The following is a 56053-nucleotide window of genomic DNA, read 5'->3' as shown; positions in this document are numbered from 1 at the left end:
TGAGGCCACGATGTCGGCGCAGGATGGCAGTTCTGTGACCGGTGGCGGTGCCGAACCCGGCGAGGCCTCTGGTGCCATGGCCCCCGGTGCCATGGGCAAGGGAGAGGCGCTGGAGCAGTTCTGCACGGATCTGACCGAACAGGCGCGCAATGGGGAAATTGACCCCATTGTGGGGCGCGACGAAGAGATCCGCCAGATTGTTGATATCCTGATGCGGCGACGCCAGAACAACCCGATCCTCACAGGTGAGGCAGGCGTTGGGAAAACGGCTGTTGTTGAAGGCTTTGCCCTGCGGATTGCCCGTGGAGATGTGCCGCCAGCGTTGCAAAATGTGCGGCTCTTGGCCTTGGATATTGGCCTATTGCAGGCTGGCGCCTCGATGAAGGGGGAGTTTGAAACCGCCATGGTATCTGGTGGCAGCCGACCCATGGTCGGCTGCGGTGGCGCCTGTGGCAGGCCTAGCTTGCAGCCGAGAAACCGGCGTCCAGGGCAGAGAGGATGCCCTGGACGTCCTGCGAGCTGAGAACCAGCGGCGGCGACAGAATAATATTGGGGCCGGAGACGCGCACCATGGCGCCGTTTTGATAGGTGACCTCTTGCAGGACAGCCGTGGTCTTTTTGTCTGCGGCTGCCTTGCTGTCGCGATCTGCAACCAGCTCCATCGCGCACATCAACCCATGGCCACCGCGCACATCGCCAATCAACGTGTGTTTTTCCTGTAGCGCCAGCAGCCCCTGATGTAGCTCTTTTCCCCTGGCCGCCGCGTTTGTCGGCACATCCAGGCGCAGGGTTTCTTCCAAACAGGCCAGAGCGGCCGCGGCGCCAACCGGATGGCCGGAATAGGTATAGCCGTGACCAATGGCAGCCCGCCCGGTTTCATCCTGCTCGAACACTTCGGCGACGGCATCCGCAATCATCACTGCGCCAAAGGGGAAATAGCCATTGGTGATTGCCTTGGCGGTGCACATGAAATCAGGCTGAACCCCCCAGTGCCGTGATCCGGACCAAGAGCCGGTGCGGCCAAAGGCTGTGATCACCTCATCCGCGATCAACAGGATGCCGTACTTGGTGCAGATATCGCGCACACCCGGCATGAAGCTTTCATGCGGCGGGATCACTCCGCCAGCGCCAAGGATCGGCTCCATGATAAAGGCCGCAATGGTGCCCGCCCCCTGAAAGGCGATCTCATCTTCCAGGGCCTGCAGGCAAAGCTGCGCCAGCCGTTCGGGGTCGCTTTCATTAAAAGGATTGCGATAGGTGTAGGGGGCCGGAATATGGTGGCAGCCAGGCAACAGCGGTTCATACTGGGTGCGGAAATTGGCATTGCCATTGACCGAAGCCCCGCCCATATGGGTGCCGTGATAGCCCTTTTTCAGGCTGAGGAACTTGGTGCGACCCGCTTCGCCGCGCACCTTGTGGTATTGCCGGGCCAGGCGCAGGGCGGTTTCCACCGAGTCCGAACCGCCAGAGGTGAAAAAGGCCCGGGTTAGCCCGTCGGGGGCAAAGAAATCGCGCAGCATCTCGGCCAGCTGGATCACCTGATCATTACTGGTGCCGCGAAAAGTGGAGTAATAGGGCAGCACGTCCAGTTGAGCGGCAATGGCGTCTTTGACGGGCTGGCAGGAGAACCCGAGATTGACGTTCCAGAGACCGCCAACCGCATCAATCACCTCATGCCCATCCAGATCCGTGATCCGCACGCCTGAGGCTGCGGTGATAATGGCAGGCGGATTGGCCTGGCTGTCGGCAGGATGTGCCATAGGGTGCCAAAGCGATTTGGCGTTATGTTCCTTTAGGAAATTGGAATCTTTCATTGAGGAAACTCCTGATCAGGCCTACGGGGGCCGGGGTATCTTGAAGAGAGGGGCGCTGGATCACGCGGGGACATCCTGCGGGTAATCGGCGGGCGGGCTGCCCCCGATACGGTGGGTCAGCGCGGCTCCGGCGCGACGCAGGGCAGCGCGAATGGTTTCTTGTTGTTCCGGTGACATCCGCGAGGCCGGCGCCGCCACAGCCAGCGCCCCGATGGCCCTGCGATCTGCCCCAAAAATGGGCACTGCGTGGGAGTGCACCTCCAGTTCAAAGCTGCCCAGGGTATCCGACAATCCAGTCTCGCGGACCGCGGCCAGTTTGGTGCGAATGTCATTCGGGTCCACCAATGTCATGCTGGTATGGGCCTCAAGGGGCTGGGACAGAACCTGTTCAACAAATTCGGGATCAGCATAGGCCAGAATAGCAAGGCCGGAGCTTGTGGCGTGGTAGGTCACGGTTTGGGCGTCATCCATGGTGACTTTGGTGGCGTGACTGGGGGAATAGGCATGGCTGAGTGTCTGCACATGGGTCTCATGCCCCAGCGAGACATGGGTGGTTTCGCCGGTTTCATCGCTCAGCTCACGCAGAACCCGACGCGAGACTGAGAGGATCGGCGTAGAGGCTTCGCGCAGGGCGGCCAAATGCAAAACCTGCGGCCCAAGCCGGTAGGCCCGGTCACTCTCTCCCTGTTCGACAAAGCCTGATTCTTGCAACTCGCCCATGAGGCGATAGACCGTGGCCTTGTTCATGCCCGAAAGGCGAGTGAGGTCACTCAGCCCGACTTCGGTCCGATCAGGTGCGAAATAGCTTAACAATTTAAGGGCTTTACTGACGGTTCCCATCTGCCGCTTTGATCTCCGTTTGACCATTTGTTGGATGCGCGTTTGGAAAAACAAACGCCCGAGTTGATATTTTGTTGACAGATAAGCGGGTGGGCTGTCAATCTAAATTCAAACCAACGGTTCAAATAATGAACCATTTGCTGAAACCACAGCACCAACCGGGAGACTGAAATGAAACTGACCCATCTCGTGAAAGGCACCGCAGCGGCGGTGGCTCTTGGCCTTAGCGCCGTAGCCGCGCAGGCGGAATACCCAGAAAAGCCTGTGAGCTTTATCGTCCCCTGGCCTCCCGGTGATCTGGAGGATGTGCTGACGCGGATGATCGCCGATGACTTCCAGGCAGAATATGGCGTTGCGGCTGCTGTCGTGAATAAGCCCGGCGGCGGTGGCGGGCCCTTCCCTGGCGCCATTGAGGTGGCCAATGCGCCCGCCGATGGCTACACAGTGGGCTCCTTTGTGATCGGCGTGCCGGTCATGGGTCACCAAATCGACATCCCGCCGCTGACACCCGCGAAGTTTGACCCCCTGGGGATCTTCCTCACCTATCCGTTTGTGATCGCTACCTCGGGTGATGCGCCCTATTCCAGCATGGAAGAGCTGGCTGCCCATGCCCAAGAAAACGATGTGGCGCTGGGCCATTTTGGCGATGTGCTGACCCCAACCCAGGTGACAAAAGCATTTGCCAAAAACGCCGGTTTTGAATGGGGCTCGGATGCGGCTTTTGACGCCCTGGATTGCAACACATTGGCCTCGGGCGATGCGGATGTGATCAACACCACTCTGCAGCTCATCCTTCCTTGCCTGGATCAGGTCAAGGTTCTGGTCTCGATCACGGACGAGCGTATCCCGCTGGTGCCGGATGCACCTGCCATCGGTGAGCTGGACGCGAGCCTCAATATTGCGCTTTGGAATGGGTTGTTTGTAACCAAGGACACGCCACAGGATGTGCGCGAGAAAATCATCGCCGTGGCGCAGAAAACCATGATGAGCGAACGCGCTCAGGCCGTGGCCGCAGAAACCGGGGCGCTGGTCTACTGGCAGAGCGCAGATGACAGTGCTGCCCGTGTGGCAACTGACATTGCTACCATGGCAAAGATCGGCTCGATCCTCGAGTAAACCTCTCCTTGTCCCGCCGGGGCCAGAAATGGCCCCGGTTTCCGTTTTAGCGCGAAAAAGATCCCCCATATGACCACCGAACGAGAACGCCGCTTTGTTGGCCCCCGGCGCGGACAGCTGGTTTTTGCCCTTGTGTTTCTGACCCTGTCGGTGCTGCTTTTGGCGCTGATCGGCGAGCAGACCACCTGGGTTAAAAAGGCCAAGCTCTTTGCCCAGCCCCGGTTCTGGCCCGCCGTCAGCCTCGGCGGCATGGTGTTGCTTGGGGGCTTGCATTTCTACCAACTGCCCTGGCGGCGGGCCTCGCGCTATGATCTGTGGGAAGCCCGGCAATGGGGGCGCAGCGCTGAATATGCGATCTGGTTTATGGGCTATGTGGTATTGGTCCCGATCATTGGATACCTGCCGGTGACCCTGGTCTTTGTGCCGCTGTTGGCGCGACGTATGGGCTATCGCGGCAGGGTCATGATGGGCATCAGCCTCGGCTTTGCCTTGATGGTTGTGGTGCTGTTCAAAGGCATTCTAGCCGTCAAAATTCCTGGTGCGCTGCTCTATGAGTACCTGCCGGGCGCCTTGCGCAATTTCTTTATCCTGTATCTCTAGGCCTCGGGGTTTCTGATGGATCTCATCCTTTCTGCAATCGAAATTCTGATGCGCTGGGACGTGGCGCTGGCACTGCTTGCAGGCTCGGTCGGAGGTGTCTTGATCGGTGCGATCCCAGGTGTTGGCCCAGCGGTGGCGATTGCCATTCTGTTGCCCGCGACCTTTTCCATGGACCCTATTGTGGGCCTGACGGTACTGTTGGGGATCTATGGCTCCTCCATGTATGGCGGCGCCATTCCTGCTATCCTCATCAACACGCCAGGCACCGCCGTCAACGCGCTGACCACCTATGATGGCTATCCGATGACCGCACGCGGAGAACCGCGTCGCGCGCTTAGCCTCGCCTATTCCGCCAGTTTTTTTGGCGGGGTGTTTTCGGTCGTCTGTCTCATCCTCTTTGCGCCGGTTTTGGCCAAGGTGGCGCCGATGTTTGGCAGCCGTGAGATCTTCCTTGCTGCGTTGTTGGGACTGATCCTGGTTGTGGTCGCCCATCGGGGGCAGGCCTTGATTGCCGGCGCGCTGGCCTGTCTGGGGATTTTTCTCAACACCATCGGCATGGAGCCGGTGAAGTACACCCAGCGCTACACCTTTGATCAGGACTTTCTGGGCAGCGGCGTGAACCTCATCGTTGTGGTTCTGGGGCTATTTGCGCTCAGTCAGGCCTTTGTGCTGCTGATGGATGAGGATGAAAAGGTGCATGTGACCAAGCTGCGGGGCGGCATGTTTCAAGGCCTGCGTGAGCTGGCGCGCCATCCGCGCGTTGCTGGTGTTTCTGCCAGTTTTGGCGTGCTGATGGGGATGATCCCTGGCGTGGGAGAGTTCACCGCCCAGTTCATGTCCTATACCTATGCCCAGAAAAGCTCCAAGCGGCCGCAGGATTTTGGCAAGGGCTCCTCCGAGGGGCTGATCGCTGCCGAGACCGCCAACAACGCTGTGCCCGCCGCCGCTATGGTACCGCTTCTGGCGCTGGGCATCCCCGGCGAGGCGCTGACAGCCATGATGCTGAGCGTGTTTTACGTGCACAATGTGGTGCCGGGGCCAGGGCTGTTCCAGAACGATATGGATTTTGTTGTGGCGCTTTATCTGGCGCTGCTGATCCTCAATGTGCTGGTGCTGATCTTCCTGCTTTTTGCCACCCGCTCTTTGGTTCAGGTGGTCAAGATCCCCAACCGCTTTCTTGGGGTCTGCATCCTGACGCTCAGCTTTGTCGGGGTCTACTCCCTGCGCAACTCCGCCACCGATTGCTTGCTTGCCGCGGGCTTTGGCCTCTTTGGCTTTATCCTCAAACGGCTTTCCCTTCCGGCAGTCCCAATCATCCTAGGGATGGTCCTGGGCGGCATCATGGAGGTCAAGCTGCGCTCGGGCATGGCCCGAGTAAAGGAGCCGTTGGATTTCATCAACCGACCGATATCGTTCATTCTTTTCACTATCATCATCTTGGTTCTTGCGAGTCATATCCTGCGTGTCTGGCGCGATCGCAAAGAACTGAAGGAGGCCGAATGGCAGACCAAAACCGCATCGACCAGCTTCGGAAAGCTGATGTCGCGCCGCAAAAACTCTTTCTTGAAGGATCGTGGCAAGGAGGTTCGGGGACGCCACTCGAAGTTACTTCGCCGATTGAAGGGGCTGTTCTGACCTCAATTGAGGGCGCCTCTGCAACAGATGTTGAACGCGCTGTCGCATCGGCGCGGCGGGCTTTTGAGGATGGCCGCTGGGCGCGGCAGTCCCCCGCCGCACGTAAGCAGGTGCTGCACCGGATTGCCGATCGGATCGAGGCCGAGGCGGTGGAACTTGCGGTTCTGGGCGTGCGCGACAATGGCACCGAATTCAATATGGCCTTGAAAGCCGAGCCAGGATCGGCTGCCGGAACCTTCCGTTATTACGCCGAGGCGTTGGACAAGGTTGCCGGTGAGGTTGCGCCAACGGCACTGGATGTGCTGGGGCTGGTGCATCGCGCGCCTGTTGGGGTGGTTGGGGCCATTGTCCCCTGGAACTTTCCGCTGATGATCGGCGCCTGGAAATTGGCACCGGCCCTGGCCATGGGCAATTCCGTGGTGTTGAAACCGGCGGAGACGGCGTCCCTGACTCTGCTGCGTCTGGCGGAGATCTGCGTCGAATGCGGCTTGCCAGACGGGGTGTTCAATGTGGTGACCGGCTCTGGTGCAGAGACCGGCGCGGCCTTGGCGATGTCCATGGGGGTGGATGTTCTGACCTTTACCGGATCGGGTGGTACCGGGCGCAAATTGTTGGAGGCCTCAGCGCGCTCCAACCTTAAGCGTTGCTATCTGGAGCTGGGCGGAAAATCCCCCAATATTGTCTTTGCCGATGCGCCGGACCTGGCCAAGGCGGCAAAGGTTTCGGCCATGGGGATCTTTCGCAATTCCGGTCAGGTCTGTGTGGCAGGCTCGCGGCTGCTGGTTGAGGCTGCGGTACATGATGAATTTGTGGCCTTGTTGAAGGCTGAAGCCGAGGCGTTAATCGTGGGGGACCCCTTGGATCTGGGCAGCCAGATTGGCGCGGTGAACTCCGAGGATCAGCTGCGGCGCAACCTTTCCTTCATGGATATGGCCCGTGCAGAGGGCGGCCAGGTGGTGACTGGCGGGTCACGTATTTTGGAAGAGACCGGCGGCAGCTATATGGCGCCCACTATTGTCACCCATGTGGCGCGCGATCACGCATTGTTCCAGCGCGAGGTTTTTGGGCCGGTTTTATCCGTTACCAGATTTGAGAGTGAGGCCGAGGCTTTGACCCTGGCGAATGGCACTGATTTTGGTCTGGCCGCCGGGGTCTGGACTGCTGACCTTTCGCGGGCCCACCGGATGGTTGCGGGTATCCGCGCTGGGGTTGTGCATGTGAATACCTATGGGGGCGCTGACAATACGGTGCCTTTGGGCGGTGTTGGCCAGTCTGGCAATGGGCATGACAAATCCCTGCATGCCCTGGACAAATATGTGGACTTAAAAACCGCTTGGATCCAGTTGTGAAACAGGTTTTGCGGGGCAAAACCTGTGGCCTCCGGCGGGAATATTTTTGGAAAGATGATGGTGGGGGAGCAGCGGGCTGCCGCTGGGAGAGAGTTTTATGACTGAGGAAAAGGTAATTCTGGTCGCAGGCACCTACGATACCAAGGACGATGAGCTGCAGTATCTGGCGGAGATTATCCACGGTCAGGGTGGTCGGGTTATGTCGATGGATGTGAGTGTCCTTGGGGATCCAAGCCGCCCGACGGATGTGAGTAAACATCAGGTTGCCGAGGCCGGTGGATCCTCGATCGAGGCGGCGATTGCATCGGGCGATGAAAACACAGCGATGCAGATTATGGGTGCCGGGGCCGCAGCCAAAGCGCTGGAGCTGTATCGCGCGGGGCGTATTGGTGGGGTGATTGTGCTGGGCGGCACCATGGGGACCGATCTGGCGTTGGATCTGTGCGCAGCACTGCCGGTCGGAGTGCCAAAATATGTGGTCTCTACTGTCGCCTTTTCCCCGTTGATGCCGCCAGAGCGTATTCCGGCGGACGTGCAGATGATCCTTTGGGCCGGGGGGCTTTATGGATTGAATTCGATCTGTAAGGCCGCGTTGAGCCAGGCTGCAGGAGCGGTATTGGGTGCAGCGCGGGCTGTCGAAGCCCCCCGTCGGGAGCGGCCTTTGATCGGCATGACGTCTTTTGGCAAGACTGTGCTGCACTACATGGTGACGCTTAAGCCGGCACTGGAGGCGCGCGGCTTTGAGGTGGCAGTATTTCATGCCACCGGCATGGGGGGGCGGGCCTTTGAAAGCCTGGCAGGAGAGGGCGCCTTTGCTGCGGTGATGGATTTTGCGCCTCAGGAGGTGTCAAATCATCTGTTCGGTGGGCTGTCGGCAGGAGCGGATCGCCTGACAAATGCGGGGCGGGCTGCGACGCCACAATTGGTGGCGCCCGGCTGCTATGACCTGGTGGATTTTGTGGGTTGGCAAGGGGTGCCTGAACCGTTCGAGGGACGGCCGATTCATGCCCATAACCGGCTGCTGTCTTCGGCCGTGTTAGAATCGGACGAGCGCCGCACAGTGGCGCGGGAGATGTGCATGAAACTGGCGCAGGCACAGGCTCCGGTTGCGGTGGTTCTACCCACCCAGGGGTGCAACGAGTGGGATCGCCCTGGTGGTGATCTGCATGATGCCGAAGGACTGGCAGCCTTTTGTGGCGAGTTGCGCAGGGCCTGCCCTGACAATGTCGCGTTGCATGAGCTGGATTGCCACATCAATGATGCAGATTTTTGCGCGCGCGTGTTGGAGATTTTCGACAGTTGGACTGCCAAAGGTGTGGTCCGCGCCACAGTACAGACGAAATAGACGACAAACAGCAGGTCGCTCTGGCGCAGCTGATAGCCTGCCTGCCTCGCTTCTCGTCAGCTGTCCCACAGGGGCATGTGGCGGGGGCACAGAGTACCATCGTCTTGCAAAGGAGGGTATCTGCATGAGGCAGCTGCCCTCTTTTGCCATTGTCGTTTCACCAGGTCTCTCCGCAGTGCGGCATTCCCCAGCGTCGCGTAAGTTTATTGCTTGATCACTGGGTGGCTCTTGCCTAGTGTGCCTCCAATTCTGTGGAACTGAGTTCTGCATAATGGAATTTTTGACAAATGCCGCGCGGCTGAAAAACTGTACCTTCGGGACCAGGGGCTGTGACGCAGGGTTCTGGATTGCTGTATAGGACAGGGGCTTGGCGGGGCGACTTGGCTTGTGCTGAGATTGAGAAATATCGAGGGCCTGCCCTGGGGAATGCCCGGCGGCTCTACAGAGGGAGAGGAGATTCGAATGACAGATGCCATCGGATATGAGCGCATTGGTGATATCGCGGTTCTGAAAGCACAGAACCCCCCGGTAAATGCGCTGGGCTATGATATTCGCGAAGGCCTGCTGGCCGGGATCGAACGGGCCGAAAAAGACGGTGCCAAGGCAGTTTTGATCTATGGTGACGGTCGCACCTATTTTGCTGGGGCTGACATCACGGAGTTTGGCAAACCGCCACGGGGGATCTTTTTGCCAGATCTTTGCACGCGTATCGAATCTTCTCCTTTGCTGGTTGTCTCGGCCCTGCACGGCACGGCGCTCGGCGGCGGGTTGGAAGTGGCTCTGGGGTCGCATTACCGAATTGCGGTACCCTCTGCCCGTGTTGGGCTGCCTGAAGTCCTGATCGGTGTGATGCCTGGCGCCGGCGGGACGCAGCGCCTGCCACGCCTGATTGGTGTAGAGGCCTCTGTGGATGTCATCACTTCGGGCCGACAGGTTGGCGCCAAGGAAGCCCTGGAGCTGGGCATTCTGGACCGTATCGAAGAAGGAGAGCCGCGCGAGATTGGTTTGGCCTATACGCAGGAGCTGTTGGAGAGTGGCGCCACGCGTCGCCCTGTCAGTGAGATGCCCGCGCCAGAGGCGGTTGACTTTGACGCGCTCTATGAAAAAGTTCTGAAAAAGGGCCGGGGCCTACTGGCACCCGCCGTAGCGGTGCGCGGAATTCAGGCCTGCTGTGAGCTGCCCTTTGATGAGGGCATGAAGCGCGAACGCGAACTGTTCATGGAACTGATGAACACAGACCAGCGTCAGGGCATGATCCATGCCTTTTTCTCGGAGCGTGCGGTCAGCAAGCTGCCCGAGCTGAAGGGTGTTGCGCCGCGCGAACTGGGCTCAATTGGTGTCATCGGTGGCGGCACCATGGGGGCGGGCATTGCCACGGCGGCGCTGCTCTCTGGTCTGCCCGTTGTGATGTTGGAGATGACCGAGGCGGCTGCAGAGGCTGCCAAGGGGCGGATCACTGGCAACCTGCAAGGCGCTTTGAAGCGGGGCAAGATCTCTGAGGCGCAGTTCACCCAGCTCACCGAAGAAATCCTGACCCTGTCCACGGATTACGCGGCTCTCAGCGATGTGGATCTGGTGATTGAGGCTGTCTTTGAAGAGATGAGCGTCAAGAAAGTGGTCTTTGGAAAACTTGACGAGGTTTGCAAGAAAGGCGCGATCCTGGCTTCGAACACCTCCTACCTGGATGTGAATGAAATCGCCGCCTGTACTTCGCGCCCCGAAGATGTGATCGGGCTGCATTTCTTCTCGCCTGCTCATGTGATGAAGCTGTTGGAGATTGTCGTTGCCGACAAAACCGCGCTGGACGTGGTGGCCACTGGCTTTGCGCTGGGGCAGCGGCTGAAAAAGATCTCGGTGCGCGCCGGAGTTTGCGATGGCTTTATCGGCAACCGCATTCTGTCGACTTATCGCAAGGCTGCAGATCACATGATCCTGGATGGGGCCTCGCCCTATCAGATCGACAAGGCGCTGACGGATTTTGGTTTTGCCATGGGCCCCTTTGCGGTGGCCGATTTGGCCGGGCTCGACATCGGTTGGGCCATGCGCAAACGCAAGCGGGCCGAGGGCATGGACCCGCGCGAACGCGACAGCTCCTATGTCGACAAGATGTGTGAGGCCGGCAACTTTGGTCAGAAGACCGGCAAGGGCTATTATGTCTATGAGGCGGGCAAGCGTGGCGGGACGCCAAATCCGGAAGTGTCGGATCTGATCGCGGCCGAGCGTGCTGACAAAGGGATCACCCCGCGCAGCTTTACCGATGAGGAAATCGTCACCCGCTATATGGCCGCAATGGTCAATGAGGCTGCCAAAGTGGTGGGCGAGGGCATCGCCCGGCGTCCGCTCGATGTCGATATGACGCTGCTCTTTGGCTATGGCTTTCCACGCTATCGCGGTGGGCCGCTGAAATGGGCGGATATCGAAGGCCTGGACAAGGTGTTGGCGACAATCAAAGCAGGCGCCGAGGAAGACTCTTACTTCTGGGATCCCGCGCCGCTCTTGGAAAAACTGGTGGCCGAGGGCCGCACATTTGACGATCTCAACAAGGAAAACAGCTGATGAAACAAGTCGTTATTGTCTCCGCTGCCCGGACTGGTCTGGCCAAGTCCTTCCGTGGCTCTTTCAACATGACGCATGGGGCCACTATGGGCGGCACGGCTGTGGAAGCCGCTGTTGCCCGTGCTGGCATTGAGGCTGCTGAGATCGAAGACTGCATCTTTGGGTGCGGCACGCCCGAAGGCGAGACCGGCGCCAATATCGCGCGCCAGATTGCCCTGCGGGCAGGCATGCCAGTGACAACATCTGGCCTGACCGTGAACCGGTTCTGTTCGTCCGGTTTGCAGTCCATCGCCCTGGCTGCTCAGCAGATCATCTGCGAGGGTGCAGGGCCTATGGTCGCCGGTGGGGTTGAGAGCATCTCGATGGTGCAGCCCAAGGCGCGTTCAGTCAAAGAAGCTTGGTTGGCGGAACACAAGCCGGCAACCTACATGACGATGATCGAAACTGCGGACATTGTGGCACAGCGCTATGGTATCAACCGCGAAGATCAGGACGCCTATGGTCTGCGCAGCCAGCAGCGCATTGCCGCGGCGCAAGAGGCCGGACTGTTCGCAGATGAGATCGTACCTATGACCACCACAATGGCGGTCAAGGACAAGGAAACCGGTGAGATCTCAATGAAGGAGGCGCTGGTAGACCGGGATGAATGCAACCGTCCCACCACCACCTTGGATGGTCTGAGTGGCCTGGCCCCGGTTCGGGGCGAGGGTAATTTTGTTACTGCAGGCAATGCAAGCCAGCTGTCGGATGGCGCCGCTGCGGTGGTGCTGATGGATGCAAAAGAGGCTGAGCAACGCGGGATTGAGGCCATGGGTGCCTTCAAAGGTTTTGCTGTTGCTGGTTGTGAGCCGGATGAGATGGGTATTGGCCCAGTTTTTGCTGTGCCACGTCTGTTGGAGCGTCATGGTCTGACCGTGGATGACATCGATATCTGGGAACTGAACGAAGCTTTTGCGAGCCAAGCACTGTATAGCCGGGATCGCCTGGGAATCGACGACGAGAAATGCAACGTCAATGGCGGTTCTATCGCGATTGGACATCCCTTTGGGATGACCGGTGCCCGGATGGTTGGCCACATCCTGCGCGAAGGCAAGCGCCGTGGGGCCAAGCTGGGCGTTGTCACCATGTGCGTCGGAGGCGGCATGGGCGCTGCAGGCCTGTTCGAGATCTACTGATCAAAAGTGTTTAACCCAACAAAAACGAGCGCCCAAACGACCCATCGAGGGTCGCCTGGGCGCGCCCGGGCCTGTGGGCCGGGGGGCGGCTTTCAGGGAGGAAGCACCAAATGGATCTGAATTATTCAGTCGAAGAGCAGGCGTTTCGCGCCGAAGTGCAAGAGTTTCTGGCTCAGAAATTGCCAAAGGAAATGTCCGAGGCCATTCGCCTGGGGCGTGAACTTGGCAAAGAGGGGCACGAGAAATGGCATGCCATTTTGAATGAGCAGGGCTGGCTGGCTCCCAACTGGCCTCAGGAATTTGGCGGCTGTGAATGGAACGCGGTGCAGCGCCATATCTTTGAAGAAGAATGCTGTCGTGCCCATGCGCCGCGCATTGTGCCCTTTGGTCTGGCGATGCTGGCACCGGTGCTACAGAAGTTCGGCTCCAAGGCGCAGCAAGACCACTATCTGCCGCGTATCCTGTCTGGTGAAGACTGGTGGTGCCAGGGCTATTCCGAGCCTGGCGCCGGGTCGGATCTGGCCAGTTTGAAAACCCGCGCTGTGCGGGAGGGCGACCACTATGTGGTCAATGGGCAGAAAACCTGGACCACTCTGGGTCAGCACGCCAACTGGATTTTCTGCCTTGTGCGCACAGATCCGGATGCCAAGCAGCAGTCTGGTATTTCCTTCCTGCTGATCGACATGGACACGCCGGGTATCGAAGTGCGCCCCATCATCCTGTTGGACGGCACCCATGAGGTGAACGAGGTCTGGTTCACCGACGTCAAAGTGCCGGTCGAAAATCTGGTGGGTGAGGAAAACAAGGGCTGGACCTATGCCAAATACCTGCTGACTCATGAGCGGACTAATATCGCCGGTGTCGGGTTTAGTCGCGCCGGACTGGACGCGGTGAAACGTATGGCAAGCAGCCAGATGCACCGGGGCAAGCCTTTGAGCGAGAACGCGCATTTTGCCGCACGTGTGGCACGGGCTGAGATTGACTTGATGGCCATGTCCACCACAAATTTGCGGATTATCTCCCGCGCGGCTGCGGGTCAGGCGCCGGGGGTCGAAAGTTCGATGCTCAAGGTAAAGGGGACTGAAATCCGCCAAGAGATCAACGATCTGGCGCGTCGCGCCGCTGGTGCCTATGCCATGCCCTTTGTGTCAGAGGCCCTGGAAGGCGCCAATGAGCCTGATATGGGTCCTGAAGGCAGCGCAGCCGCCGCCCCGCAGTATTTCAACAATCGCAAACTTTCGATCTTTGGAGGCTCTAACGAGGTCCAGAAGAACATCATTGCCAAAGTCAAACTGGGAGGCGGGGCATGAACTTTGATCTGACAGAAGAACGTCAAATGCTGCAAGACAGCCTGCGTCGATTCCTGCGGGACAATCAGGAAGCGCTGCGCGCCAGCACCCGTTTGGGCAATGCGGAAAATTCCCTGGGCTTTGATGCCGGGATCTGGACCAAGCTGGCCGAGCTGGGTGTCATCGGTGCCCTGTTCAGCGAAGAAGAGGGCGGGTTTGCCGGCGCAGGCTTTGACCTCACCACCGTTTTCGAGGAGCTGGGGCGTGCAGGTGCGGTAGAGCCGCTGCTGGATACCGCAATTCTGGGCGGTGGTTTGATCGCCGCACTGGGCAACGACGCGCAAAAAGAGCTGGTCGAGCAAGTTATCGGTGGTGAAGTGCACCTGGCTCTGGCCCATGGTGAACCCAACAGCCGTTATGATCTGGCGCAGGTGGAGACTACGGCAAAGGCCGAGGGCGATGACATTATCCTTACTGGGCGTAAGGCTGTTGTGATCAATGCCGAAGCTGCGGACTATCTAATTGTTTCGGCGCGCGAATCCGGTGCGACGGGCGATGAAGAGGGTATTTCCTTGTTCCTGGTGCCGCGCGACAGCGCGGGGCTGACGCTGCGTGGCTATGCATTGCTGGCTGGCGGTCGGGCCGCTGAGGTCGACCTGGACGGGCTCCGTCTGTCCGCGAATGCACGCCTGGGGACGTCTGGTGCAGCCTATGCAGCGCTGAAACGGGCAAGCAATCGGGCTGAGGTGGCTCTGGCTGCCGAAACGCTCGGGGCCATGGAAGCTGCGACCGAGATGACGCGGGAATACCTGCTGACACGGCAACAGTTTGGGCGGCCAATTGGCAGCTTCCAGGCGCTGCAGCACCGCATGGCGACCCTGTTGATCGAGCTTGAGCAAGCGCGTTCTGCCGTGATCAATGCCGCAGGCCACCTGGAGACCTCCGCAGAGGAACAGGCCCTGCAGATTTCAGCTGCGCGTAACCTGGTTGGCCGGGCAGGACGTTTGGTCGCTGAGGAAAGCATTCAGCTTCATGGCGGTATTGCCATGACCGAAGAATATGAGCTGGCTCATATCGCGAAGCGGATCGTGATGGCGGACCACCGCTTTGGCGACACGGATACGCAGCTGGAGCGGTTCATTGACCAAAGCGCTGCCTGAGGCAGATCAACAGGCGACGGGCCAGGATGAGACTGGCCCGTCGCAGTCGGACCAGACCTTCCAGATCGAAGATCCGGGGGTGCAGCAACTGGTTGGTTACAAGACAACGATTGACCGGCAGGATGGGTCATGTGTGGTCATACTCGATCTGCAGCCGCCCCATTTGAACCGCCACGGTATACTGCATGGGGGAATCGTTGCGACGCTGCTGGATGTGGTCTGTGGCAATACGGCATCGCAGTTCTTTGATCGCGAAAACCATGCTGCCTTGGTCACGGTTTCTTTGACGCTGTCCTATGTGGCAGCGGTGCGCAAGGGTCGGATCACGGCCACAGCGCGGGTGACCGGGGGTGGTGCCTCTATCGCGCATCTCTTTGGAGAATTGCACGACGATGAGGGGCGGCTCTTGGCGACGGCCACAGGTGTTTTCAAAAGGATCAGAAAATGACGGTTTTGGCTCGACTGGAAGATCAAGGTGATCGTGCTGTTGTCGTAAACATGAATGCAGCACGGCGTGGTGCTCTTTCGCCGGATCTTTATCAGGCGATCAATGACGCTGTCGCCCTGGCACAGGAGCCACGCATTCGCGCCATTTTGCTCACATCTGAGGGCGGCTTTTTCTGCGCGGGCGGTGATCTGAATGTTCTGATCGAGCGACGCAACCTGACCGAAGCCCAGCGGCGCGACAAGGTGGATGAGCTGCATGGGATGATCCGGGGTCTGCGCGCAGCACCGGTGCCGGTGATTGCTGCGGTCGAAGGCGGGGCAGCTGGGGCAGGTTTGTCGCTTGCTCTGGCCGCTGACCTTATCGTGGCAGGGGCAGGCATCAAATTCACGGCGGCCTATGTCAAGGCCGGTCTGGTGCCGGATGGCGGATTGACCTCTGCACTAGCACGGATCCTGCCACGGCCCCTGGCGATGGAAATGTGTCTCTTGGCCCGTCCCGTAACGGCCGAACGCATGGAGGCCTTGGGGGCGGTCAATCTGGTGGTGCCCAGGCAGGAGGTTCTAGCTGCAGCGCAGGCCCTGGCGGATACCCTGGCCAAAGGCCCAGCTGAGGCCCAGCAAGTGATCCGCCATATGATGGCCGAGGCCTATGAGACACCTGAGGCGGCGCAGCTTGACCGGGAGCGAGATGCGATGGCCTCAGCAGCCGGCGCGGCAGAGGCGGGCGAGGGAATCGCCGCATTTCTGGAGAAACGTCGCCCATGTTTTGGCGCGCGTTAGGTAGGACCTAAGTTTCTGTAAAAGAACATAAAGTAATTGGGAGATGCGGTTATGAAGCTATGGCATGATCTATTGACAGCTCAGGTCGCCGCGCGACCCGAGGCGGCTGGGTTTTCCGATAGTTTGGGGGTCAGCTGGACCTATAAAGAGCTGGCGATCGCTGCGGCGGAGCTCTCGCAGGTGATGTCAGGCGCTGGGGTGCAGCCCGGTGATCGGGTGATGGTTCTGGCAGAAAACTGCTGTGCGGTCGTCGCCTCCCTGATGGCAGCCTCCCAATGTGGCGCAGTGGCAGTGCCGGTCAATGCCCGCATGAGCAACAGCGAGGTGGATCGGATACTGGACCATGCTCGCCCGGCTTTGGTATTGATTTCTACGCAGCTAGAAGGCCCTGCACAGGCTCATGCGGCGCGGTTGGAGGCGGAGCAAATAACTGGCTCTTTCGGTGCGATGCATAGGCTCTGCCCCTACCCAAGCGTAGGCGATGCGCCTTTGGGCGTTGCGGTGATCCTATATACCACTGGCACAACCGGCGCCCCCAAGGGGGTGATGCTGACCCATGGCAACCTGCTCTTTGGGGGCAAGGCCTCTGCCGAGCTGCGCAATATGGTGCCTGGGGATGTGATCTACGGGGTTTTGCCAATGACCCATGTTTTTGGGCTGGCTTCTGTGATGACAGCCTCGCTTTATGCGGGGGCCGAGGTCTGGCTGGAGGCGCGGTTCTCGGCTGCAAAACTGTATGAGGCTCTGCGACGTGGCGTGACCCGGCTGGCAGCGGTGCCACAGATGCATGCCCTGGTGATGCAATTTGCCAAGGAACAGGGACTGGATCGCCTCGATAGCCCGGTTTTGCAATATGTCTCCTCTGGGGCGGCGCCATTGGATCCCGACTGGAAACGACGGGCAGAGGCTTTTTATGGCGTACCCCTGCAAAACGGCTATGGCATGACCGAAGCCACAGCCGGTGTTTGCGCGACCAAGAACCAAAGTACAGGTAACCCGGATATTTCGGTTGGGCCGCCGCTGCCGGGGGTGGAGGTACGGATAGATGAAAGCGTGGCAGGCGGTGGCGATGGCATCGGTGAGGTGCAGATGCGCGGCGCAAATGTGATGCTGGGCTATTATCGCAACCCAGAGGAAACCGCTAAGGTGCTGGATGCTCAGGGATGGCTCTGCAGCGGGGATCTGGGCCGCTTGGATGCGCAGGGGTTTTTGCACATTGAGGGGCGCTCAAAGGAGCTGATTATCCATGGGGGCTTCAACGTTTTCCCGCCCGAGGTAGAGGCGGCGCTGAATGCCCATCCTCAGGTGGTGCAATCCGCTGTTGTCGGGCGTCGTAGCCAAGGCGATGAAGAGGTATTGGCCTTTGTTGAGGTCGCAGAAGGGAACAGGCCTGAGGTGGTGGAGTTGATGCAGTTTGTGCGTGATCAGCTGGCCGGGTACAAATGCCCAGCCCAGATCGTACTGACCGAGGCCCTACCAGCCGCCCCTACCGGGAAAATTCTAAAGCACCGTCTGTTGGAGCAATTTGCACAGCAGTTGCGATAACCATCGTCAGCATGCGGGCGAGGCCTTTAGAAATCCTGCCACTTGCCTTCACCACTGTCGACAGGGCCATTGACCTGCTGTGGCACAGGTTCGCTTTGTTGGACCTCTTCATCGCCCCAGTCCAAATAGTCATGGGAGACGGTCGTGGGGTCTGTGGCCACAGGGGTGGGGGCTTCTTGCGGTTTGGCTGTGCGCTTGTCGCCCTGGATTTGAAATCCTGAAACCACCCGGGTGAGCGTGAGCGCATCGGCTTTGAGCAGGTGGCCAGCGGCAGTTGATTCTTCCACCATTGCGGCATTTTGCTGGGTCACCTGGTCAAGCTGCGTGACGCCAATATTGATCTCGGCCAGACCGGTTGATTGCTCAACCGCGCCTTCAGTAATATCGGAGACGAGCTCCGAAATCTCGTTCACCCGGCCAACAATGGAATTCAGCGCCTCGCCGGCTTTGCCAACCAGATCAACACCTCGGCCAACCTGTTCGGCGCTGGCGCCAATCAACGCCTTGATCTCCATTGCCGCTTCTGAAGAACGCTGTGCAAGGCCGCGTACTTCGGCGGCGACCACCGCAAATCCGCGTCCAGCTTCTCCGGCCCGAGCGGCCTCAACCCCGGCATTTAGCGCCAGCAAGTTGGTTTGGAAGGCGATGTCGTCAATCACCGTGATGATCTGACCGATATGACTGGAGGAATCTGAAATCTCGGTCATGGCGGCAACGGCATTGGCAACAACTTCGCCGCTGCTCTTGGCCTCATTTTGGGCTTCTGCCATGGTGGCTTCGACGCTGCGAGCCCCATCTGCGGCGGCCTTGACCGATGCGGTCATCTGGTCCAGCGCTGCAGCGGTCTGTTCCAGCGTTGCAGCCTGACTTTCGGTACGGTGTGACAGATCATCCGAGGCCTGGCTGATCTCGGTTGCGCCATTACCGATGGATTCTGATGCTTCAATGACCTGGGACACGGTGCCAGAGAGGGTATCAATTGTAAGATTGAAGTTCTGACGGAGTTTTTCATGGGCCCCGGAGAATTCGACATCAATCGGCTGGGAAAAATCCCCACGTGAGAGCCGGACCAGCCCCGAGCTGAGGTGTTGAACCACGTCGTGCTGTTCCTGCTGCAAGGCAGCGCGGCGCTCTTCGCCGACGCGGGCCTGTTGTAGGTCAGATTGCAACTCGACCAGGGCCTTGCCAATTTTGCCGATTTCATCTTTGCGGTGCGCTGATGTTACCTCGGTTTCCAGATCGCCCGTAGACACGGCAGCAATGTCGCTACAGATGCGGCCTATCGGGCGTGTCACCGAGCGGGCCACAGATATGCAGACGGCCAAAAGAATGGTCCCAACCACAGCAAGGGCGATGAGGATGTTGCGTGACAGCGACTGCGCGCCGGCCAAAATCGGATCCAGGTTGCGGCGGACTTCGATCACGCCACGTAGATCACCCACCTTCCAGTCTGTTTTGGGGGAACCGGCCACCGTGTTGTGGCAGGAGACGCAGTCCTGTGAGATCATAGGATCAGCAACTGCGACGCGCAGGAAGGTACTGCCATTGATCACTTCGGTCTGCTGAAAACTAGCCTCAGGGTCGTTGGAAAGAGCCTCCCAGGCTTGCTCCATGAAGGCATCTGTGGGGCGGTCAGCGCGGGATTCAAACGGGAAGGGGCTGTAAAGCGTAAAGCCGAGCGGTTCACCAGACAACTGGGCGCTAACGTCATGCACCATGGTGGCGGGTAGAGGGACGATGTTGGGGTCGTTTTTGTGGTCGATTCCAGGAGACATATCGCCGGAAGCTTTCACATCGCCAATCACAAATTTGGTGTAGTAGCTGCGAAAGGCTTTGATCTGCTCGGCGGTTTGGCTGGCGCCTTCGGTGGCGTTAGAGATCGCATTGTTTCTCATCGCGGAGGGAAGGACGATCCCAGCCAAGAGCAGGCCCAGACACAGACACAGGGGGATTGGCACAGCCAATTTGAACAAGAGAGAGTCTTTATTCACCTAAACGAACCTTCTATTCTCTAGGGTGCTTCCAGCGAGACAACCGGCGTTCGATGGTTGCGAAACAGACGGCGAAACACTGCCAAACCTAAAACGACAGGATGAAGGTGACTTGATTCGGTTAATTTTCCTGAAAATTGATTTGTCTTTGCCTCAACTGTCCATTTGTCCGTGAGATTTGGCCCCTGGGGCCTGTGAGTTATTGCACCAAGGAACAGGCACAACAGCAAAGAGCGGCCCCAAAGGACCGCTCCGAAATCTTGGATGGAAGTTTATGAAAACTGACATCCGGCCCGATGCGCGAGCAGTGCGATGGGGCCATTATAGTGGGGAGGCTGAATTTAAGCCCAGTGCCCTTCGGCGGCGGCGCGGATCGCGCGCATGTTTTCGCCATAGACCTCGGGGGTCGATACCGAGCCTCCTTTGAACACTGCAGAGCCTGCGACCAAAACATCAGCACCGGCCTCAACAACCAGTGGCGCGGTCTTGGGGTCTACGCCGCCGTCGATCTCAATATGGACCGGGCGGTCACCGATCATCTGGCGCAACTGGCGCACCTTGGCCGTCATGTCGATAAACTGTTGTCCGCCGAATCCCGGGTTTACAGTCATCACACAGATCAGATCGGTCAGATCAAGCAGATGGGATACGGCCTCGGCAGGGGTGCCAGGGTTAAGCGCCACACCCGCTTTCATGCCCGCGCCGCGAATGGCCTGCAGGGTGCGGTGAATATGGGGGCCTGCCTCGATATGGGCGGTGAGCACATCAGCGCCGGCATCCGCATAGGCGTCGATATAGGCATCCACCGGAGAGATCATCAAATGCACATCCATTACGGTTTTCACATGCGGGCGAAAGGCCTTCACAGCCATGGGGCCAAAGGTGAGATTGGGCACAAAATGGCCATCCATCACATCCACATGAACCCAGTCAGCCCCTTGGGCCTCGATGGCCTGAATTTCCTGGCCAAAATTGGCAAAATCGGCGGACAGGATGGAGGGGGCGATCTTGATCTTGCGGTCAAAGGACATCGGGCGGTTTCCTTTTGGAAAGACAAATGAGGAGTGTTCCGTGGCCATATACTCTCTTGCTGCGCCGCTGCACAGAGGCAGTTTTTACGCTGCGCAGCGCCGAGGTTTACAAAAGCTTCATTCATTTGACACAAATCGTTTGATTGTACGGCTTAGTCAGTGCCCGAAATGAAGGGGACTAACCGTGCTGCGAATTGAAAAGCTGACAAAACGTTTTGGTGACAAGATTGCGGTGGATGCCGCGACATTGGACATCGACAAACCCTGCATGATCGGGGTTATCGGGCGGTCAGGCGCGGGTAAGTCAACCCTGTTGCGGATGGTCAACCGCCTGTCAGATGCCAGCGAGGGCCGCATTCTGTTTGAAGGCCGCGAGATAACCGGCCTGCGGGGCAGCGACAAGCGCGCCTGGCAGTCAGACTGTGCGATGATCTTTCAACAGTTCAACCTGGTGCCGCGTATGGATGTGGTCTCCAATGTACTGCACGGTACGTTGAACCGGCGCTCTACCTTTGCCACCATGTTCAATCTCTTCCCAATGGATGACATCCATAAAGCGATTGATATTCTGGATCGCCTTGGGATTGCCGAACATGCCGCCAAGCGCGCCGAGGCCCTGTCGGGCGGTCAGCAGCAGCGTGTCGCCATTGCCCGCGCCCTGATGCAGGATCCCAAGATCATTCTGGCGGATGAGCCGATTGCTTCGCTGGATCCGATGAACGCTCAGACCGTGATGGAGGCCCTGCGCCGCATCTATGAAGAAGACGGGCGCACCGTCATTGCCAACCTGCACACGCTGGATACTGCGCGGCGCTATTGCGACCGGGTGGTGGGCATGCGTGATGGGCGCATCGTCTTTGATGGTCTGCCCGAGCAGCTGACCACCGGCGTCGCCCGCGAGATCTACGGCGCCGATGCCAGCTTCTCGGAAGCGGCAACATCCACCGAGATCGAAACCCTGGATGCCACCATCCGGGCCGAGATGGCGCAAGCCTGACCACCTGAACAATCCAATTTCATCACCCGTACCCGATGGGGGGGCGGGAAAACTTAACCGGAGAAATAAGATGAAAAAACTGCTGCTGGCCGCTCTGGCCTCGACCGCTCTGACAACGCCCGTCATGGCCGAAGAAATCACCCAGTTCCGCATCGGCCTCTTGGGCGGTGAAAACGCTCAGGACCGTCTGAACAACAACGAATGCCTGCGTGCCAAAACCGAAGAGCTGCTGGGTGTTGAAACCAAGCTGTTTGCCCCTGCCGACTACAACGGTGTTATCCAGGGTCTGCTGGGCGGCACGCTGGACATGGCATGGTTGGGTGCCTCCGGTTACGCTAAAACCTACCTGTCCGACCCCGAAGCGGTTGAGCCAATCCTGGTGAAGGTCAACGTTGATGGCGGCTATGGCTACTACTCGGTTGGTTTTGCCCGCGCCGACAGCGGCATCACCTCGCTGGAAGACATGCAGGGCAAAGTCTTTGGCTTTGGCGATCCTAACTCGACTTCCGGCTTCTTGATCCCGTCGATTGAGATCCCCGAAATCACCGGCTCCACCATGACCTCGGGTGACTATTTCGGCGAAGTTAAATTCTCCGGCGGTCACGAGCAGACTATCGTTGGCGTCAACAATGGCGACTTTGACGGCGGTGTGACCTGGGCCGACGGTCTCGGCAACTGGGAAGACGGCTACAACTCGGGTGCCCTGCGTCGCGCTGTGGATGCCGGCCTGGTCGACATGAATGACCTGGTGCAGATCTGGCAGTCCAAGCCGATCCCCGAAGGCCCGATCGTTCTGCGCAAGGACCTGCCAGAAGACGTCAAAGTCAAGTTCACTGCCCTGATGGCTTCGCTGCCTGCGATGGACCCTGAGTGCGCCTATGGTGTGCTCTCCGGTGAGGCCAAAGGCGTTATGCCAATCGGCCATGACGCCTATCAGGCGATCATCGAAGCCCGCCAGCTGAAGTCTAACTAAGACGCCTCAACGGCTCTTTCTTCGGGGTCCGGGCAGCAGTGTCCGGACCCCGTTTTTCAAAGATCAACGCGCTTTGAAGCGCGCGATCACAGATACCCAATTCAGGACGGCAAAGATGGCAGATCTGACCGCAGCGCCCCTCACGACGGCGGATATTCGCGCGCAATACAGCGAGATGACCCGACGCAAGCGTCTTTATGGTGGCATAATTTTGGTGGTGTTTGTCGCCTTGATGATGGCGGGGTTCCGAACCGCAGACGGCCGAAATGCCGGTTCTTTTTATGATGGCATTACCCATGTCTTTGACTACCCAAGCGAGGTTCTGTCCGAGGCCAGCGAGAAAGCGGCCGAGCTGCCTGGGCATTTGGTCAATTTCTTCCCGGCTTTGATTGAAACACTGAACATCGCTGCGGCCTCGACACTGGTCGGGGTGGTTTTTGGCACTCTGCTGTCGCTGCTTTCAACCCGGGGCATGGCCCCCTGGCCGCGTCTCATCCCGTTGTTTCGCCGGATCATGGACATCAGCCGGGCGATCCCTGAAATCGTTATCGCCTTGGTGCTGATCTTTCTGCTGGGCGGCGGGCCGGTTCCAGCGATGATCGCCATTGCCATCCACACGGCTGGCGCGCTGGGCAAACTATTTTCTGAAGTGAATGAGAATGCCTCGCTGAAACCCGTTGAGGGGCTCGAATCCGTTGGCGGCAGCTGGGGACAGCGCATGTGGCTGGGGGTGATCCCTCAGGTCGGCCCCAACTATGTGAGCTACGCCCTGTTGCGGTTTGAAATCAACATTCGTGCCTCCGCCATCCTGGGCTTTGTGGGCGCAGGCGGCATTGGCTACGAGCTGAAGAACGCCATGTCCTGGGGGCAGGGGCGTTATGATGAAGCCGCCGCCATCTTCCTTTTGCTATTTATCACCATCGTCGTGGTCGATCAGATCTCGAGCGGAATGCGTGACCGTTTGATCAATGGAGCCAAAGCATGACCATTCTCGAGGCCGAATTGACCCCCGCGACGTTAAAACAGGATATGGAACGCCTGTTTTTGAAAAAGAAGCTGATGGGCTTTGCCCTGCCGGCTCTGGTCCTAGCCTATATGACCTATGTCTTCTTTGCCTTTGACATGCCCGGGTTGTGGCAGCGGGTCAGCTGGCAAAACGCCCAGACCCTGGTGAGCGACACCTATAGCTACAAGACCCATGTGACCCGCGACAATCGCGATGCCTCGGTTTCGGTTGCCATTGAGGGCGAACGCAAGGGCTCCTATCCTGAGGGACAAAGCCCTGACTGGGTGACGCTGGCTGCCGGTGCCGAAGGCGAGACCGTGATCGATCTCGAGAATGGTCATCTGGTGCGCTTTGGCTCAGACAGCATCGAATATGACATTCCAGGTTATGGGTTGGTCCGGGCCACCCCAACGCGCGCCAAAGGCGTTCAGGCAGAGCTGCCCGCAGGCGATGTGCCAGAGTGGATCAGCGTCTCCAAGAACCGTCTGGCCATTACCACCGATGCCGGTCGTCTGACTGTGACCCGCAACCGCGCCGAGGTCTTCCGTTATTTCACTGGCTGGGAGCTGTTCTTCTTTACCCTGGACAGCCCCTATCACGGGATGGGCATCGGCGAGGTGCTGACACGTGCCGCAACCGGCGAGGCAGGCGCAATTTTCCATGACTTCTGGAACAACAAAATGTGGCGGCATCAGGATGTGGCTTGGGCCATCGCGGAAACCCTTTTGATGGCCTTCCTCGGCACCATTGGTGCGGGAATCTTTGCCCTGCCACTGGCCTTTATCGCCGCGCGAAACTTCTCTCCCTTTGGGCCCCTGCGGTTTGTGGTCCGCCGTTTCTTTGACTTCCTGCGTGGTGTGGACTCGCTGATCTGGACCGTGGTGCTGGCGCGGGCCTTTGGCCCCGGTCCTTTGACAGGTGCCCTGGCCATTCTGGTGACCGATACCGGGACCTTCGGCAAAATCTTCTCGGAAGCTTTGGAAAATGTGGATGAGAAGCAGATCGAAGGGGTGTCTTCGACGGGGGCCAAACCGGCGCAACGCTATCGTTTTGGGGTGATCCCGCAGATCACACCGGTTCTGTTGAGCCAGCTTTTGTACTTCCTCGAATCCAATACCCGCTCTGCCACCATTATTGGTGCGATTACCGGTGGTGGTATCGGCCTGCTTTTGACCCAAGCGATCATTACTCAGAAAGATTGGGAAGAAGTGGCCTATTACATCGTGTTGATCATCCTGATGGTGATGATGATGGATTGGCTGTCAGGCTGGCTGCGTCGCCGCCTGATCAAGGGAGAAGGCGGCAAGACCAAGCGCAGGGCCCGCGCCGATGGCAAGGCCTTCCTGCTGCCCTGAACCCCAGGTTTCAAAGTAACCGACACCCCCAGCTTCTTTCGGTAAGGGGCTGGGGCCGAAAAGTGAAAGTACACCACGTGGCACGACTATCCGCAGAGACTCCTTTTTTTCATCCTGATTGCCAGATTAGCGACAGCAGTTTCGGCGCTTATGTGGAAATTGGCGCAGGCAGCCGTGTGGCCAATAGCCATTTTGGCGACTACTCCTATTGTGACCGCAATAGCGATATCGCCAATGCAAAGATTGGGAAGTTCTCAAATATTGCCAGTGCCACCCGTATTGGAGCCACGGATCACCCGATGGAGAAGGCCTCTCTGCATCACTTTCACTATCGCTCTGCGCTCTATTGGGATGATGCAGCAGATGATGCGGATTGGTTCGCGCACCGCGCCAGTCGGCGGGCGCACATCGGGCATGATACCTGGATCGGCCATGGTGCCCTGATCAAGCCCGAAGTGACCATAGGCCATGGGGCCGTTGTTGCCTCGGGTTCGGTGGTGACCAAGGATGTGGCGCCATATACAATCGTTGGTGGCAACACGGCACAGTTGATCCGGCGTCGCTATACAGCCTTGGTCGCCGAGCAAATGATGGAGCTGGCCTGGTGGGACTGGGACCACGCCCGGTTGCGCACCTGCCTGCCAGATTTTCGCAGGCTCACCGCTGAGGCCTTTCTGGAGAAATATGCATCTGAGCCGCGTCTGGGTGGTTTGTAGCAGAACTGTTCCTTGGAGCGACGCCCTGGTGCTGCCAGCCATAGGGGGGCTCCCGCTGCCGCAGGTGCACGGCGCAACACAGATTTGCTGAGAGGTCCTTCCGGGTCAGATTTGCCGCTGAAGGACCCTATCCATTTTATTGGATCAGCGACACCTCAAGGGTAAACCCTGCCTATCGGCAGGGCCGCTTTGCGGCCCTTGACCTGTCTCTTCTGAAAGAAGGTCCCGCGCCGCGTCAGCGGCGCTGGGCCCAACGGGAGAAGATCCTGGAAGGATCTATCGACGGGCGGGAGAGCGCCCTTGTCAGGCAAGGTCAGTCTTCCGGGGTGGCGTGGAGAGCAAATTGTTCGAGCCCGGCAGATTGCGGCTCAATGCTGCGGAAGCTTTCCCTCACCCCAGCATCGCTCAGTTCGCGTGATACAGTGAGCAGAGTGTTCGTTGGGTTCTCCGTGCAAAGATCCTGCATTTGTTGCAGCTCTCCTATGGCCACTGGGCGGGCGCAGGCGAGGTCCGGGGCTCCGTAAAAATCGACAAAATGCTGCGCCAGAAGCTCAATCAAATTGTCCAACTCTCCCTGCTCAATCTGCGTGACCGCAACAAAGGTCACCCGGCCCGATGTCTCTAACCCCAACCAACCGTTGGCAAAAGCCTGTCGTTGTTTGCCGGTGAGGTCGTCCTCGACCCAATTGGAGAATTCAAAGCCGCCGGAAATGCACCATTCCCCAGTGCGGGCAGGATTGGCAAAGACATTCTGATCGCTCTCGTCGAAATGGATGGCGCGGGCGAGATACATCATGGGGTCTCCAGTTGTGTGGTCAAAGGAATAAGCCGGGTGGTGTCTGCCTCGCGCAGCAACATACCAAAATCTTCGTCAACGCCGAGGAAGGTGCCAGAGGCGCCGTTCCACTGCCCGGCTTCACCGAGCCCATGTGCCAGACCACGCCATTCGGCATGCAGGGGTTCCACCCCATCTTCTTCCCACCGTGCGATCCAGTGCAGCGCATGGCGGGCCCAGCTTTCAAGCAGGGCAGGAGCTTTAACATCCGCACAGCCCTCGGCGTAGAGCGCGGTCTGATCCGGTGTCTCACCGGTGTCCTCGCTGGCGGGCCAAAGCGGCAGCTCCAGCCCCACCACCAACCAGTCTGGCATGGCCTCTGGGTCGCTGGTGCTGGCAGCGACACGCAGCCGACCACAGCGCCCCCCGTTGATGCGCAGACCGCCGCCCCATTCCAGATGCACCGCCACCTCGGGCGGGGCCAGGGCGCCTAGGGCGTTTTGCAGGCCGATCCCGCAGGTGGGTAACATGGCCATGGCTTTGTGCAAGGATACCTCTGGAGCAAAAACCAGCGCGGCACGTAGCAGATCGGCCCCCAGATTATAGGTCAACAATCCTGCATCACAGCCCAAGACGGCGCGCTGGCAGGCGGTTTCGAATGGATCTTCCTGCCCGGTCACGGCCAGGCCTGACATCAGAGGCGGGAAGGAGAGCTGGCTCATGCGGCGCCCCGTTCGACCAGAGACGCAGCGACGTCAATAAAGGCCTTTGCCTGGGCGCTATCTGGCTTGGCGGCGACGATCGGGGCACCGCTGTCCGCAGCCAGGCGCACATCCAGATGCAGCGGGATTTCTGCCAACAGTGGCACGTTGAGCTTGGCTGCTTCAGCCGCCACACCGCCGTGACCAAAGACATGTTCCTCGTGGCCACAATTGGAGCAGATATGGGTCGACATGTTTTCGATCATGCCCACGATTGGCACGTTGAGCTTGTTGAACATATCGATGCCTTTGCGGGCATCAATCAGGGCCACATCCTGCGGGGTCGAGACAATCACCGCGCCATCCACATGGGCCTTTTGCGCCAGAGTCATCTGCACATCGCCGGTGCCCGGCGGCAGATCAACAATCAGCACATCCAAAGCCCCCCATTGCACCTGCATCATCATCTGCTGCAGCGCGCCCATCAGCATCGGCCCGCGCCAGACAACAGCTTGATCGTCATTGGTCATCAGGCCAATCGACATCATGGTGACACCGTGATTGCGCAGCGGCAGTATGGTTTTGCCATCCGGGCTGGCGGGACGGCCAGAGACGCCCAGCATCCGGGGTTGCGACGGGCCATAGACATCCGCGTCCAGCAACCCAACGCGTCGTCCCTGAGCGGCCAGCGCGCAGGCAAGATTGGCAGAGACAGTGGATTTTCCCACGCCGCCCTTGCCCGAGGCAACGGCAAGAATACGATCCACGCCAGGGATTTTTTGTGGGCCCTGCGGTGCGGCGGGTTTGGAGGGCTTCAAATCTGGGGGCGGTGCCTTGGCGGAATGGCCCGTCAGCATCACCGAGACCTTTTCCACACCTGCAAGGTCTTTGACCACGGACTCGGCCTGATCCCGGATCGGGCCATATATGTCGGCCTTTGCAGGGTCGATCTCCAGAACAAACAACACGCTACCGCCCTCAACGGTGAGGCCCCGTGTGAGGCCTGCGGCGACAATGTCCTGGCCGCTGACAGGATCGGAAATGTTCTTCAGCGCCGCGAGGACGGATTCTCGGGTAATGGACACGCGGGACTTGCTCCTTTGATGGTGGCCCATGCTGGGCACTGGCTGTCTGGCTTTGAGGCAAAAGGCGCCGTTTCGCGTGCCTCAGCCTCTTTGTTTTTCTATTATCTATCTGACTTGTAGCTTTGGTGCATCCGCCATCTGCGCAAATGGGCGCTTTATCCGATGCACCAAGCCCTCAATGATCCCGCCGTTTGCTCAGATAATCCTCTGTGGTGCGGACCCTGGGGCGTTCTGCCCCAGCCAAGGGGCTGTCCTTTTGGTGAAACTGGGCTTGAACCCGGCAATCATCGCACATCTGGATCATCCGCGCCATTTCTGGGCGGGCGAACATGGCGTGTTTTCCGGCCAGTTTCTCGGTGATCTTCTCTACGGTGGATTTCACCCCAAATAAAGCGCCGCATTCAACACAGGCAAAGGGCTCTTCTTCATGCAAGACGACCTGTGACAAGGCGACGGGATCAAGATTGAGCCGTGGCTCAAATGAAATCGCATCTTCTGGGCATGTATTGGCACAGATGCCGCATTGCAGGCAGGCTTCTTCCTGGAACCGAAGTTGCGGCAGATCGGGGTTGTCACCCAATGCGCCGGAAGGGCAAAGCGACACACAGGACAGGCACAGGGTGCAGCTATCCTGATCGACCAGAACAGCACCATAGGGGGCCTGCGCGGGCAGGGGCAGGTGTTTTGCCTCTGGCTGCAGCGCCATAGCGGCCTGTCGCGCAATCTGGCGCCGTGATCCCATGGGGCGGATCGGCGCTGCCAGAGCGGCAGGGGCCTTAGCCTCATAGAGCGTATCACTCAGTGCGTCCGGGTCGGAAAGGTCCAGCAGCCGTGCCTGCTCTGGGCCGGCAATTGCCAGAGCCAGGGCGAGCTCTGCCTCTTGAACATTGCGGTCGATCCCAGGACTTAGCAAGATCGAGACATCGGCAAAACCTGCTGCGAGCGCCGCTAGGATTTCCGCGTGGCCAAAGGCATTGAGCGCGGTGACCTCAAGCGGCACCACGTCCGCAGGAAGCCCGCGGCCAAAGCGAGCTGCGAGACTGATCATTTCGCTGCCATGAGGGGAAACCACCAGCAAGCGAGGGTTTTGGCCTCCGGCCTCCAGATAGGCTTTGGCCAGAACTTGAATGCGACGGAACTGGGCGTCCGTAGCAGGGGCGTCATAGGTGATCGCGCCGGAGGGACAGAGCGCCGCGCAGGCGCCGCAGCCTGCACAGATCATCGGGTCGATGCTGACGTGATCCCCAGCGGAGCTGATAGCCGAGGTGGGGCAATGGTCCAAACATTTGCTGCAGCCCGACTGTGAAGCACGGGAATGGGCACAGAGCAGGGATTCATGGCGCAGGTAGAGAGGCTTTTCAAAGGTGCCCACCATCTGTGATGCGGACAGAATGACATCTGCAACCGCCTGTGGGTTCCTGGGGTCAGCCCGCAGATAGCCTTCCCGCTTTTCTGGTGCCGGAAACAGCGGCGTTCCCCCGCGCAGATCCAGAATGAGGTCACACTCGGAGACGGCCCCGTCGCGTGCCGCTGTCCAGCTCCACTTGCGTCCCGTTGCATCCAGTTGCTGAAGCGCATCAAAGCGGACTTTGAACTGACCCAAGGCGCCTGTGGCGCGCTGCAATTTGCCGCGCACCACATCAAAGGCGCGCCCCATGGTGAGGCGCTCGGGATCAGATATGCCTTCTTTCGCATCGGTATCAAGCAGCACGGTGATGCCCAGCACCTCCTGGAGCCGTTCGGCCGCGGCCAGCGCTGCCTCTGGCGCACCAAGGATCAGACATAGCCCTTCGCAGGTCACGTCCAGGGACTTGCCAGGGGAGATCTGTAATGAGGCCTCTGCCACCAGGGCGGACATTTTGGGTATCAGATCACCGGTATCAGTGGTCCAACCGGCCCGATCCCGCAGGTCGAGCACCGGGAGTTCAGGCTGGTCCAGTTCTGAGGCGAGGTCAGCAAAAAATCTTTTTTCCTGGGCGCAGCAAATGACCGATTCGCCACTTGAAATTGCAGCTGCCGCCGCCTCCACCTGGGTGGTGCACAGGGCAGAATGAACGCGACTGCACTCCAGTCCGGTGGCCTTGGAAAGGGCCTCGGGGTTGAGGGCTTGTGTCCCTGAACAATCACATAAAATCAATTGTTTGGTCATTCTTTTCCTCGCGAAAATTTCGGCAAAATCCGATCGGATCCTCCGCTGGCTGGGGGGTCAGACTAGCTCTGATTCTTTGTCGAGGTAAACCGGCTTTCACCTCCAGAAGCAGCTGTTCGGGCAGATGCTGAGAGCTGGTGATTCGCCATTTGGTGGTGAGCAGAGTTCCTGATCTTTTTTGTCAAAATAGACATTTAGACCGCTGGGCTGTGGTGGTGATATTGCAGCGCCCCAATTTGTCCCAACGCGGCAGTTTTCTTCAACTGCCCTCTTTTTAGGCTTTCGTGGCGTCACCCGGTCGGCGCAATCTGGGATTAACAAACGACGGTCCGGCGTTTCGCGACTGGGCTGCAGCTGTGACAGTGGAAATGACAAAGGGTGTCGTGACGGGTGAGTCAAAACACACAGAAAACTGATGTGATGCCTGTGGGAGTGGTCTTGCGCCGCTCACCCGGTGTGACCCGTTGGGCCAAATGGAATTGGACCGTTTCGGCTCTGTTGCCCGCGGCCGCGGCGGCGGAGTGGCAGCTGTTACGCAGTGAAGGCGGCGTTAGCGAATACCATGCTGCGACACTGCCATTGGAGCTGCACCGTGCCGAAGCAGAGGCCTATATGCAGGCGCTGACGACCACTCCCCCCTCCCTCTATGTGATCTTGCGAGAGGTCAGCCAGGGAGAGTTTCCCCTAGAGGTCACGCTGATCACGGCCTCGCCGTTTGAGGCGCAGGACTATGCCGACAGCGGTGAAGAGCTGGTCGAGAAGGTGGCGATGCCCCCGGGGCTGGTTGCCTGGCTGCGGGAATTTACCCTAGCGCATTTCCAGGAGGAAGAATTTAAGAAACGCCGCCGGGACAAGAAGGATATCGGCGGTAGCGAGGATGGCATCGGTGATCCGCGCATTTCGCAGCTCACCGATGTGTATCGCTCGCCGTCTCTATCCAAGCGGGGACGGATGCAATGAGCGGCGGCAATTTCTGGTCCCGTCGACAGGCCGCGGTTGCGGCCGAGGCTGAAGCCGAAGAACAGGCGGTGTTGGCCGCCCAGTCGGCCGTCCGTGAGGCTGAGCTTGCGGAGCAAAGTGACGAAGAAATCCTGGCTGCGCTGGATCTGCCCGCACCTGAGAGCCTCGCGGAGGGGGATGATTTTAAGGTCTTTCTGACTGATCAGATTCCTGCCCGGATCAAAACCCGCGCGCTGCGGCACCTGTGGCGCGCCAATCCGGTCTTGGCCTGCGTGGATGGGCTGGTGGATTATGGGGAGGATTTCACTGACGCAGCCTGCGTCATTGAAGGTCTGCAAACCGCCTATCAGGTGGGCAAGGGTATGACCCAGCATGTGGAGGCCTTGGCGCAAGAAGCTGAAGCGGAACGCCTTGCGGCCCAAGCCTCTTGCGACCCCGAACCGCAGATCCTGCCAGTGGAGGACGCTGCCCCCGAGGGTGAGCCTGAAAGCGTGATATCAGCACAGGAACCGGCATCGATCCCGGCACCAGATCCAGAACTGGCTCTTGCTGCGATCCAGGCCGGACAGGCCGATCCGAGCGCCGATGCCGTTCCACTGGCCGAAACACAAATCACAGCTGCCCCGCGGCGTATGCGGTTTTCGTTTGACGGAGCCGGAGTATGAGCCTGAGCGAGACGAAGACCCATGAGGAGTCCGAATTGATGACAGAGTTAGAGACTATGACGCAGGTCCCAGTGCCACCTGTGAAGGTTGGGGCAGAAGATCAGATGCGCGCCGATCTCTATAACTATCTTGGGGTGATGCTGGCCGGGCCACCGGATGAAATGCTGCTGGGGCAGACCTCCGGATTGGCGGGTGATGACAGCCCATTGGGTGACGCTATAAATGCCCTGGCTAAATTGGCGCGCCATAGCAAAACTGCTTCGGCAGAGCGCGAGTTCAACAAGCTATTCATTGGGCTGGGTCGTGGTGAGCTGCTGCCCTATGCCAGCTATTACCTCACTGGCTTTCTGAATGAAAAACCACTGGCGCAGCTGCGTCAGGACATGGCGGCTGGCGGTCTGACCCGCGCGCCCAATGCCTATGAGCCTGAGGATAATATTGCCTCCCTCATGGAAATGATGGGGGCGATGATCGCTGGGCGCTTTGGCACGGCGGCGGATCTGGCGCAGCAAAAGCAGTTCTTTTCCAAACATATCGGCCCCTGGGCCGGACATTTCTTTTCAGATCTCGAAGGTGCCAAATCTTCGGTTCTTTATGCTGCGCTCGGCGCTGTCGGGCGGCAGTTCATGGAGATCGAAGCTGAGGCTTTTCGGATGAGCGCGGAGTAATCCGCAAAAGGGTGCTGGGCGAATACCCGGCGCCGTAACCCGTGAAACAAGTACTTGGCCCAGGCGCCAGGAGGAGGAGTTCACATGAGCAAGAAAGATGAGGGGGCCAACAGCCGCCGCGACTTTCTGAAAATGGCGGCGACAGGCGCGCCGCTGGCTGCGGTGGTGGTTGCCACCAGCGGTACTGAGGCTGCGGCCGCAGAGCCTGATCTGGCATCAGACAGGATGCAGGATACCGCGCATACCCGCGCCTATTACGACAGCACCCGGTTCTAACCAGCACCGGTTGCAGACAAGAGTATTCATTCGCCGCGTGGCAACTGGTAGCGAGACGCCCGACCGCCAAGTGGTTTCCTTGAACCAAGCGCGCTCTTTCAAGTGTGAAGGGGCTAGCAAGGGAGGTTTACATGCTTAGGAAAAAGACCAACGGGGTTGCGAGACGCCCCCAGCGGAGCTCGATCCTCAACAAGGTCGCGGAAACATCCGTTGACCGCCGCTCATTTTTACGCGGCTCTGGCCTGGCCATAGGCGGCTTGGCTGCCATCAGTGCCACTGGTGGCACTGTCACTCAGGCGACGGCGGCGACTGCAGCTGCTGGCGCGGTCGAAACCATCAAATCAGTTTGTACCCATTGTTCCGTTGGCTGCACAGTTGTGGCTGAGGTGGATAGTGGTGTCTGGATCGGGCAAGAACCCGGTTGGGACAGCCCCTTTAACCTAGGCGCCCATTGCGCCAAAGGGGCCTCGGTGCGCGAACACGCTCATGGAGAGCGCCGCCTGAAGTACCCGATGAAAAAAGAGGGCGGTGAGTGGAAGCGCATCTCTTGGGATCAGGCCATCGACGAGATCGGCGGCGGTATGATGGATATCCGCGAAGAAAGCGGACCCGACAGCGTCTATTGGCTTGGCTCGGCCAAGCATAACAACGAACAGGCCTATCTGTTCCGCAAGTTCGCGGCCTACTGGGGGACCAACAACGTCGACCACCAGGCGCGGATCTGTCACTCAACCACTGTTGCGGGTGTGGCAAATACATGGGGCTACGGCGCCATGACCAACAGCTACAACGACATTCACAACTCCAAATCGATCTTCATCATTGGTGGAAACCCGGCCGAGGCGCATCCCGTCTCGCTGTTGCACCTCTTGAAGGCCAAGGAAGAGAACAACGCGCCGGTGATCGTCTGTGATCCGCGCTTTACCCGTACCGCAGCCCATGCAGATGAATATGTCCGCTTCCGGCCCGGCACCGATGTCGCATTGGTCTGGGGAATTCTGTGGCATATTTTTGAAAACGGCTGGGAAGACAAAGAGTTCATCCGCACCCGTGTCTGGGGCATGGAGCAGATCCAGGATGAGGTTTCCAAATGGAACCCCGCTGAGGTCGAGCGCGTCACCGGAGCGCCAGGGGAACAGTTGGAGCGCGTCGCGCGTACCCTGGCCAACAACCGTCCCGGCACCGTGATCTGGTGCATGGGGGGGACCCAGCATACCACCGGCAACAACAACACCCGAGCCTATTGCATTCTGCAGTTGGCGCTGGGCAACATGGGCGCCTCTGGTGGTGGCACCAATATCTTCCGTGGCCATGACAATGTTCAGGGCGCGACGGATCTTGGCGTGCTCTCGCATACTTTGCCGGGCTACTATGGCCTGTCCAAAGGGGCCTGGGCCCATTGGGCGCGTGTTTGGGAGGAAGACCCCGAGTGGCTCTCCAATCAGTTCGATATGCTGAAGGGGGCTGACGGCAAGGACAAGAGCCTCCAAAACCTGAAGGGCATTCCAGTCAGCCGCTGGATTGATGGCATCCTCGAAGACAAGGATAACATTGATCAGCCCAACAATGTGCGGGCCATGGTTCTGTGGGGGCATGCGCCCAACTCGCAGACCCGGATGACGGAAATGAAAACGGCGATGGAAAAGCTGGATATGTTGGTCGTCATTGACCCCTATCCAACAGTTTCTGCCGTGTTGCAGGACCGTACCGATGGCGTCTACCTGCTGCCGGCCTGTACTCAGTTTGAAACCCGTGGCTCTGTTACGGCGTCAAACCGCTCCTTCCAGTGGCGCGACCGCGTGGTCGAACCTCTGTTTGAGAGCCTGCCGGATGAGGTCATCATGGCCAAGTTCGCCAATAAGTTCGGTTGGGCGGATCGTCTGTTCCGCAACATCGAAATGGATGACCCTGAAACCCCCAATGTTGAAAGCATCACCCGTGAGTTCAACAAGGGGCTCTGGACTATTGGCTACACTGGTCAAAGCCCGGAACGGCTAAAGCTGCACATGGCCAACCAGCATACCTTTGACCGCACCACGCTGCAGGCCGTGGGTGGCCCTGCGGATGGCGATTTCTATGGTCTGCCGTGGCCTTGCTGGGGCACCCCAGAAATGAACCATCCAGGCACGCCAAACCTCTATGATATGTCCCGGCCGGTCTCTGAGGGTGGTCTCACCTTCCGCGCCCGCTTTGGCGTAGAACGGGATGGCGACAACCTGCTGGCCGAAGGCGTCTACAGCAAGAATTCGGAAATCCAGGATGGATATCCCGAATTCACCATGCAGATGCTGATGGATCTTGGCTGGGATGGCGATCTGACGGACGAAGAGCGCGCCTCGATTGAGGCTGTGGCAGGTCCAAAGACCAACTGGAAAACCGACCTGTCGGGCGGCATTCAGCGGGTGGCGATCAAGCACGAATGTGCGCCCTTTGGCAATGCCAAGGCGCGGGCCGTTGTCTGGACCTTCCCGGATCCGGTGCCTATTCACCGCGAGCCGCTTTATACCAACCGCCGCGATCTGGTAGAGGACTACCCAACATATGAGGACCGTCAGGCCTATCGTCTGCCGACCCTTTATGCCTCGATCCAGAAGAACGATGTCTCTAAGGACTATCCGATCATCCTCACCTCCGGGCGACTGGTGGAATATGAGGGCGGCGGTGAAGAAACCCGTTCGAACCCCTGGCTGGCAGAATTGCAGCAGGACATGTTTGTCGAAATCAACACGCGCGACGCCAATAACCTGGGCGTGCGGGATGGCGAACAGTGCTGGGTCGAAGGCCCCGAGGGCGGCAAGGTCAAAGTCATGGCCATGGTCACCGAGCGGGTTGGGGTAGGCGTTGCCTTTATGCCCTTCCACTTTGGTGGTCATTTCCAGGGTAAGGACCTGCGGGATAAATATCCCGAAGGCGCAGACCCTTATGTTTTGGGTGAAAGCGCCAACGTGGCCTTCACCTATGGCTATGACAGCGTCACCCAAATGCAAGAGAGCAAATGCACTCTTTGCAAAATCACTGCAGCATAAGGAGAGAGAGACATGGCAAGAGCAAAGTTCCTCTGCGACGCCGAACGCTGCATTGAATGCAATGCCTGCGTGACCGCCTGTAAAAACGAGCACGAAGTGCCCTGGGGCATCAACCGCCGCCGGGTCGTCACCCTGAACGACGGCACACCTGGTGAGCGTTCGCTCTCCGTGGCCTGTATGCATTGTTCCGATGCGCCCTGCATGGCGGTTTGCCCGGTGGATTGTTTCTACCAGACAGCTGATGGTGTGGTGCTGCACTCCAAGGATCTGTGCATTGGGTGTGGCTATTGCTTCTACGCCTGCCCCTTTGGGGCGCCGCAATATCCACAGGCGGGCGCCTTTGGCAGCCGTGGCAAGATGGACAAATGCACCTTCTGCGCCGGTGGCCCCGAGGAGAACCACTCCAATGCGGAGTTCTCCAAATATGGCCGCAACCGGATCGCGGAAGGCAAGCTGCCGATCTGCGCAGAAATGTGTTCGACCAAGGCGCTGCTGGCGGGCGACGGTGACACCGTCTCGGAAATCTACCGGGAGCGGATTGTGGCACGTGGCTTTGGCTCCGGCGCCTGGGGCTGGGGCACAGCCTATGAGCAAAAGGGCGGCTAAGCGCCTTTGACGTTCACATGAAACGGGGACGGCCTGCGTGATGTGGGCCGTCCGCGATGTGGTATTTTCTTATCTGCGACCTGCAAAGGAGTGTGGCCCATGCTGCGCCTGGCATTTCTATCTTTATTGCAGCTAACGCTGTGTTTCTTCTTGATGTCTGATCCGGTGATAGCTCAGGCGGTCCCGGCAGATGCGAACACAGCTGTGGATCGCAGCGCAACGGGTGGAGCCCAGACCCTGGATGATATCCTCGCGCGGCAGCAGCAGCAAAAACTGGATGAGCGTTTTCGCCAGGAAAATATTGGCAACCCGGAGGCCGCAGCGGCGCTGAGCGAACAGCTCGGAACATTGGGCGGGGTTTCGGATTCTGAGCTGTGGCGGCAACTGCGTTATGATTCAGCGCAGATTTCGGTGTCGAGCGGTGGCGAAGTTGCCAAAGTGCTGGTGCAGGACGGGGGCATGCGTTGGCTTGAGTTTCGCGCAGGACCGCTGCGCCAATACGGAGGTTGGCTGCTCTTGGGCACAATTGCGGCCTTGGGGGTATTCTTTTTGTTGCGGGGAAGAATTCGCATTGATGGAGAAAAAACAGGCCGCACGGTGACCAGATTCAAGAGTATTGAACGTTTTGGTCACTGGTTACTGGCAGGCTCGTTCATTGTTTTGGGTATTACCGGCATTCTGTCCCTATTTGGGCGACTGTTTATTGCGCCATACCTCGGGAAGGTGGCGAATGCGACGCTGCTGGATCTGAGCAAATGGCTGCACAATGTCGTGGCTTGGGGGTTTATCGCGGGATTGGTGATGATCTTTGTCATGTGGGCCGTACATAACATCCCCAATCGGACCGACCTGACCTGGCTGCGTCAGTTTGGCGGCATCATTGGCTCGGCGCATCCGCCCGCCAAGAAATTCAACGCAGGACAAAAACTGATCTTCTGGTCCGTGGTGGTATTTGGCACGTCGATCTCGCTGTCAGGTGTGTCCTTGCTGTTCCCCTACGAGTTACCACTCTTTGCCAAGACCTTTGGGTTCTTGAATACGACGGGCCTGTCTGAACTCTTGGGCCTCGGTCAGTTGCCTGTAGCGCTGGCGCCGCAGGAAGAGATGCAGCTTGCCCAAGCTTGGCATGCTATTCTGGCCTTTGTACTGATGGCTATCATTATTGCACATATCTACATCGGCTCCGTTGGGATGGAGGGCGCTTATGACGCGATGGGATCTGGTGAAGTGGATGAGGCCTGGGCCAAACAGCACCACTCGATCTGGCTGCAAGAGATGCAGGATAAACAGACAGAGGCCTCTGAAGACAGTGCTGCGACGCCCGCAGAATAACCGGACTGCGGGTAGACAGTTTGATTTTTGCCAGCAAAGGCGTCAGGCTGAGGGGGCATGGGGATGAGAGACGGGATGGTAACAGCGATGCGTCCGGCGGAGAGCGCAAGCGATGAATATGGCGAGAGCCTTGTCGGTGCGTCTATCCTGGTGATCGATGATGAACCGGGTATGCGCAACTTCCTCACCAAGATCCTGGAGCCGCGTTGTAAACGTGTGGAGCAGGCAGCCTCCGCCGCGGAGGCGTCTGCTATCCTGGATCAGGCGCATTTTGACCTGATCATTCTGGACAATGTGATGCCGGGCAAGACGGGGTTGGAATGGGTGCAGGAACAGCGCCGGGTGGGGCTGTTTGCGGATACTATTCTTGTTACGGCCTACGCAGACCTCGAAACCGCGATCCTGGCGCTACGGGCTGGGGTTGCTGATTTTGTGCTCAAGCCGTTTCGGGCCAATCAGATCCTCAACTCTGTTGCGCGTGCCTTAGACCGAAAATATCTGCGCCGGGAGAACTACCTGCTGAAACATGAGCTGTCGGCGGAGGGCAATGCGGCCCGTGGGCGGTTGTTGGGGAAATCTGTTGCAATTTGTCAGGCCCGTGAAATGTTGCACAGGCTGGCACCTTTGCCGACTCCTGTTTTGTTCACCGGTGCCAGTGGGACTGGCAAGGAAATCGCTGCTCGTACCCTGCACTCGTTGTCAGAACGGGCGGCAAAACCCTTTGTGGCCGTCAACTGTGCAGCGATTGCACCCGATCGCATCGCCCATGAACTGTTTGGCCAGATAGATGACCAAAACCGTCGCAAGGACGGGCTATTTCTCCATGCGGATGGCGGGACTTTGTTTTTGGACGAGGTGGCGCAGATGCCGGATCAAGTGCAGGCTGCGTTGCTGCGGGTTCTGGAGGATCAGCGGGTGCGCCCTGTTGGGGCGGAGCGAGATATCCCCCTGAACCTGCGTTTTTTGTTTGCCACCAACGCGGATCTGCAACAGGCGGTAGCCGAAGGGCGTTTTCGCGCCGATCTGTACCATCGGATCAATGTCGTCGAAATTAAGATGCCACCGTTAAAGGAGCGTGTCGAAGATATCGTCGAGTTGGCGGCGCTCTTTATGGAGCAATTTGCCATCAGCCTAGGGATGGCGGCGCTGGAGCTAAACGAGGAAACTCTGCTGAAATTCTCTCGCTATGATTGGCCAGGAAATGTGCGGGAATTGCGAAATCTTATCGAACGTTCCGTGATCCTGGGGGAGTTCCCCGAGGAGTTCGCTGGGAAAGGGGCAATCACCGGCGTAGCGGCGGTTGAATCCCTGGATCTGGTGACCCAACGCCATATCATGCATGTTCTGGACGCCTGCGATGGCAACCGAGCAGAGGCGGCCCGGCGACTGGGTGTCTCTCGCAAGACCGTTGATCGCAAGTGTTCCAGCTGGGAGGTCTGAAGCGAGCGAACTGGGCGCCATTTTTCGGCAAAGTTTGCTGACGCTAGGCGCCCGCGGTGCAGTGCCTGTTGGCGTCAAGAACGGGGCAAACGAAGGCCGGACGTTTATTCGGCAGCTTTGTTGCTGGCCTCAATCGGCGCATTCTGTGCCGAGGGTAGCCAGATGGAGAAGGCCGCTCCTCCAGATTTCCGGTTGCGTGCAGTAATGATCCCGCCCGCCCGCTGGATCAAGGTTTGGCTGATCGATAGGCCCAGACCGGTGCCTTCACCAAGTTTGGTAGTGTAAAACGGGTTGAACACTGCAGCAAGATTATCCTCTGCTATACCGCAGCCGGTGTCAGCAACTGTCAGCAAGGCACCATCGCGCCCGTCGCGGGAAGAGGATTCCAGGGACAAGCGTAGAAGGCCGGGGCCTTCCATGGCCTGCGCTGCATTGAGGATGAGATTGATCACCACCTGTTGCAACTCTCCGGGGTCGATGCGAACCGGCGGAACCGGCTGCGTTCCCTGGTCGAACTGCTTTTCCACCTGAATTGCCTGCCGGGAGATCACATGGTCCACCAGCACGAGGCAGTCACTCACCAGGGGCGCAAGGTCCAGGCTCTCTTCAAAAGTACCAAACTCCGAGGGGCGGGCAAACTGCAACAACCTGCCAACAATGGCTCCAATGCGCATGACCTGATTGTCGATGAGGTCGAGTTCTGTTCCTACCTCCTTGGCTGCGGGGCCCAGCGTCATACGCATGACATCGACGTTGCCCTGGATCACGGCCACGGGGTTGTTGATTTCATGGGCGACCCCAGCGGTGATTTCCCCAATGGAGGCGAGCTTCTCGCTCATCACCAATTGCTTGAATGTTTCCTCGAGCTTTTCGTTGGCCGCCCGCAATTCGATTGTGCGCCGGTCAACCCTCTGGTTCAACTCTCCCGCCCAATCGCGCAGGCGCTGATCGCGCTCTTGGATTTGGTCCAGCAGACTGTCCAGATGCCTGGCAACCTGGCCGATTTCATCCTGCCGTCCGATATTGCCATTGCGCGCCGCCAGATCGCCACGTTCGACCCGTTTCATGGTGAGGCTCATGCGTTCCAGTGGTGAAAAGATCCCTTTGGCGAGCCACAAGAACAGGGGGGCAGATAGCACAAGGACAGCCAGGAAAACTGCGACGATGGTCCAATATGCGTTCCGTTTTGCGGCAGTGTAGGGGGCCTCTAGAAAACCGACATAGAGCATCCCCACCCGCGTGCCGTAGCTGTCAGTCAGGGGCAGATAGCCCGAGATGTACCAATCATTGACCACAAAAGCCCGATTAAGCCAGGTCTGCCCCTCCCCCAGAACCTTGTTGCGCACCACCGCTGAGACACGGGTGCCCAGGGCGCGGACATCCTCAAACAGGCGCACATTGGTGGAGATCCGAGTGTCCTCTAGAAACAGGGTTGCTGTGCCCTGACGGTTCTTTTCAGCGGGTCCGCCGAGGTAGACCAGCGCATTCAGCGTGTCGATAAAACCAAGGTTGCGGTTGAGCAAACGGCCACCGCGCAGCACGCCGTGATGGCCCAAGAGAGCGACCGGTGCGGCGGTATGTAGGACCATGCCCCTGTCCTCAACCTCGCGCGAGGTTGGTTCGGCCGCTTCGGTGTCGATCAGTGGAATGCGGGCCTGATCCGCCAGATGCGGGGCGACATTGGCAAGATCCTCAGCAGTGAAAATATCAATCTGCGAGGCGCGCTGCCCCTGTGTCGCGGCCTGGATAACTGGCCATTGCCCCAGAGGTGGGGTCAGATCTGCAAGCGTGAGATACTCGAGGAAATCCAACTCCAAGTCGCCGCGCAGGGCCTCAAGGTGAGAGCGCACTGCCGCAGGGCCTTTGGCAAGCGCCTGTTGAAATGCGGTTGAATTGGCAATGCTGCGCAGGCTTTCGGCACTGCCAGTTTGCAGGTGACCCAGATATTGCTCGGCAATGCGCAGATCGCTTTCGACCTTGGCGATGAGGACGGCGTCATAATCGGCATTCCACCGCGCCATCGCCAATGTCAGCAGCAGCGGCATCAATACGGCGAGGGGCAGAAGGGCCAGCACCAGCAATCTGAGACGGACGGATTTCAGCTGCTTTCTCCCCTATCAGCATCCCGTCAGAGTGCCACTTCTTGACGCAAAAAGGCAAGAAAAAGCCAGACCTGCGGAGGCCTGGCGTTGGGGGTTTGGTTTAACATCAAGGGCGCTGGTTAGGCTTATTTGAGCAGGCAGCCCATATGTCGTCCGGTGTCCAGCATCCGGTTGGAAAAACCCCATTCATTGTCATACCAGCTGACAACACGAACCAGTCCACCGGCCGTTACCGAGGTCTGGGTCGCTGCGAAACAGGACGAATGTGGGTCGTGATTGAAATCCACCGAAACCATTGGGTCGGTCTCATAGGAGAGGACGCCTTGGAGAGGCCCGTTGGCCGCTGCTTGGACCGCTGCATTGATCTGCTCCACGGTTGCGGGGCGTTCGGGCATGAAGCTCAAATCCACCACGGACACATTTGGGGTAGGCACGCGGATGGCAGAGCCTTCGAGGCGCCCTTTGAGCTGTGGCAGTACCTCGGCGATGGCACGGGCCGCCCCGGTGGAGGTTGGCACCATCGACAGAGCGGCAGCGCGTCCACGGTAAAGATCGCTATGGGGGCTGTCGTGTGTGGGCTGATCACCAGTATAGGCGTGGATGGTGGTCATATACCCAGTCTGAATGCCGAAGCTCTGGTCCAGGACCTGCGCCAGGGGTGCCAGGCAGTTTGTGGTGCAGGAGGCATTTGAGACAATCAGATCCTGTGATGTCAGATCGCTGTGGTTTACACCGTAGACCACGGTGCGATCCATCTCTTTGCCAGGGGCAGAAAGCAACACGCGTTTGGATCCATTGCCCAAATGGGCCGAGGCGGCCGCATGGGAGGTAAAGTGTCCGGTACATTCAAAGGCGATATCTACATCCGACCAGGGTAAGGCCTTGGGGTCTCGGATCGCGGTCAGGCGAATCGGCTTGCCGCCCACGGTCATCTGGTCCTCGCCATGGGCGACTGTGGTCTTTACCCGACCATGCACCGAGTCGTATTTCAGCAGATGCGCCAGGGTAGCAGCTGGGGCCAGATCATTGATGGCCACCACTTCAATATCCTTGGCACCGCTTTCCAACAGTGCGCGTAACACCCCACGGCCAATGCGGCCAAATCCATTGATTGCGATTTTGAGGGTCATGTTAAGGCTCCGATATGCGACAAGGGGGCGGGGTGAACGTTTGTTTTGAGCTGGCGATATTGAAGAACATTCGTTATCGCTAACATTATGTATCGGTATCGATAACGGAGAGAAATAGCAACCCTCAATCTGGTCATTTTTGTTTGCTGCCCTTGCAGTGAGACGCGAAGTGCAAGACCATAAGCAGATGACTAAAAAGATGCTCCTAAAGGATGTTGCCCAGCTTGCTGGTGTGAGCGAGATGACGGCCAGCCGCGCATTGCGTGGGGCACCGGATGTTTCCAAATCAACCCGCGCCAAAATCGAAGAGATTGCCCGCGCCCATGGCTATGTGCCAAACCGGATAGCTGGCTCCTTGTCTTCGCAATCGGTGAACCTGGTCGCCGTGGTGGTGCCATCGCTCAACAGTTTTGTCTTTCCAGAGGTGTTGTCGGGGATTTCTTCAGTCCTGAAACAAAGCCCGCTTAAACCGGTGGTCGGGATTTCTGGCTATGAGTTGGACGAGGAAGAAGAGGTCATCCGCGAGATGCTCAGCTGGCGACCCTCTGGGCTGATCGTGGCCGGGCTGGAGCACAACGATGCAACCCGTCGCATGTTGGCCCAGGCGGATTGCCCAGTAGTGGAAGTGATGGATGTGGATGGCACGCCGCTGCGCCACTGCGTTGGGATCTCTCACCTGCAGGCGGGGCGGGACATGGCCGCGCAAATTCTGTCCCATGGCTATCGGCGTATTGGCTTTATCGGAACCAAGATGCCACAAGATTTTCGGGCCCGTAAGCGGTTTGACGGCTTTATCGAAGCCTTGACAGCACAGGACCTGTCCTTGGTTGATGTGGAGCATTATTCTGGCGACAGCTCGATCGCGACTGGACGGCAGCTGACGGCCCAAATGTTGGACCGACACCCAGATCTGGAGTGCATCTATTATTCCAGTGATGTGATGAGTGTTGGGGGCTATATGCACTGTTTGGCTGCTGGGCTGAGTGTGCCGCAGGATGTGGCCCTGGCTGGTTTCAACAATCTACAGATCCTTGAGGGCCTGCCGCTGGAGCTGGCGACAACTGATGCCTGTCGCCGTGAAATTGGCGAGCGCGCGGCTGAGATCTTGTTGGAAGCGCGCGACAGCAAATCCGAGCTGGCGCCGATCTGCGAGACGCTCAGCCCTCGTATCAGTTTGGGCCAGTCACTTTAGGTGCCTGCGTTTTCTATTGGTCAGGCAAAACGCGGTACTATTTAACACCCGACCATTCGATGTAAACCAACCCACTTCCAACCATAAAGATAAGTGCCATAAGAAAGGCCTTTAGAATCCTATGTCTCTGGAAAATGCGCTGGATGAAATCCATGCAGGCTTCCAAAATGATTTCCATCTGGAACCTCTGTCGTCAAACGCTTGGTCATTCGTTAGGCGTATTCTCCCCAATTTACGACCCATATTTATGCATTAAATGCTCCCCGGCCGGAGACCGAGAAGCAGGAGATCTAAGCGACTTCTGGGACTACAACGCGGCTTTAAACAGCTGGGTTAGATTGGCCTCGGTCAGCTCGATCGGGTTGCCACCGCAAGAGGGGTCAATGATCGCCCCTTTGACCAGATCGGGGATCGAGGCTTCGGTCACACCCAGATCGGAGAGTTTGCGGGGGATGCCAAGGCTGTCGTTCAACTCCTGCACATAGGCGCAGAAGCCTTCAAAACCGCCTTCAATGCCGAGATAAGCTGCGGCCATGTTGAACCGTTCGGCAATTGCGGACGCGTTGAAGGCGAGCACCGCTGGCATACAAACGGCATTGGTGGTTCCGTGGTGGGTGTTGAAATGGGCTCCAATGGGGTGGCTCATGGCGTGGATGGCACCAAGGCCCTTTTGAAAACCCGTGGCCCCCATGGCCGCCGCCGACATCATCTGTGCGCGGGCTTCGATATCGGTGCCGTCGGCATAGGCGCGCGGCAGGTAGTCCTTGACCAGACGCATGCCTTCCAGCGCGATGCCCTGGCTCATCGGATGGTAATGGGGCGAGGAAAAAGCCTCGACGCAATGTGCAAAGGCGTCAAGGCCGGTGCCGGCGGTGATGAATTGTGGCATGCCAACGGTGAGCTCAGGATCACAGATCACTACGGCAGGCAGCACTTTGGGGTGGAAAATGATCTTTTTGACATGGCTGACGCTGTCGGTGATCACAGAGGCGCGGCCCACTTCGGAACCGGTGCCGGCCGTTGTGGGCACGGCGATGATGGGTGCAATGGCATCAGCATCGGCGCGGGTCCACCAATCGCCGATGTCTTCAAAATCCCAGACTGGGCGGGTTTGGCCGCACATGAAGGCAACCATCTTGCCCAGATCTAGGCCCGAGCCGCCGCCAAAGGCGATCACACCGTCATGGCCGCCGGCCTTATAGGCTTCGACACCTGCTTCGAGGTTTTTTTCATTTGGGTTGGGATCGACCTCAAAGAACATACCACGACCCAGGCCTGCGGCCTCCATTATGTCGAGGGTGCCTTGGGTGACGGGCAGATCTGCCAGGCCCTTGTCAGTGACCAGCAGTGGTTTCTTGATACCGGCGGCGGCACAGGCATCGCCCAGTTCTTTGATCCGGCCTGCGCCGAATTTGATTGCGGTCGGATAGGACCAGTTTCCAACGAGAGACATCTGCGTGTTCCTGTATTGAGACCGGGGAGGGGGCGCTGCCCCCGCTTGCCTTACGGCAAGCTCCCCCGGAATATTTCTAGAAAGATGATATGTTAGCTTGTCTGCTTTTTCAGGTGGTAGCTCTTGGGGCGGGTGAGGTTCTGATACCCGATCACCGACAGACCGCCACCGCGGCCTGTGTTCTTGCAGCCGGTCCAGCACAGACCCGGATCCAGATAGTCTGCGCGGTTCATGAAGACGGTGCCGGTCTCGATCTCATCACCAATGCGGACGGCACGGTCAAGATCGCGTGTCCAGAGCGAGGCGGTGAGACCAAACTCGCTGTCATTCATCAGGGCAAGCGCCTCTTCATCCGAGGAGACCTTCATTATGCCTACAACAGGGCCAAAGCTCTCATCGCGCATCACCCGCATCTCGTGGGTCACATCGGTCAGGATCTGTGGTGTCAGGTAAGCACCGCCGTCATCTGCTTCCATGGTGTCGATATGGGCAGTGGCGCCAGCGGCAACGGCCTCATCGATCTGGGCGCGGACTTCGGCTGCAAAACGCACATTGGCCATGGGGCCCATGGTTGTGTCGGCGTCTAGCGGGTTGCCCAGTTTGTAGGTTTTGACGATCTCCACAGCCTTTGCGACAAAATCATCATAGAGGCTTTCATGGACATAGATACGCTCGATACCGCAGCAGCACTGACCGGCATTGAACATGGCGCCGTCGATCAAAGTGTCTACGGCCGCATCCAGATCGGCGTCTTCCATGACATAGCCAGGATCCTTGCCGCCGAGCTCAGTTCCGACACCGGTGAAGGTGCCTGCTGCGGCGCGCTCCATAGCCTGTCCGCCGCCAACCGAACCAGTAAAATTGACGAAGTCAAAGGCGCGGTCTGCGATCAGTGCCGAGGTGGTGTCGTGATCCAAAAATACATTCTGGAACACATCAGCTGGAACACCAGCAGAGTGAAAGGCCGCTGCGATGCGTTCGCCGACCAGCAGTGTTTGTGTTGCATGTTTCAACACCACGGTGTTGCCTGCAATCAGAGCAGGGGCCAGTGTATTCACCGCGGTCATGTAGGGGTAGTTCCAGGGAGCAACGATAAAGACCACCCCATGCGGGATCCGCTTGATATAGCGTTTGAAGTCTTCATCTTCGCCGACTTCGATATCCGCCAGCGCTGTCTCAGCGATTTGGGCCATATAGGAGCTGCGCTCGTTGAAGCCGCCGAACTCGCCGCCGTAGCGCACCGGGCGCCCCATCATATGGGCCAATTCTGGCACAATTTCATCATTCATGGCGCCGACAGCGGCGACGCCTGCCATCACCAAATCAATGCGTTCTTGCAGCGGGCGCGCGGCCCAGGCCTTTTGCGCGGCTCGGGCGGCGCTGGCAGTAGCAAAGCCCTCATCCCGGCTGAGCGTTTCGCGACTGGCATAGACGGATCCGTCTATCGGAGAGATACAATTCAGGGTCTGGCCCATGGTCTTCCTCATCTCGTTTGAAAGGGGCGCCCCCTTTCATCTTTCCAAAAATATTTCCGCCGGAGGCTGCGCGCCGTCAGGCGCGCTCAAACCCTCGGGCAATTTCATAGTCGGTGACCACGCGGTCAAAATCTTCGATCTCAACTTCGGCTGCGCGGGTGTAGTGATCCACCACATCGTCTCCCATGGCAGCGCGCAGCATTTCAGAGCCCTTCAGGCTCAGACGGGCCTCCCGCAGAGTTTCAGGGATCATGCCACTGTTGCCCTGATAAACATCACCGCTCGCAGGGGGCTGCAGCTCCAGCCCTTCTTCGATACCTGCAATGCCGGCGGCCAGCATGGCGGCCATGGCCAGGTAGGGATTCATATCCGACCCCGGAATACGGCATTCCACCCGGATCGACTTGCTGCCAACACCGCAAAGGCGGTAACCGGCAGTGCGGTTGTCCACCGACCAGATGATGCGGGTTGGGGCAAAGGTGCCCTTCATGAAGCGCTTGTAGCTGTTGATATAGGGCGCCATGAAGTAGGTGTAATCAGGCGCATATTTCAGCAGCCCGGCCATGTAGTTCTTCATCAGGCTTGACATGCCAAGCGCGTCATCGCCGTCGTAAAAAGCAGGTTTGCCGTCTTTCCACAGCGACTGATGCACGTGAGAGGATGAGCCAACCTTGTCGTGATGCCATTTGGGCAGGAAGGTTACGGCGTGGCCCTGCTGCCAGGCGATCTCTTTGGTGGCATGTTTGGCGATGGTGTGGAAATCGGCGGTATCCTGAGCGCGGCCATACTTGATGTTCAGCTCTTCCTGGCCGGCCTCAGCCTCACCCTTGGTGCATTCCACCGGAATGCCCGCGTTCCACAGGTGATTGCGCAGTGGGCGCATCACATGCTCTTCCTTGGTGGTCTGCAGGATGTGGTAGTCTTCATTGTAGCCGGAAATGGGCTGTAGATCACGGAAGTCCGATTTACGGATCTCGTCAAAGCCTTTTTCAAACAGGAAAAACTCAAGCTCGGTCGCTGTCATGGCGTCAAAGCCAAGCGCGTCCAGACGGCGGATCTGTTTCTTCAGAATGGCGCGGGGGCTGTGGGGGACCTCTTCATGGCTGTGATGATCCAGCACATCACAGAGCACCATCACCGTGCCTTCGAGCCAAGGCAGGGGGCGCAGAGTGGTTAGGTCCGGCTTCATCACATAGTCGCCATAGCCCGACTCCCAGCTGGTCGAGGCAAAGCCATCGGGCGTCGCCATCTCAAGGTCGGTGGCCAGCAGGTAGTTGCAGCAATGGGTTTCCTCATAGGCGCCAGCAACAAAATGCCCGGCGTGAAAACGCTTGCCCATCAGGCGGCCCTGCATGTCCACAAGGCAGACCAGCACGGTATCAACGTCGCCTGCGGCAACTTGGGCTTTCAGATCGTCAAAAGTCAGAACACCAGTCATGGGGCATTTTCCTGTTCAGATAGGGTGCCCCGGCGCAGACCGCGCCGGAGCAGATTGGTTTAGCCGTAGCGGTAGGGGCGACCGGCTTTTTGCATGTCAGCATTATACTTCTTGAAGATCTCGACAACCTTGGCCTTGGTGGGGCTTTCGGCGGCGATTTCATCCCAGAACTGGACCGCAGCGCCTTCGACCTGGGCCCATTCTGCGTCGGGAATGGTGGTGAGCTCCATCTTGGGGCCATTGACCCGCAGGGAGGCTTCGCCACCCCAGTACCACCACTGACGATAGTAGTGCGACTGGTCACAGCAGACGCGGAACAGGGTCTGCAGGTCTTCGGGCAGCTCGTTCCAGCGGCCCTGATTGGCAAAGAAGCTACCAGCCCAGGCACCAGAGATATTGTTGGTCAGGAAGTAGTTGGTCACATCGGCCCAGCCAACGGTGTAGTCTTCGGTGATGCCAGACCAGGCAACGCCGTCAAGCTCACCGGTTTGCAGAGCGACCTCAATGTCTTCCCAAGGCAGGGTCACAGGCACAACGCCAAACTGGCTGAGGAAGCGACCCGCGGTTGGGAAGGTGAAGATGCGCTTGCCTTTCAGGTCTTCGAGGCTGCGGATCGGGTCTTTGGTGGCAAAGTGGCAGGGATCCCAGGCACCGGCAGAGATGTGTTTGACGCCAACCTTGGAATACTCTTCGTCCCAGATCTCATTCAGGCCGTACTGGTTGAACAGGACCGGCACGTCGAGTGAGTAGCGCGAGCCGAAGGGGAAGTAGCCGCCAAAGACCGTGACTTCGGTCGGCGATGCCATCGAGTCATCATCCGACTGCACGGCATCGATGGTGCCGCGCTGCATGGCGCGGAACAGCTCACCTGTGGGGACCAGCTGATCGGCGTAGAACAGCTCGATCTGCATGCGGTCGCCAGCGATCTGGTTGAACATGTCGATGGCGGGTTTCACCACGTGCTCGGCCAGGGCGGTGCCGGCATAGGTCTGCATCCGCCATTTGATGGTGGATTGTGCCAGGGCGGGTGTCGCCAGCGGGGCGGCCATTGCCCCCACACCGGCGGTTTGCAGAAACTTACGTCTTGTTGTCATTCGTCTCACTCCTTGTTGGATCTCGGTTGTGAACTTAGGCCCCCGAGCGGGGCTCTTCTTGGGTTATTCGGAAATTCCATCAGCGGCCATAAACCAGATCTGGCAGCCACAGCGCGATCTGTGGGAAGGCCATGATGAGGGCCAGGGCCACCACCATGACGGCGGCAAAGGGGATGATGGAGATATAGATGTCTTTCAGGCCGATTTCTGGCGGCGCCATGGCGCGCATCAGGAATAGGTTATAGCCAAAGGGCGGCGTCATATAGGCGATCTGCGTGGTGATGGTGTAAAGCACCCCGTACCAGATCAGGTCAAAGCCAAGCGCGCCAACCAGCGGCACATAGAGCGGTGCGACGATGACCAGCATCGCAGTGTCATCCAGGAAGGTGCCCATCACGATAAAGCTGAGCTGCATCAGGATCAGGATCATCCAGGGGCTGAGGCCCAGCTGCGCGGTGAACAGATCCTCAATCGCTTTCACGGCACCCAGCCCATCAAAGATGGCACCAAAGCCCAGGGCCGCGAGGATGATCCACATGAACATGCAGGAGATCCCCAGGGTTGATCGCACGGTGGTTTCGAATACCGCCTTGTTCATGCGGCCCTTGAGAACGGCGGCGATGAAGGCGGTCATGGCGCCAATGGCCGAGCTTTCCACCAGCGAGGTCCAGCCATTCACGAAGGGCACCATCATGGTGGCAAAGATTGCCAGGGGCAGCACACCGGAAAACAGCAGCCGGTGTTTCTCCTTCAGGTAAACATCACGGTAGAACAGCGGCATGGCGCGGGTGGCGAAGGCCAGAACCGCAGCACCAAGGGCAAAGCCAATAGCGGACTTTGGCGCGATCACATCCAGTTTGACCAACAAGGGAACCAGCACAATCCCGGCCAGCACAATGAAGTTCAACCGCAGAGGGTGGGTGCTGATTTCATCATATTCAGCCAGTTCTTCGTGGCTCATGGCGGGGCCAAGGTTAGGTTGCATCTTGGCGCGGATATAGATGTAGATGATGAACATCGTCGCCATCAAAAGGCCCGGCACCACACCGGCCAGCCACAGTTGCCCAACTGGCTGACGCGCAATCATCGCATAGAGCACTAACACCACAGAGGGTGGTACCAGAATGCCCAGAGAAGACCCGGCCTGGATGGTGCCGGTCACCAGGATCTTGTCATAGCCCCGACGCAGGAGTTCCGGCAGCGCGATGGTGGCCCCAATGGCCATGCCTGCGACGGACAGACCATTCATGGCCGAGACCAGCACCATCAACCCGATGGTGCCAATCGCCAGACCGCCCTGCACCGGTCCCATCCAAACGTGGAACATCCGGTAAAGATCATCGGCAATTTTGGATTCTGACAGCACATAGCCCATAAAGATGAACATCGGCAGCGTCAGTAGCGGGTACCATTTCATCAGCTTCATCGAGGCGGCAAAGGGGATCTCGACCCCGCCAGTCCCCCAAAGCAGCATGCCCGCCACAGCGCCAACAAAACCAATGGCGCCAAAGACCCGTTGACCGGTCATCAGCATCAGCATCATGCCGGCAAACATCACGATTGCGATCAATTCATAAGGCATCAGATTTCAACTCCGCGAAGACGTCCGATATCGCGGAACAATTCAGCTAGGCACTGCAGCAGCATCAGAAAGACGCCGAAGCAGAGAATGGATTTTACCGGCCACAGATAGGGGCGCCAGGCGGTGGAGCTACGCTCGATATAGCCAAGCTTGCTCCAGGCAGCACTTGGCCCTTCGGTAAAGAAGGTGGCGATGATGTCACCAAAGAAGGTGAAGGGCTCTAGACCAAAATAGCCGAGGCTATAGGCCATCGAACTTACGGCGCCATAAAGCAGGATGCCCAAGTAGACCATCAGGAACAGCACGGTGAAGGCGTCGACGAAGGCCTTGGTTCGGGTGGTCCAGCCCCCATAGAACAGATCCATCCGCACATTCGATCCCATCTGCATCGAATAGGGTCCGCCCAGGATATAATAGGCGACCATGATGAACTGAGCCATCTCAAGGGTCCAAAGCGAGGGGTTGAAAAAGGTCTTTGAGACTGAGGACCAAAGTAACACCGCGATGAGAGCAAAGATCAGGTACATTGCAAAACGGCCAATGAACCGGTTCATCGCCTCCACGGCGCGAATATAGCGCAAAATAATCTTAGGCACTGGTGCCTCCTTCGTCTTGCAATGTTGCCAGCGCAGGACGCAGCAGGGCCAGCAGCTCTTCCGCGATTTGGGCTTCCTCTTGTTGTGTGCTCAATAGATCGTTGCGGACTTCGATCATAACATTGGCCAGCCCGTTTTTTAGCCCATGATATTGTAAACTATGAGTGACACCGTCGCCGGGGCCATAGGGCTCATTCCGGTCGATCTGACGATGGGGCAGGGCGGAGACGTGATCCAACATTGCATCAGCAAAGCGGCTGTCGGTGTCATGCAGGATGCCTATCTCGACTGCGCGGTGGGTGCCAAAATAGATGGGCGTAAAGCTGTGCACGGTGATGAGCGCCGTCTCCAGCCCTTCGGCTTTGCGGGCTGTGATCAGTCGCGAAACCGCGTCGCAAAAGGGCTGATATACCGTGTGGATTCGCTCTTCGCGCTGTTCGGGCCGCAGGCCAATATTGCCTGGCACTTCGATCAACTCGGATTTTACCGGCATCGCAGAGGCGGCCTCTGGGGGGCGGTTGCAGTCATAGACCAGCCGTGACACGCGCGACGCGATCAAGGGGGCATCCAGTGCTTCTGACAGGGACCGGGCCACTGCGCGGGCACCAGGGTCCCAGACAGCGTGGCTTTTGCGATCCGCCTCGGCCAATCCCAGGTCTCCATAGCGGCGCGGGATGTGATGGCTGGCATGTTCGCATAGGATCAGAGCGCCCCCACGGCCTGCACCGTTGAGCACTTCGTAAGCTTCGCAGCGAGCGTTGGAATCGCTCAGTGACATGCATTTCTCCCCGTTTTGGAAAAATCTTTTCACGAGGGGTAAATTCTGTCAATATAATTTCAGAAGAGATTTTTTCTGTACTGGCAGAACGCATGCTTTAATGGTGCCTACTATGGCTCTGCCGCCTATTTTTTAGTCACCCGCAGGAGGGGGCCCCTTGACCAAACCGCCGCTCACAGTGCGAGAGCTGATCCGGGACCACTACCCGACCTTGACCCAGTCGGAGCGTAAGTTTGCAAACTCTTTGCTGGAGAAATATCCGGCAGCGGGGCTGGCCTCGATCACTATTGTCGCAGCCAATGCCGAGGTCTCCACGCCGACCATCGCGCGGATGGTGCAAAAGCTGGGATTCAAGGGCTATCCGCAGTTCCACCAGGCGCTCCTGAAAGAGCTGGAAGCCAAGGTCTCTGGCCCAACGCAACGTCGCGAAAACTGGGCCTCCGAAGCGCCGGAAGGGCATATGCTCAACCGGTTCTCCCAGGCGGTGACGGATAACCTCAGCCAGACTTTTTCCAATGTGGATTCGGGGCAGTTTGATGCCGCCGTGCGTCAGCTCGCCAAGACCGAGGGGCGGCTCTATGTTGTTGGGGGGCGGATAACGCGGGCTTTGGCAGATTATGCCTTCACCCATTTTCAGGCGATCCGCCAGCGGGTCACACATATGACCTCCTCTTCTGCCACATGGCCGCACTATGTGTTGGACATGGAGGAGGGGGACACGTTGCTGTTGTTTGATGTGCGCCGCTACGAGACCAACCTGCAGCGCCTGGCTGAATTGGCCGCAGAGCGCGGTGTTAAAGTCGTGCTGATAACGGATCAGTGGGCCAGCCCAATCGCGGCGGTTGCTGCACATACCTTTAATTGCTGGGTTGAGATCCCCTCAGCCTGGGATTCGAATATCTCGACCATGATGTTGCTAGAGGCAATGATCGCCGCCACCCAGGAGGAGAGCTGGGACAAGACCAAAGAGCGCTATGACCGCCTGGATGAGCTCTTTGATACGACGCGCTTGTTCCGCAAATTTTCATGAGAACACCGGGCTTTGCGCCGTGGTGGATGGACAGGGCAGGCGGCTTACGTCATGTTGGAGCCTACCAGCTCTTGCCCTGTCGTAGGGTGCAGGGCGGGCTGTTTTGAACATTTTCTTTCAGGTTGAGACCACCATGATCAAATCCGCTGTTCTTTTCTCCGCACTTGTTGTTGCAACATCTGCTGTATTTGCCGTGGTCCCAGCAACGGCCAAGCCCCTGAGCCGGATTTTGGCGCAATCGCCGCTGTCCCCTGCCGATTTTGACACTATGCGCGCGGCAGAGGCGGCACTGTATGAGCATGCGAACGTAAAAGTTGGCAGCTCTGTTAAGTGGAGCAATCCACAAACGCGTTCATACGGCGTGGTCAAAGTGACGGCCAAGCAGGGCGCCTGTGTCTCGCTGGCGCACACAGCGCATCCCAATGGCGGGGCTTCGACGGCAAATGTGTCTCGCAGGTTCTGCAAATCTGCCAGTGGCACGTGGTTGCTGTCACAGTAGTGCACCAGATGGTGGCATTGGGTTTTAGTTCTGGCGTAATATAGACGTTAAGGGATTGTGGTGAAAGTATTCTGCTTTTTTACTGCGCTGGGCTTCTCTGTGCTCACTTTCGGGGCGCCCCCATTGGCGGCTGAACCGCTGAACCGTATACTGGCGAACGCACCGTTTCAGCCCAGTGACCTGGAAGCCATGCGGGCCGCCGAGAGGATGCTTTTGTACCGTTCCAAACGTCTCCCAGGAGGGTCGGTAGAGTGGAATAATCCGGATACTCAGGCCTATGGCAAGGTCAAGATGCGGCTCTTGTCCGGAGACTTGGGTGGTTCATGGGAGAGGTCCTGGTCGAAAGGCACGGGGGCTACATGTCTAATTCTGCGCCACACTGCTGTTCCTGGTGGTGAGACGGGCAGGCGTCAGTTTGATCGCAAGTTTTGCGATCGAGCATTTGGGGCTTGGCTTTTGTCTCAATAGGGGAGACGTATTGCCTTTAATGTGCTGGGCAAGTTTGGTCCGGTCTTCCCCCCTTCACAAGAGGTAGTCTATCGATGTCCAAAATTACACGTCTTCACACTGGCACCCGCATGAGCCAGATCGTCACCCATGGTGACACCATATATCTGGCCGGACAGGTCGGCACAAAGGGCGCCAGCGTGGCACAGCAGACCCAGGACTGCCTGGATCAGATCGACGCCCTGCTGGCCGAGGTCGGCTCGGACAAGACTCGTCTGTTGCAGACCACCATCTGGCTGGCCGATATGAAGGACTTTGCCGAAATGAATGCGGTCTGGGATGCCTGGGTGCCCGAAGGCCATGCCCCCGCGCGCGCCTGCGGTGAAGCCAAACTGGCGTTGCCCGAATTCTTGGTGGAATTCATCGTGACCGCGGCTAAGCCCTAAGGGCGCGCGCCACTTGCGGTTTCAAGTCAAAGGCTCGACCTCTGGTCGGGCCTTTTCCTTTTTGAGGCGGCCGGGCGGGTCTGAGTGTTGAAGTTTGCGACTCGCATTTGTGTTTTTGGCCGACTCGCAGCCCCCTCTTGTGTTGTGAGTCTGTGATTAAGTCTGTGGGTAAGTTCTGGTTGTGCGGGTGACTCGTGGGATTGGGGTCCTTTTGGGGGCAGGGGTGCTGTAAAAAGGGTCAGTTGAGTTGACTTTGTTACCTGTTAGAGCGTTGATTTTGTTTACTTATCACATTTCTTTTGCAGAAAAGTGGAATTTGACTGGTTTTTGGGTTGCGGGTCCCCGGGGTTATACTTAGAACCCCCTCTACCGGCGGCGCTGAGGCGCTGACGGTCACCACCGAGGGTTCTGAAGGAACGGCGGCGCAGCAAGAGATTGGGGCGCGGCTGGGATTTTTGTCTTCGAGGGTGTAGCTCTTTGACATTGATGAAAACTGAAGAGATATGTGGGCGGTTTGGTTCGTTTCGATGGATCAACGTCTGTATATCAACGCTCTTAGTAATATTGCGGCGCTCAAGTAGCGAAGCGGTAGCGCGATGATAGAGTGTCAGCTTCACTGTTTGAACGGTTCACTGTTTTCTTATGAAAACTGTGTACATCAAACAGATGACTTCCGATACGTGTCCAATCCTTAGCCGGGTGGACATAGAGGCCTGCCCCCAAAGGTGGCCTTGAGTATTGGAGATGTGCAGAGGTTCGAACGTCAAGGATAAGCAAGCGATTGCTTTTCAACTTGAGAGTTTGATCCTGGCTCAGAACGAACGCTGGCGGCAGGCTTAACACATGCAAGTCGAGCGCACTCTTCGGAGTGAGCGGCGGACGGGTTAGTAACGCGTGGGAACGTGCCCTTTTCTAAGGAATAGCCACTGGAAACGGTGAGTAATACCTTATACGCCCTTCGGGGGAAAGATTTATCGGAGAAGGATCGGCCCGCGTTAGATTAGATAGTTGGTGGGGTAACGGCCTACCAAGTCTACGATCTATAGCTGGTTTTAGAGGATGATCAGCAACACTGGGACTGAGACACGGCCCAGACTCCTACGGGAGGCAGCAGTGGGGAATCTTGGACAATGGGCGCAAGCCTGATCCAGCCATGCCGCGTGAGTGATGAAGGCCCTAGGGTCGTAAAGCTCTTTCGCCAGAGATGATAATGACAGTATCTGGTAAAGAAACCCCGGCTAACTCCGTGCCAGCAGCCGCGGTAATACGGAGGGGGTTAGCGTTGTTCGGAATTACTGGGCGTAAAGCGCACGTAGGCGGATCAGAAGTATGAGGTGAAATCCCGGGGCTCAACCCCGGAACTGCCTTGTAAACTCCTGGTCTTGAGT

At 58.3% G+C, this 56053-nt stretch carries 46 protein-coding genes, 1 pseudogene and 1 other annotated feature; of the genes and pseudogenes, 30 read left to right on the top strand and 17 right to left on the bottom strand.

What is annotated here, in order from left to right:
• A pseudogene (locus MED193_RS22570) lies at window positions 1–397 on the top strand (AAA family ATPase); the annotation flags it as partial.
• A gap of 61 nt (window positions 398–458) precedes the next feature.
• Here the strand turns inward: MED193_RS22570 and MED193_RS09855 are convergent.
• Entirely contained in the window at window positions 459–1814 is a 1356-nt protein-coding gene (locus MED193_RS09855; RefSeq protein WP_009809564.1) for an aspartate aminotransferase family protein, read from the bottom strand.
• A gap of 60 nt (window positions 1815–1874) precedes the next feature.
• Window positions 1875–2654 (bottom strand): IclR family transcriptional regulator, encoded by a 780-nt coding sequence (locus MED193_RS09850; protein ID WP_039966088.1) that lies wholly within the window; start codon window positions 2652–2654, stop codon window positions 1875–1877.
• Between the two features lie 171 nt (window positions 2655–2825).
• On the opposite strand from MED193_RS09850, the gene MED193_RS09845 reads away from it, so the two are divergent.
• The 12 genes from MED193_RS09845 to MED193_RS09790 all read left to right on the top strand — a co-directional run bounded on the left by MED193_RS09845 (window position 2826) and on the right by MED193_RS09790 (window position 17651).
• Window positions 2826–3770, top strand: a complete 945-nt coding sequence (locus MED193_RS09845) for a tripartite tricarboxylate transporter substrate-binding protein (protein ID WP_009809562.1) — start codon at window positions 2826–2828, stop codon at window positions 3768–3770.
• A gap of 69 nt (window positions 3771–3839) precedes the next feature.
• Window positions 3840–4370 carry a tripartite tricarboxylate transporter TctB family protein gene (locus MED193_RS09840; protein ID WP_009809561.1) on the top strand — a complete coding sequence of 177 codons (531 nt, stop codon included), beginning with the start codon at window positions 3840–3842 and terminating at the stop codon, window positions 4368–4370.
• 15 nt (window positions 4371–4385) lie between these two features.
• Window positions 4386–6005 carry a tripartite tricarboxylate transporter permease gene (locus MED193_RS09835; RefSeq protein WP_009809560.1) on the top strand — a complete coding sequence of 540 codons (1620 nt, stop codon included), beginning with the start codon at window positions 4386–4388 and terminating at the stop codon, window positions 6003–6005.
• A gap of 5 nt (window positions 6006–6010) precedes the next feature.
• Entirely contained in the window at window positions 6011–7354 is a 1344-nt protein-coding gene (locus MED193_RS22565) for an aldehyde dehydrogenase family protein (protein ID WP_368072277.1), read from the top strand.
• Window positions 7355–7451: 97 nt separating this feature from the next.
• Window positions 7452–8699: a Tm-1-like ATP-binding domain-containing protein gene (locus MED193_RS09825; protein WP_009809558.1), complete on the top strand. Its 1248-nt coding sequence runs from the start codon at window positions 7452–7454 to the stop codon at window positions 8697–8699.
• Between the two features lie 462 nt (window positions 8700–9161).
• A complete protein-coding gene (locus tag MED193_RS09820) occupies window positions 9162–11255 on the top strand; it encodes a 3-hydroxyacyl-CoA dehydrogenase NAD-binding domain-containing protein (RefSeq protein ID WP_009809557.1) in 2094 nt (697 codons plus the stop codon).
• Window positions 11255–12430 carry an acetyl-CoA C-acyltransferase gene (locus MED193_RS09815; RefSeq protein WP_009809556.1) on the top strand — a complete coding sequence of 392 codons (1176 nt, stop codon included), beginning with the start codon at window positions 11255–11257 and terminating at the stop codon, window positions 12428–12430. Before MED193_RS09820 ends, MED193_RS09815 begins: the two co-directional genes overlap by 1 nt.
• Window positions 12431–12540: 110 nt before the next feature.
• Window positions 12541–13740 (top strand): acyl-CoA dehydrogenase family protein, encoded by a 1200-nt coding sequence (locus tag MED193_RS09810; protein ID WP_009809555.1) that lies wholly within the window; start codon window positions 12541–12543, stop codon window positions 13738–13740.
• A complete protein-coding gene (locus tag MED193_RS09805; protein ID WP_009809554.1) occupies window positions 13737–14879 on the top strand; it encodes an acyl-CoA dehydrogenase family protein in 1143 nt (380 codons plus the stop codon). Before MED193_RS09810 ends, MED193_RS09805 begins: the two co-directional genes overlap by 4 nt.
• Window positions 14860–15327 carry a PaaI family thioesterase gene (locus MED193_RS09800; RefSeq protein WP_009809553.1) on the top strand — a complete coding sequence of 156 codons (468 nt, stop codon included), beginning with the start codon at window positions 14860–14862 and terminating at the stop codon, window positions 15325–15327. The genes MED193_RS09805 and MED193_RS09800 overlap by 20 nt, the downstream gene beginning before the upstream one ends.
• Window positions 15324–16106 (top strand): oxepin-CoA hydrolase, alternative type, encoded by a 783-nt coding sequence (locus MED193_RS09795; protein ID WP_009809552.1) that lies wholly within the window; start codon window positions 15324–15326, stop codon window positions 16104–16106. Before MED193_RS09800 ends, MED193_RS09795 begins: the two co-directional genes overlap by 4 nt.
• 51 nt (window positions 16107–16157) lie before the next feature.
• Window positions 16158–17651, top strand: coding sequence for a class I adenylate-forming enzyme family protein (locus MED193_RS09790; RefSeq protein ID WP_009809551.1), 1494 nt, complete (start codon window positions 16158–16160; stop codon window positions 17649–17651).
• A gap of 26 nt (window positions 17652–17677) precedes the next feature.
• Here MED193_RS09790 and MED193_RS09785 read toward each other — a convergent pair whose 3' ends face one another.
• Window positions 17678–19642, bottom strand: coding sequence for a methyl-accepting chemotaxis protein (locus tag MED193_RS09785; protein ID WP_050757585.1), 1965 nt, complete (start codon window positions 19640–19642; stop codon window positions 17678–17680).
• Between the two features lie 341 nt (window positions 19643–19983).
• Entirely contained in the window at window positions 19984–20673 is a 690-nt protein-coding gene (gene rpe, locus MED193_RS09780; protein ID WP_039966087.1) for a ribulose-phosphate 3-epimerase, read from the bottom strand.
• Window positions 20674–20857: 184 nt separating this feature from the next.
• Here rpe and phnC point away from each other — a divergent pair, with 184 nt between their 5' ends.
• From phnC to MED193_RS09755, 5 genes are all read left to right on the top strand, one after another.
• Window positions 20858–21670: a phosphonate ABC transporter ATP-binding protein gene (gene phnC, locus MED193_RS09775; protein WP_009809548.1), complete on the top strand. Its 813-nt coding sequence runs from the start codon at window positions 20858–20860 to the stop codon at window positions 21668–21670.
• Between the two features lie 70 nt (window positions 21671–21740).
• Window positions 21741–22643 (top strand): phosphonate ABC transporter substrate-binding protein, encoded by a 903-nt coding sequence (gene phnD, locus MED193_RS09770; protein ID WP_009809547.1) that lies wholly within the window; start codon window positions 21741–21743, stop codon window positions 22641–22643.
• 115 nt (window positions 22644–22758) lie between these two features.
• Window positions 22759–23628 (top strand): phosphonate ABC transporter, permease protein PhnE, encoded by an 870-nt coding sequence (phnE, locus tag MED193_RS09765; protein ID WP_039966086.1) that lies wholly within the window; start codon window positions 22759–22761, stop codon window positions 23626–23628.
• Window positions 23625–25004 (top strand): phosphonate ABC transporter, permease protein PhnE, encoded by a 1380-nt coding sequence (gene phnE, locus MED193_RS09760; RefSeq protein WP_009809545.1) that lies wholly within the window; start codon window positions 23625–23627, stop codon window positions 25002–25004. The genes phnE (MED193_RS09765) and phnE (MED193_RS09760) overlap by 4 nt, the downstream gene beginning before the upstream one ends.
• Before the next feature lie 77 nt (window positions 25005–25081).
• Window positions 25082–25720, top strand: a complete 639-nt coding sequence (locus tag MED193_RS09755) for a chloramphenicol acetyltransferase (protein WP_039966085.1) — start codon at window positions 25082–25084, stop codon at window positions 25718–25720.
• A gap of 313 nt (window positions 25721–26033) precedes the next feature.
• Here the strand turns inward: MED193_RS09755 and MED193_RS09750 are convergent, their stop codons facing one another.
• From MED193_RS09750 to MED193_RS09735, 4 genes are all read right to left on the bottom strand, one after another.
• On the bottom strand, window positions 26034–26513 hold the full coding sequence (locus MED193_RS09750; protein ID WP_009809543.1) for a DUF6505 family protein: 480 nt from the start codon (window positions 26511–26513) through the stop codon (window positions 26034–26036).
• On the bottom strand, window positions 26513–27217 hold the full coding sequence (locus MED193_RS09745; protein WP_009809542.1) for a biotin/lipoate--protein ligase family protein: 705 nt from the start codon (window positions 27215–27217) through the stop codon (window positions 26513–26515). The genes MED193_RS09750 and MED193_RS09745 overlap by 1 nt, the downstream gene beginning before the upstream one ends.
• Window positions 27214–28281 carry an Mrp/NBP35 family ATP-binding protein gene (locus tag MED193_RS09740; RefSeq protein WP_009809541.1) on the bottom strand — a complete coding sequence of 356 codons (1068 nt, stop codon included), beginning with the start codon at window positions 28279–28281 and terminating at the stop codon, window positions 27214–27216. Before MED193_RS09740 ends, MED193_RS09745 begins: the two co-directional genes overlap by 4 nt.
• Before the next feature lie 175 nt (window positions 28282–28456).
• Window positions 28457–30430 (bottom strand): 4Fe-4S binding protein, encoded by a 1974-nt coding sequence (locus tag MED193_RS09735; RefSeq protein WP_009809539.1) that lies wholly within the window; start codon window positions 30428–30430, stop codon window positions 28457–28459.
• A 420-nt stretch (window positions 30431–30850) separates the two neighbouring features.
• Between MED193_RS09735 and MED193_RS09730 the strand changes: the two genes are divergently transcribed.
• From MED193_RS09730 to MED193_RS09695, 8 genes are all read left to right on the top strand, one after another.
• Window positions 30851–31390 (top strand): DUF3305 domain-containing protein, encoded by a 540-nt coding sequence (locus MED193_RS09730; RefSeq protein WP_009809538.1) that lies wholly within the window; start codon window positions 30851–30853, stop codon window positions 31388–31390.
• Window positions 31387–32055, top strand: coding sequence for a DUF3306 domain-containing protein (locus MED193_RS09725; protein WP_009809537.1), 669 nt, complete (start codon window positions 31387–31389; stop codon window positions 32053–32055). Before MED193_RS09730 ends, MED193_RS09725 begins: the two co-directional genes overlap by 4 nt.
• 56 nt (window positions 32056–32111) lie before the next feature.
• On the top strand, window positions 32112–32723 hold the full coding sequence (locus MED193_RS09720; protein ID WP_085978309.1) for a molecular chaperone: 612 nt from the start codon (window positions 32112–32114) through the stop codon (window positions 32721–32723).
• 84 nt (window positions 32724–32807) lie between these two features.
• Window positions 32808–32999, top strand: a complete 192-nt coding sequence (locus tag MED193_RS09715; protein WP_009809535.1) for a twin-arginine translocation signal domain-containing protein — start codon at window positions 32808–32810, stop codon at window positions 32997–32999.
• A 131-nt stretch (window positions 33000–33130) separates the two neighbouring features.
• Entirely contained in the window at window positions 33131–36025 is a 2895-nt protein-coding gene (locus MED193_RS09710) for a formate dehydrogenase subunit alpha (protein WP_009809534.1), read from the top strand.
• Window positions 36026–36037: 12 nt separating this feature from the next.
• Window positions 36038–36631, top strand: a complete 594-nt coding sequence (gene fdh3B, locus MED193_RS09705) for a formate dehydrogenase FDH3 subunit beta (protein WP_009809533.1) — start codon at window positions 36038–36040, stop codon at window positions 36629–36631.
• Between the two features lie 99 nt (window positions 36632–36730).
• Window positions 36731–37963 carry a formate dehydrogenase subunit gamma gene (locus MED193_RS09700; protein ID WP_009809532.1) on the top strand — a complete coding sequence of 411 codons (1233 nt, stop codon included), beginning with the start codon at window positions 36731–36733 and terminating at the stop codon, window positions 37961–37963.
• A 75-nt stretch (window positions 37964–38038) separates the two neighbouring features.
• A complete protein-coding gene (locus MED193_RS09695) occupies window positions 38039–39403 on the top strand; it encodes a sigma-54 dependent transcriptional regulator (protein WP_009809531.1) in 1365 nt (454 codons plus the stop codon).
• Window positions 39404–39507: 104 nt separating this feature from the next.
• Here the strand turns inward: MED193_RS09695 and MED193_RS09690 are convergent, their stop codons facing one another.
• On the bottom strand, window positions 39508–41505 hold the full coding sequence (locus MED193_RS09690; RefSeq protein ID WP_039966082.1) for a HAMP domain-containing sensor histidine kinase: 1998 nt from the start codon (window positions 41503–41505) through the stop codon (window positions 39508–39510).
• Window positions 41506–41630: 125 nt separating this feature from the next.
• Window positions 41631–42635, bottom strand: coding sequence for a type I glyceraldehyde-3-phosphate dehydrogenase (gene gap, locus MED193_RS09685; RefSeq protein WP_009809529.1), 1005 nt, complete (start codon window positions 42633–42635; stop codon window positions 41631–41633).
• A 187-nt stretch (window positions 42636–42822) separates the two neighbouring features.
• Here gap and MED193_RS09680 point away from each other — a divergent pair, with 187 nt between their 5' ends.
• Entirely contained in the window at window positions 42823–43827 is a 1005-nt protein-coding gene (locus MED193_RS09680) for a LacI family DNA-binding transcriptional regulator (RefSeq protein ID WP_009809528.1), read from the top strand.
• A gap of 307 nt (window positions 43828–44134) precedes the next feature.
• Here the strand turns inward: MED193_RS09680 and MED193_RS09675 are convergent, their stop codons facing one another.
• The 7 genes from MED193_RS09675 to MED193_RS09645 all read right to left on the bottom strand — a co-directional run bounded on the left by MED193_RS09675 (window position 44135) and on the right by MED193_RS09645 (window position 52243).
• Complete coding sequence (locus tag MED193_RS09675) at window positions 44135–45280, bottom strand: iron-containing alcohol dehydrogenase (protein WP_009809526.1); 1146 nt, start codon at window positions 45278–45280, stop codon at window positions 44135–44137.
• A gap of 92 nt (window positions 45281–45372) precedes the next feature.
• A complete protein-coding gene (locus tag MED193_RS09670; RefSeq protein WP_009809525.1) occupies window positions 45373–46755 on the bottom strand; it encodes an aldehyde dehydrogenase family protein in 1383 nt (460 codons plus the stop codon).
• Window positions 46756–46831: 76 nt separating this feature from the next.
• The gene (locus MED193_RS09665) at window positions 46832–48193 is read right to left on the bottom strand and encodes a glutamine synthetase family protein (RefSeq protein WP_009809524.1); all 1362 of its coding nucleotides are present in this window, start codon (window positions 48191–48193) and stop codon (window positions 46832–46834) included.
• 59 nt (window positions 48194–48252) lie between these two features.
• Window positions 48253–49287 (bottom strand): TRAP transporter substrate-binding protein, encoded by a 1035-nt coding sequence (locus tag MED193_RS09660; RefSeq protein ID WP_009809523.1) that lies wholly within the window; start codon window positions 49285–49287, stop codon window positions 48253–48255.
• 79 nt (window positions 49288–49366) lie between these two features.
• The gene (locus tag MED193_RS09655; protein WP_009809522.1) at window positions 49367–50869 is read right to left on the bottom strand and encodes a TRAP transporter large permease subunit; all 1503 of its coding nucleotides are present in this window, start codon (window positions 50867–50869) and stop codon (window positions 49367–49369) included.
• Window positions 50869–51465, bottom strand: a complete 597-nt coding sequence (locus MED193_RS09650) for a TRAP transporter small permease subunit (RefSeq protein WP_009809521.1) — start codon at window positions 51463–51465, stop codon at window positions 50869–50871. Before MED193_RS09650 ends, MED193_RS09655 begins: the two co-directional genes overlap by 1 nt.
• A complete protein-coding gene (locus MED193_RS09645) occupies window positions 51458–52243 on the bottom strand; it encodes an N-formylglutamate amidohydrolase (RefSeq protein ID WP_009809520.1) in 786 nt (261 codons plus the stop codon). Before MED193_RS09645 ends, MED193_RS09650 begins: the two co-directional genes overlap by 8 nt.
• A 157-nt stretch (window positions 52244–52400) precedes the next feature.
• Between MED193_RS09645 and MED193_RS09640 the strand changes: the two genes are divergently transcribed.
• The 3 genes from MED193_RS09640 (at window position 52401) to MED193_RS09625 (ending at window position 54665) form a co-directional block, all read left to right on the top strand.
• Window positions 52401–53273, top strand: coding sequence for a MurR/RpiR family transcriptional regulator (locus tag MED193_RS09640; RefSeq protein ID WP_009809519.1), 873 nt, complete (start codon window positions 52401–52403; stop codon window positions 53271–53273).
• Window positions 53274–53406: 133 nt separating this feature from the next.
• Entirely contained in the window at window positions 53407–53772 is a 366-nt protein-coding gene (locus tag MED193_RS09635; RefSeq protein WP_039966806.1) for a hypothetical protein, read from the top strand.
• 542 nt (window positions 53773–54314) lie between these two features.
• Complete coding sequence (locus MED193_RS09625) at window positions 54315–54665, top strand: RidA family protein (RefSeq protein WP_009809516.1); 351 nt, start codon at window positions 54315–54317, stop codon at window positions 54663–54665.
• Between the two features lie 797 nt (window positions 54666–55462).
• Window positions 55463–55953: a sequence feature (16S ribosomal RNA rRNA prediction is too short), on the top strand.
• Window positions 55954–56053 lie beyond the last annotated feature (100 nt).

The organism is Roseobacter sp. MED193 (genome assembly GCF_000152965.1).
Lineage (GTDB): Bacteria > Pseudomonadota > Alphaproteobacteria > Rhodobacterales > Rhodobacteraceae > Pseudophaeobacter.
The sequence above is the reverse complement of the archived record's forward strand: the minus strand, read 5'-3'. Positions and strand labels throughout refer to the sequence as shown.

What these genes read in the sequence shown, in the direction of transcription:
- MED193_RS09855 (WP_009809564.1), bottom strand. Translation starts at nt 1,814, where the DNA reads ATGAAAGATTCCAATTTCCTAAAGGAACATAACGCCAAATCGCTTTGG.
- MED193_RS09850 (WP_039966088.1), bottom strand. Translation starts at nt 2,654, where the DNA reads ATGGGAACCGTCAGTAAAGCCCTTAAATTGTTAAGCTATTTCGCACCT.
- MED193_RS09845 (WP_009809562.1), top strand. Translation starts at nt 2,826, where the DNA reads ATGAAACTGACCCATCTCGTGAAAGGCACCGCAGCGGCGGTGGCTCTT.
- MED193_RS09840 (WP_009809561.1), top strand. Translation starts at nt 3,840, where the DNA reads ATGACCACCGAACGAGAACGCCGCTTTGTTGGCCCCCGGCGCGGACAG.
- MED193_RS09835 (WP_009809560.1), top strand. Translation starts at nt 4,386, where the DNA reads ATGGATCTCATCCTTTCTGCAATCGAAATTCTGATGCGCTGGGACGTG.
- MED193_RS09825 (WP_009809558.1), top strand. Translation starts at nt 7,452, where the DNA reads ATGACTGAGGAAAAGGTAATTCTGGTCGCAGGCACCTACGATACCAAG.
- MED193_RS09820 (WP_009809557.1), top strand. Translation starts at nt 9,162, where the DNA reads ATGACAGATGCCATCGGATATGAGCGCATTGGTGATATCGCGGTTCTG.
- MED193_RS09815 (WP_009809556.1), top strand. Translation starts at nt 11,255, where the DNA reads ATGAAACAAGTCGTTATTGTCTCCGCTGCCCGGACTGGTCTGGCCAAG.
- MED193_RS09810 (WP_009809555.1), top strand. Translation starts at nt 12,541, where the DNA reads ATGGATCTGAATTATTCAGTCGAAGAGCAGGCGTTTCGCGCCGAAGTG.
- MED193_RS09805 (WP_009809554.1), top strand. Translation starts at nt 13,737, where the DNA reads ATGAACTTTGATCTGACAGAAGAACGTCAAATGCTGCAAGACAGCCTG.
- MED193_RS09795 (WP_009809552.1), top strand. Translation starts at nt 15,324, where the DNA reads ATGACGGTTTTGGCTCGACTGGAAGATCAAGGTGATCGTGCTGTTGTC.
- MED193_RS09790 (WP_009809551.1), top strand. Translation starts at nt 16,158, where the DNA reads ATGAAGCTATGGCATGATCTATTGACAGCTCAGGTCGCCGCGCGACCC.
- rpe (WP_039966087.1), bottom strand. Translation starts at nt 20,673, where the DNA reads ATGTCCTTTGACCGCAAGATCAAGATCGCCCCCTCCATCCTGTCCGCC.
- phnD (WP_009809547.1), top strand. Translation starts at nt 21,741, where the DNA reads ATGAAAAAACTGCTGCTGGCCGCTCTGGCCTCGACCGCTCTGACAACG.
- phnE (WP_039966086.1), top strand. Translation starts at nt 22,759, where the DNA reads ATGGCAGATCTGACCGCAGCGCCCCTCACGACGGCGGATATTCGCGCG.
- phnE (WP_009809545.1), top strand. Translation starts at nt 23,625, where the DNA reads ATGACCATTCTCGAGGCCGAATTGACCCCCGCGACGTTAAAACAGGAT.
- MED193_RS09750 (WP_009809543.1), bottom strand. Translation starts at nt 26,513, where the DNA reads ATGTATCTCGCCCGCGCCATCCATTTCGACGAGAGCGATCAGAATGTC.
- MED193_RS09745 (WP_009809542.1), bottom strand. Translation starts at nt 27,217, where the DNA reads ATGAGCCAGCTCTCCTTCCCGCCTCTGATGTCAGGCCTGGCCGTGACC.
- MED193_RS09735 (WP_009809539.1), bottom strand. Translation starts at nt 30,430, where the DNA reads ATGACCAAACAATTGATTTTATGTGATTGTTCAGGGACACAAGCCCTC.
- MED193_RS09730 (WP_009809538.1), top strand. Translation starts at nt 30,851, where the DNA reads ATGCCTGTGGGAGTGGTCTTGCGCCGCTCACCCGGTGTGACCCGTTGG.
- MED193_RS09725 (WP_009809537.1), top strand. Translation starts at nt 31,387, where the DNA reads ATGAGCGGCGGCAATTTCTGGTCCCGTCGACAGGCCGCGGTTGCGGCC.
- MED193_RS09720 (WP_085978309.1), top strand. Translation starts at nt 32,112, where the DNA reads ATGACGCAGGTCCCAGTGCCACCTGTGAAGGTTGGGGCAGAAGATCAG.
- MED193_RS09715 (WP_009809535.1), top strand. Translation starts at nt 32,808, where the DNA reads ATGAGCAAGAAAGATGAGGGGGCCAACAGCCGCCGCGACTTTCTGAAA.
- MED193_RS09710 (WP_009809534.1), top strand. Translation starts at nt 33,131, where the DNA reads ATGCTTAGGAAAAAGACCAACGGGGTTGCGAGACGCCCCCAGCGGAGC.
- fdh3B (WP_009809533.1), top strand. Translation starts at nt 36,038, where the DNA reads ATGGCAAGAGCAAAGTTCCTCTGCGACGCCGAACGCTGCATTGAATGC.
- MED193_RS09700 (WP_009809532.1), top strand. Translation starts at nt 36,731, where the DNA reads ATGCTGCGCCTGGCATTTCTATCTTTATTGCAGCTAACGCTGTGTTTC.
- MED193_RS09695 (WP_009809531.1), top strand. Translation starts at nt 38,039, where the DNA reads ATGGTAACAGCGATGCGTCCGGCGGAGAGCGCAAGCGATGAATATGGC.
- gap (WP_009809529.1), bottom strand. Translation starts at nt 42,635, where the DNA reads ATGACCCTCAAAATCGCAATCAATGGATTTGGCCGCATTGGCCGTGGG.
- MED193_RS09680 (WP_009809528.1), top strand. Translation starts at nt 42,823, where the DNA reads ATGACTAAAAAGATGCTCCTAAAGGATGTTGCCCAGCTTGCTGGTGTG.
- MED193_RS09675 (WP_009809526.1), bottom strand. Translation starts at nt 45,280, where the DNA reads ATGTCTCTCGTTGGAAACTGGTCCTATCCGACCGCAATCAAATTCGGC.
- MED193_RS09670 (WP_009809525.1), bottom strand. Translation starts at nt 46,755, where the DNA reads ATGGGCCAGACCCTGAATTGTATCTCTCCGATAGACGGATCCGTCTAT.
- MED193_RS09665 (WP_009809524.1), bottom strand. Translation starts at nt 48,193, where the DNA reads ATGACTGGTGTTCTGACTTTTGACGATCTGAAAGCCCAAGTTGCCGCA.
- MED193_RS09660 (WP_009809523.1), bottom strand. Translation starts at nt 49,287, where the DNA reads ATGACAACAAGACGTAAGTTTCTGCAAACCGCCGGTGTGGGGGCAATG.
- MED193_RS09655 (WP_009809522.1), bottom strand. Translation starts at nt 50,869, where the DNA reads ATGCCTTATGAATTGATCGCAATCGTGATGTTTGCCGGCATGATGCTG.
- MED193_RS09645 (WP_009809520.1), bottom strand. Translation starts at nt 52,243, where the DNA reads ATGTCACTGAGCGATTCCAACGCTCGCTGCGAAGCTTACGAAGTGCTC.
- MED193_RS09635 (WP_039966806.1), top strand. Translation starts at nt 53,407, where the DNA reads ATGATCAAATCCGCTGTTCTTTTCTCCGCACTTGTTGTTGCAACATCT.
- MED193_RS09625 (WP_009809516.1), top strand. Translation starts at nt 54,315, where the DNA reads ATGTCCAAAATTACACGTCTTCACACTGGCACCCGCATGAGCCAGATC.